Raw genomic sequence first — 55,480 nt, 5'->3', positions numbered from 1 at the left:
GGGCGGTCTTGCGCCGGGCGGCGTCCTTCTGTTGCTTCTGGGTGAGTCGCACCCGGGCGGCGTCGACGATCTTCTGCAGGACGGTACGCGCCTCGGCCTTGGTGCGCCGGTCCTCCAGCCAGGCCTTGACGTGCGCGTCGACCAGGGACTGGAGCACCTTGGTGATGCCGGTGGTGGAGAGCTCGTCCTTGGTCTGCGAGGTGAACTGCGGCTCGGGAATCCGCACGTGCACCACCGCGGTCATCCCCTCCAGGACGTCGTCCAGGGTGGGCGGCTCCTCCTTGGCCTTCAGCAGACCGCGGGTGTTGCGGATCGCGTCGGCGAGCGCGCGGACCAGGGCCCGCTCGAAGCCCTTGCGGTGGGTGCCGCCGTGCGCGTTGCGGATGGTGTTGGTGAAGCACTCGACGGTGCGCTCGTAACCGGTGCCCCACCGGAACGCCACCTCGACCTCGGCCCGGCGCTGCACGTTGGACTGCATGACGCCGTTGGCGTCGGCGGCGTTCTCCCGGTAGGTGCCCTCGCCGTTGACCAGCAGGATGCCGGAGACTGGCCGGTCGCCGGCCGGGGCGAGGAACTCGACCATGTCGCTGAGCCCGTTGGGGTAGTGGAACCGCTCCTCGACGGGCGACTCGCCGGTCAGGTCGCGCAGCAGGTAGGTCACGCCGGGGACCAGGAACGCGGTGTTGCGCAGCTTCATCCGGACGGCGTCGACGTCGAGCGCGGCGCCGGTCTCGAAGTAGCGGGCGTCGTGCCACCAGCGGATCGAGGTGCCGGTGCGCTGGCCGCGCTTCATCGCGCCGGTCACCTGGAGCCCGGGGCCGGCGGTGAAGGGAGCGGCCGGCCCGTCGCCGTCGAAGATGCCCGGGACGCCGTGCCGGAACGACATCGCGTGGATCTTGCCGGCTCGGCGGACGGTCACGTCGAAGCGGCGGGACAGCGCGTTGACCGCCGACGCGCCGACGCCGTGCAGACCGCCGGAGGTCTTGTAGCCGGAGCCGCCGAACTTGCCGCCCGCGTGCAGCCGGGTCAGCACCAGCTCGACGCCGGAGATGCCGGACTTGGCGTGCACGTCGGTGGGGATGCCCCGGCCGTCGTCGTCGACCTGCACCGAGCCGTCGGCGTGCAGGATCACCTCGACGTGGCTCGCGTGACCGCCGACACCCTCGTCGGTGGAGTTGTCGAGGATCTCGTTGACGAGGTGACCCACGCCACGGCTGTCGGTGGAACCGATGTACATGCCGGGCCGCTTGCGGACAGCGTCCAGCCCCTCAAGGTGGGTGAGGTCATCGGCCCCGTACAGGGTGTCAGGCTCTGCGGTCAACTGGTCGTACTCCCCGGTCTCGGCGGTGTGCTGCCGGTCACCGGCGACATCAGCCGGCGTGGCGCGCCGCAGCGAGCCTAGCCCGAGGCTAGGACAACTCCCGGAGGACCTACGCGACCCGCCGCGCGTGGCCCTCCGGACGTGAGCCAACGAACAGCCGACGGGTGATCATGGGACCACGCAGAGACAACGTCACCGGTACGCTCACCCATGATCGCAGCCGGTTGAGCGCGGGGGGCCGGCTGGTCCGGGTCGAGGAGATCAGGAGGCCGTCGAGATGGCCGAGGCAATCCGCGAAGCCCTGGGCCGCTCCCTCGGCACGTGGGCTCGACGGTGGTTGCTGGTGGGCACCCTGGTGGCAGGGCTGCTGGCCGCCGTGGCGCTGGTCGCGGCGGCGTCTCCCGCCGACCGGAGCTTCGCCGAGATCTCGGGCACCGTCCAGAGCCTGATGTCGGTCGCGACCCCGCTCTTCGGCATTCTGCTGGTCCGCGACCTGCGGCAGGCGCCCGTCCGCCGTCCGGTCCTGCCCACGGTGCTCGCGGTGGGGCTGCCGGCGGTCGTCATCGGCGTCGTCGGCGCGCTGATCTGCGCCGCGACGCTGGCCCTCACTCCGGCCGACGTCGCCGACGAGCCGTGGCGGTTCGCCGCGACGGTCGCGGTCGGCAGTGTGCTGGTGCAGATCGTCGCCGGCCTGGTGGGCACCGGGCTGGGCCTGTTGCTGCGCTCGGTGGTGGTGGCGTTCCTGGCCACGATCATCCTGCCGCTGGGGCTGTTCGCGCTGCTGGGCGCCGGGGACGCCCTCAGCTCCGCGCAGCCGTGGCTCACCCCGTTCGGCAGCGTGCGCAACCTGCTCTCGGGAGAGATGACCGCGCTGCGGTGGGTGCAGTGGCTGTGCGTACTCCTGATCTGGGGTGTCGGTCTGAACGCCGCCGGCGCGGCCGTGCTGAAGCGCCGGGGCGGCCCGGCCGCCCGGTAGCCGGGCGCGCGGTCACGCACCAACCTCGACGCGGTAGGGCGTCCTGCCTACACGCGCATGTCTTTCATCGAACGAATCTGTTACGGGCCATTGACGCCCGTCGCACAAGGGTGATCTGATCGCGCCCTCAGAGAATCTTTCATCTTTCGATGGATGGGGGCCCCATGCCCAGGTTCCGGCGTACCGCGCTCGCCGCGGGACTAACGATCGCCATGGCCGCGTTGTCGACCGCCGTCGCGCTGCCCGCACCCGCGTCCGCCGCGTTGCCCACCGCCGCGGTGGCACTCGGGGACAGCTTCATCAGCGGCGAAGGCGCCGGGGCGTACACCCCGGTGGTCGACGCCAACGGCGTCAGTCAGGGCTTCCCCGGTTGGACAGCGGCGAACAACAACGCGTACTTCTGCCACCGTTCGGCGAACGCCTCGCTCAACCAGGCCAACCTGCCGGGCATCCAGAACCGGTTCAACCTGGCCTGCTCCGGCGGCCAGCCACACGACATCGCCAACGCCTCCCAGGCGCGGGCCAACGGTCGCACCGTGGCCTCGCAGCTGAGCCAGTTGCGCGCCGTCGCGCAGACCCAGGACATCGACCTGGTGCTGATCGGCCTCGGTTCCAACAACAGCTCGTTCACCTTCGGCAGTGTCGCGGAGAAGTGCGCCAACCGGTTCATCGCCGATGCCTGGACCGGCTGGTGGGAGTTCTGGGCGTACCTGAACGGGCCGGTGGAGCAGAAGCCGTGCAGCGACGCCGACCTGGCCACCGCCGCGCAGATCAGCGCCGCGACCGCGGAGACCACCGCGGCCGTACGCCAGATCCTGACCACCCTCGACCAGGTGGACGCGGACGGTCAGCACCGTGTGGTGTTCCAGGACTACACCAACCCGCTGCCGCTGGACCTGAACCAGAAGTTCCACGAGGAGGACAGCCGGGACGACACCCGGGACAAGTTCCGTGACCTCGGTGCCGAGCGGTACGCGGGCGGTTGCCCGATCCACCGGGCCAGCCTGGCGCCGGGGCACCGCTTTTCCCAAGGCCTGGGCGGCATCGTGAAGTCCACCAGGGACACGCTGGCCGCCGAGTTCCCGGCCGACGACCTGGTGTACCTGAACGTGCAGCAGGCCTTCAACGGTGCGCGACTCTGCGAGCAGACCAACAGCCCGAGCGGCGCGCTGGCCACTCCGATCCGGCTGCAGGACGGCGCGACCGGCACCTTCGTCACCAGCCTCGCCGGCAAGGACAAGATCGCCATCCAGCGGATCGCCAACACCTGCGTCAGCTACTTCCAGACCTGCCAGGAGTCCTGGCACCCGAACGCCACCGGGCACCAGGTGCTCGGCCAGTGCCTGAGCGGCGCGGCCTCCACCAGCGCACGCTCGGTGGCCTGCGTCCGTGCCAGCAACGGGGCGATCTCGGTCTCCTGACCGCAGCGCCACACGGAGGGCCCCGCCGATGGCGGGGCCCTCCGTCGCGTCCGTCGGGCGCGCGGCGTAGCCGCACCGCGCTGCTGCACCTCGCCCTGCACGACGGCGGCGAGGTGGACGGGTTGGCGCTGATCGCTGTCGGCATCCCCTACTGGCGGACCTACCCGGGCCGGCGCGGCCTCGGCGTGCTGCCCTACACCCAGGGCATCGCCGCCACGGCGGCACTGCTCGGGGTCTGGCCGGGCTGGGGCTTCGGCGGCCGGCAGGCGCGCGGGGTGATCCGCGACTGGGCGTACACCGCGCGGACCGGCCGATTCCCCCGGCTCGACGGTACGGACACCGAAGCCGCGGTCCACGCGGTGCGGACCCCGGTGCTGGCCGTCAGTGTCGACGACGACCAGTACACGCCGCACGAGACCATGGACCACCTCTGCGCGAAGCTCGACCACGCGCCGGTGACCCGGGAGCGGTACACAGTGGCGCAGGCCGGGGCGGCGTTGGACCACTTCACCTGGGTCCGGGCGAGCGCCCCGCTGGCGCGGCGGATCGCCGGTTTCGCCGGCGACCTGCCGCCCCGCTGAGCCGTAGCCGCCGGCTCACTCGTCCTGGTCCAGCGGCACCAGTTCACCGTCGCGCTCGACCTGGATCGCGGCGTGCTCCTTGCGGGGTGCGACCTCGGCGGTGTTCCGGTTCGGGTCGTTGTCGGGGTGCATGAGCACCGCGTCTGTTTTGGGGGTCTTCTCCCGGCTCTCGTCCGGCTGCGACATCGCGTTCCCCTCTCGTCGGCGTCACACGGGATCTACCCGCCACCGGGCGAACGACTCCTACCCAGGCGAGGCCGACCCGCCGAGGCCACTGACGTCCGGTAGCTGCCCGCCACGGCGCGGCTCGGCCGGCCTGGGGCGGGGTTAGCCGCCCGAGCGGCGGGTAAGCCGCACCGCCCGACACGGCGGAAGGGGATCACATGTCCGAACGGCACACCGCACTGCGCTCGATGCACGATCTGGGCCTGGCGGCCTGGTTTGGCGGCTCCCTCATGGGTGCCTTCGGCGTCAATGGCGCAGCGGCGAAAATCAGCGACTCGACCCAACGGCTCCCGGTCGCCTCGGCCGGATGGTCCAAGTGGACCCCGGTCAACGCGGCCGCGATCGGCGCCCACCTGGCCGGCGCAGTCGGCGAACTGGTGACCGAGAGCCCACGGGTGGCGGCCCAGTCCGGCGTCGGCCGGGCCAGCGCCATCAAGACCGCGTTGACGATCGGCGCGCTGGCGGTCACCGGCTACAGCCGGTTGGTCGGCATGCGACTGGAGAAGGCCGGCGGCCCGTCGGTGAGCGGCGCCACCGAGCCGAACCACCAGACCCCGGCCGGTGTGGCCTCCTCGCAACGGCAGATGAAGCTGCTCCAGTGGGCCATTCCGGCGCTGACCGGGACCCTGGTCGTGGTCACCGCGTACATGGGTGAGCAGCAGAAGCCCGGCCAGGTGTTCCGCGGGATGCTCGGTCGCGCCGGTGGGATGAAGGGCGCCTCCAAGACCATGATCAAGATGGCGTCGATGAGCAACGGCAAGCGGCCGATGGCAATGGCCGGACGCTGAACGTCGGGCCGGCCGGCATCCCGCCGCCGCCTCGACGGCGGGGCGTTGGCCGGCCCTGCGTGCACCAGCGCGACGACGAACCCTGCGCGACGACGAGTCGATGCGCGCGCAGCGGCGTGCCGGTGACCTGTCCGGCGACGAGGTCGGGCGGGCAGCCCCGGCCCGAGGACGGCACATCGTCCGCCGGTAGCGGCGGACCGACGAGCGGGGTGGCCATGACGGCGCACGAGGGACGCAGCGGGAACAACGACCGGCTGGAGCCGGAGGCGACCAAGCCGTGGGGCACCGGCGACGGGTTCGACGCCGACGCGCCCTGGGGCGCTGACGACGACTCACCGATGGACGAGGGCAGCGAGGAGACCGCGGTGCCCGAGGGACGGCGCGGAGAGCGGCGCGCGGGCGCCCCGGCGGGCCGGTCGGACCCGGCGGGACGACACGGCTTCGGCTCGGTCGAGCCGACGCGTACGACCATGGCCGGGCCGGGCGCCCCACCCGATCCCGCCCCCAGCGGTCGGACCTTCCCCGACGACGCGGACATCGGCGAGACGACCCAGGACGCACTACGCAGCCGGGGCCGGCGGTCCTGAGCGGACCCGCCCCCGGCCGGGTGGCCACGTGCGCCGATCAACCGGTCGTCGGGACGGCGTGGTCGGCGACCATCGTCTCGGCGAGCAGTTGCGCCAGCCGGGTGGCGTCGCGCTGGGCCTGCCCGGCGCAGCAGTTGTTGAACAGCACGTGCAGCTCGTCCGGGAGAGCGGCGAACTCGGCCAGCCGTCCCGCCCAGTGCCGCAGCTCGTCATCGGCGTACGCGTACCGGAACTTCTCCTGCTTGTCGCCTTCGCCCCAGGCGTCGCTGTGACCGTGGAACCGGATGATCGCCGGCTCCGCCGTCATGGTCAGGATCGGTGGCACCGACGACGGGTGCCCCTGTGGCATGTCGACGCAGACCAGGGACAGGTCGTGGGCACGTAGCAGGTCCAGGGTGTCCGCCGCCGCGGCCTCGTCGTCCAACCAGGAGCCGTGCCGCAGCTCCACGGCGACCCGCCACGGCCGGCAGCGCTGTGCGAGCTCGACGATCCGGCGTTCGGCCGCCGGGCTGCGCACCAGCCATGGGGGAAACTGCAACATCACCACACCGAGCTTGCCGGCCGCCGCGATCGGGGCCACTGCCGCGCGGAACCGGGCCCACAGCTCGTCGTACGCCCGTTCGGGCAGGTCGCGGCGGCGGATCCGGCTCGGGCCGGCGGCCGGACGCAGGTCCCGGGGCAGCACGGCGACCGGTGTCGGGTGACCGGTGAAGAGGCTGAACGCCTTGACGTCGAAGGTGAAGTCGTCAGGTGTGGCGTCCACCCAGCTCTGGGTCGTCTCCGGCACCGGGATGGCGTAGTAGGACGTGTCCACCTCGACCAGCGGGAACTGGCTGGCATAGAAGCCCAGCCGGCGGGCCGGCGTGCTGGCCGAGCGTGGGTACCACCCGGAGCGCAGCAGGGACTGGTCCGCCCAGGACGACGTGCCCACCCTAATCACAGCCATGTCATTCAGTGGACCGCCATCGGCGCGAATCGGCAACCGCTGGCGGGCCTTTCGTCGACCCGGTGTCGTGCCCGGAAAGTGTCGGTGCCTCGCCCTACTGTGGCACCGGATGGACATCGACGAAGGGTGGCGCATGACCAGCACCGAGCAGCTCACCGGCGAACGCACCGACCTCCTGCAGGCGCTCCGCAGGCATCGCGGTTTCCTCCTGCAGACCGTCGACGGGCTCAGCGACGAGCAGGCGGCCACCCGCCCCACCGTCAGCGGCCTCTGCCTCGGCGGCCTCATCAAGCACGTCGCCGGTGTCGAGCACCGGTGGATGCTCTTCGCCGTGGGTGGCGCGGAGGCGATGGGCCGCGAGGAGGTCGACTGGGTCGGTCAGTTCCAGATGGCACCGGGCGAGACGCTCGCCGGGCTGGTCGAGCGCTTCCAGGAGGTGGCCGCCCAGACCGACGAGTTGGTCACCACCCTCGACCTGGACGCGGCGCACCCACTGCCGCAGGCCCCCTGGTTCGAGCCGGGGGCGAGCTGGACGGTCCGCCGGGTGCTGCTGCACCTCATCGCCGAGACATCCCAGCACGCCGGGCACGCCGACATCCTGCGCGAGTCGATCGACGGCGCCAAGACGATGGGCTGACCTTGGAGTGAGCGGTCGGCGCACGCTGATCGCGACGGGCCTCAGCGGAGCCGGGCGTGGTGCCGGGTCTCGCTGGTCCGGTCCCTGGCGTAGGCGTCGGAGTGGCCCCAGCGACCCGGGACGTCCAGCAGTTCCAGCCGACCCAACCCTTCGGGCACCGCGGGATTCACCAGCAGGTTGTCGCCGGTGGGTCGCAACCCGAGCGTGGTGGCCAACAGCGACAGCAGCGCACCGGACGACCACGCCTGCGGGCGGGCGGCCCCCGGCAACTGGACCGGATACTTCGTCAGGCTGCGCGCATGGCCGGCGATCGCCTCCGGCACCGCCCCACCGAGAGTCTGCGCCAGGTCGAAGATGCTGCCCGCGATCGTGGCGGCCTGCGTGTCGAAGCGGTAGCGGCGCAGCCCGGCGGCGATCAGGGCGTTGTCCGCCGGCCACACCGCACCCAGGTGGGCGCCCACCGGGTTGTACGGGCGCTGCCCGGTGGCGAAGGTGCGCACCCCCCAGCCGCTGAACAACCGCGGCCCGACCAGGTGCTCGGCGACCGCCTCCGCGCGGTCGTCCGGGACGATGCCGCTCCACAGCAGATGCCCCATGTTGGAGGCCAGCGCGTCGACCGGCTCACCGTACGGGTCGAGCGCCAACGCGTAGTACTCCCGGCGTGGCAGCCAGAAGTCCCGGTTGAAGCGGTCCTTCAACGCGGCGGCTTCCCGCTCCAGCCGGTCCGCGTACGCGGGGTCGCCCCAGAACTCCCGGGCCAGCCGGGCACCGCGCCTCTTCGCGTCGTACGCGTAGCCCTGCAACTCACAGGTGGCGCGGGGAAAGGCGGGTTGCTGGTCGTCGGCGCTGGTGATCGCCTCCGGGGAGTCCTTCCAGCACTGGTTGATCGCGCCGTCGCGCTCGTTGCGACGCTGGTATCGCACGTAGCCGTCCCCGGTCAGGTCGCCGTACTCGTCGATCCAGTCCAGCGCCATCCGGGCCGGGTGGCGCAACTCGCGGACCAGGTCCGCGTCACCGGACCAGCGCTCGTACTCGTCGAGCAGGACGACGAAGAGCGGGGTGGTGTCGGCCGCGCCGTAGTACAGCGCGTTCGCCCGGTCGCCGAACGCGCCGGACTCGCCGTAGCGGAGGTGCGCCAGGATCTTGCCCGGCTCCTCGTCCAGGTCGTCGTCGAGTTGGCCGCCCTGCATGAAGGCCAGCATCCGCAGCGTCGCGGGGGCCAACTGGGGGGTGAACGCCAGCGTCTCCAGACAGGTGATGATGCTGTGCCGTCCGCACAACCACATCGCCCACGGCAGGCCGGCGATCGGCACCTGGGTGTCGTACGACAGCGGCCGGTACCGCAGCGCCGCCAGGTCGGCCAGGCTGCCCCGGTACATCTCTTCCAACCCGTCGCGTTCGGCCACCAGTTGCGGCGCCTGGTTCATCCAGTCCGCCAGGCTCTCGCGCATCCCCGTCCGCACGGCGCGTTGGTGGGACTCCAGGGAGTCGCGGATGTCCTGCCCGTCCGCGCCGCCCATGGTCAGGGCGACGTGCAGGTCCGTCTCCCACTTCCCCTCCGGGGCGACCTGGATCCGGAACGTCATTCCTCCCTCGTCCACGTCGGCATCGACGGTGCTCCGCACGGTGGTCTGGCGGACGAAGCGCTGCCGTTGGTAACGCAGCACGAGCTGGCGGTTCGCCGAGTCCGCGGTGACCTCGACGGCCCGATGGCGGAGATGCCCGATCTCGGCGATGTCGGTGAAGTCGCTGCCCATCTCCAGTCGGATGGTGAAGTCGGCGGGCTCCGGCGAGTGGTTGAGCACCGTGATCTTCTCGTGCAGACAGTCGTGGATCGAGCGGTGGCGGATGATCGACACGTCGGCGTCGACGTAGTGGCTGGCCGCACCGGGGACCAGGAAGAACCGGGTCTCGAAGTACGTCATGTCGTCGCGGGAGAGCGCGTTGATCCGTTCGCCGTCGATCCGCAGCACCCAGTGCGACAGGAAGCGGGTGTCGTACGCGAAGAGCCCTACCGGTGCCCGCGGGTCCGCCTCGATGTCGCCCTGGGCGTCGCTGACCGCGAACACGTTGCCGGCGATCACGTGCAGCAGCTCCTGCTTCACGACAGTTCCTCCCGAGGGTCCGTCCCGGTCCGGCCCGAGGCCCGGGCGTCCATCGCGCTCTGGCCCAGCTCCCGCGGATGACGGGCGTCGCTCGGCCCAGCGAAGACTCGCCGCAGCAGCATCAGCAGCCGCATGTTGCCCTGCACGGTCAGCTCGTTGCGCAGCATCGCGGCGCCGGGATGCAGCTCGCCGTTGACCATTCGGTCGAACACCCACCGGTCCGCGCCGACCACCAGGTCGGCGTCCTCGGTGGACCGCGCCACCCGGACCTGCTGGTCGGAGATGGTCAGGTACCAGTGATCGGTGCTGCCCTCGTCGCGTACGTCCAGCCGCAGCGTTCCTGCGGTGCTCTCCGGCAGGTCGGGACGCCGGCCGGCGTCCAGCTGTTGCAGGTACTGCTCCGCTGTCGCGCCCATCGAGTCCCCTCCCCACGCTTCCCCGCAGGATCACCCGCGCCAGGGTGAGGCCGGTTCACCCGGAACGGGTGAGGGTGCGCCGGGGCCGCGCCGGCTCGGCCCGTTTGCCGGGCGACAGGGTGGGCAGGCCGATGGTTCAGTCGAGACGGACGGGGGCATCGTCATGCGTGCACTGCGGTTGCGGGAGTGGAAGTCGGAACCGGAGTTGGTCGAGGTCCCCGACCCGACGCCCGGGCCGGGTCAGGTGGTGGTCCGGATCGGCGGTGCCGGCGCCTGTCATTCCGACCTGCACCTGATGGACGAGTTCGAGCCGGGTGTGATGCCCTGGAACCCACCGTTCACCCTCGGTCACGAGAACGCGGGCTGGGTGCACGCCCTCGGCGACGGGGTGACCGGGCTGTCCGTCGGGCAACCGGTCGCGGTATTCGGCGCATGGGGTTGTGGCACCTGCGCCCGTTGTCGGCTCGGGATCGACCCGTACTGCGAGAACCCGGCCGCTGCGCCGGTACCGAGCGGAGGCGGTGGGCTTGGGCTGGACGGCGGAATGGCCGAGTTCGAACTGGTCCCGGACGCACGGCACGTCGTACCTCTTCCGGAGGGCCTGGACCCGGCGCAAGCCGCACCGCTGACCGACGCGGGACTCACCCCGTACCACGCCATCCGGCGCTCCTGGCCGAAGCTGCCACCGGGCAGCACGGCCGTGGTGATCGGGGTCGGCGGGCTGGGGCATGTGGGTGTGCAGATCCTCAAGGCCACCACAGCCGCACGCGTGATCGCCGTGGACACCCGCGCCGAGGCGCTGCGGCTGGCTGAGGAGTGCGGCGCCGAGCGGACAGTGACCTCCGGACCGACCGCCGCCGAGGAGATCCGGGACGCCACCGGAGGGCGGGGCGCCGACGTAGTGCTGGACTTCGTCGGCACGGACAGCACCCTGGCGCTCGGCGTGGCGACGGCTCGCACCGTGGGCGACCTGACCATCGTGGGGATCGGCGGCGGCACCGTGGGGGTGTCGTTCTTCTCCGTGCCGTACGAGGTGAGTATCGCCACCACCTACTGGGGCAGCCGACCCGAGCTGGTGGAGGTGCTCGACCTGGGTGCCCGGGGCCTGGTCCGGCCGAACACCACCACCTTCGCCTTGGACGACGCCCTGGACGCGTACCGCCAGATGCGCGACGGGACCCTGGAGGGCCGGGCGGTGATCGTGCCGTGAGCCCGACCGTCAGCCGGCCTCGATCAGGCCGCGCAGGTAGGCGGCCTGGCCCACGTGTTGCAGGTCGTCCTCGACGACGCTGACCAACCGGACGCCGAGGGTGACCGGCGGGTCCCACGCCTCGTCGACCACACGGTCCAGGTCCGCCGGGGCCAGACCGGCCAGGAACGATCCGGTACGCGCCGCGACGGCCTCGTAGTAGTCGACCAGCGCCTGTGGGCTCTCCGGCCGAACCGTCGCGACCTTCGCGGGCGAATGCCCGTAACCGGTGTCGTCAGGGTCGGCGGCGAGCCCGAACCGTCCCGCCCAGTCGCCGCTCACCCAGATCTGCTCGGCGTCGAGGACCTCGGCGACGTGATGGTCCTGCACCCGGGTGAGGTGCCAGACCAGCCAGCCGATCGAGTTGGCACCCGGGGCGGGTTGCTGGCGCAGTTGCTCGGGGCTGAGGCCGTCGACCGCCGCGCGGACAAGGTCGGGCAACCGGTCGTACGCCTCGGTCAGCAGGTCATTCACATTCACGTGCTGCGCCTTCCTGGTCGGTTTCGGATCAGGTACCGCCGGACACGGGCGGGCAAACCTCGGCCGCTACGGTGATCAAATGGTCGCCGCGCTGGAGTTGTACCTGGACCCGGACGCCACCCGCCGGATCCGGGTGCTCTGGGACGCGCTGGAGGCCGAGGGCGTGCAGAGCATGCGCTCGCTGCTCGAGCAGCGCCACCGTCCGCACGTCTCGCTCACGGTGGCGCCCCGGTTCGACCCGGAGCAGGTTGCCGAGGCGTTACAGGGGACGGTGGTGGCCGCCCCGTTGCGGCTCGAATTTCAGCACGCCGGCCAGTTCGTCGGTCGGGTGCTCTGGCTCGGTCCGACGCCCACCCCAGAGTTGCTGGCGCACCACCGGCTGGTGCACGACCGGCTCGCCGCCGCCGGCATCCCCCTCGCCGAGCACTACCAGCCGGGTCGCTGGGTCCCGCACTGCACACTTTCCATGCGGGTGCCGAACACGCTGATGTCCGCCGCGGTGCGCCGCTGTCTGGAGGTGTTGCCGCTGGCCGCGACGGTGGTCGGTGCGGCGCTCACCGACCACGCGCGCGGCATCGCTCACCCGCTGCCTTGACCATGCCTCGACCGTCGATGCGTAATGTCCGGTTTGGCGGGCGGCAGTCGGAAACCCGAAAACAAGCGGTGCGGATACGGCCGGGCGTGGGAAGGTTCGAGTGGCTGTCGTAACGGTGGTGGGCTGCTCGCGGGCGGTCCACCTGGCCGGTGGCGCGAATTCACCCCGCGCCGCCCACGGCGGCTTCGACGAGGAGAGGCAGGGCCCATGCAGGCTCAGCGCAGGCCACCGCGCACGGAGCGGAGCCAGACCCGGGACGACCGGACCGGCGGCGGGATGACCGGGGCGGCCACGCCACTGACGATCTGGGCGGCCGCCGTACTGCTCGGCCGGATCGGTGCCGGCGACGACGACGTCGAGGACGAACGGCACATCCTGCGCGGCATCGAGTGAGTCCCGGCCGTACGGCTGCGCCATCGACGTCCCGCCGCGGGGGAGCGACTCAGAGCCAGCCGCGCCGCTTGAAGATCAGGTAGAGGGTGCCGCAGACCAGCAGCATCAACAGCAGCGCGAAGAGGTAGCCGAAGCGCCAGTTGAGCTCCGGCATGTGGACGAAGTTCATGCCGTACACGGTGCCGATGAGCGTGGGAGCGAAGAGGATCGCCGCCCAGGACGAGACCTTCTTCAGCTCCTCGTTCTGGCTGTAGCTGGCCGCCGTGAGGCTGCGCATCTCCTCGTTCTGCTGCTGCGACACGAGGGTGGCGTTGACGGTGAGGATGTTCTGCAACAGGTGCCGGAAACCGTCCACCCGCTCCACCACCTGGGTCAGGTGGTCGGTCACGTCGCGCAGGTAGCGGCGCAGCTCCTCGTCGGCGCTGGCGCTGCCCGCGCCGACGGCCAGCGCGTCGAGCACGCTGAGCAGCGGACGGGCGGCCCGCTGGAACTGGATGACCTCGCGGCTGAGGCCGTAGATGCGGCGGCTGGCGTTCGGGTCACCACCGAACACCTGGGTCTCGATCTCGTCGATGTCGTTCTCCAGCCCGGCCACCACCGGCGCGTACCCGTCGACGACCTGGTCGAGGATCGCGTACAGGACCGCCTCCGGGCCCCGGGCGAGCATCTGCGCCTCGGTCTCCATCCGCCGCCGCACCGCGGCCAGATCCGGCGCCTCACCGTGGCGGACGGTGACCACGAAACCCGGCCCGATGAACAGGTGCAGCTCGGAGAACTCGACCTCCTCCCGGAGGTCGTCGTAGCGGGCGGCGCGCAGCACCACGAACAGGGTGTGCCCGTACCGCTCCAGCTTGGGCCGCTGGTGGGCGTTGATCGCGTCCTCGACCGCCAGGTCGTGCAGCCGAAACTCCCGGGCCAGCGAGGTGATCTGTTCGATGTCGGGCCGGTACAACCCGATCCAGGCCATCGCGTCGTTCTGCTCCTGGAGGCAGCGGTACGTCTCGGCGAGGCCGGACGGCGAGGCGAACCGGTGCCCCCGCAGGTAGACGGCGCTGTCCACCAGGCCGTGGGACGCGACGGGCGACTGCGGGGACGCCGCCACACCGACCCTCGTCTCGTACTCGTCGAGTTGACGGCCGAAGCCACCACCCGGGCGGAAGCGACGGCCGCCGACCATGCCCTGTCCCCTCCCCCGGTGCCGTCCGGTCCCGACCGGGGCGCTGCATCCCCCCTGTCCTGGGCCCGAAACCCACTGCGGCGTCGGTTGGGTTCCGCGCAGCGGCGGACGGGGATGGCCCGGCGGGCGGATACTCACGGTGACCGTGGGCGGGACGACGGGGGACGCGCCGGTGAGGGTCAGAGGCACGGGCCGGTTGCTGCGGGGGTGGCTGCTCGACGCCGGCTCAGACCAGGCCGCGCAGCACCCAGGGCCGCACAGGCGCCCGCCGGAGCACCGACAGCACCCGTGGTGGAAGGTGATGTGCCTGACCGGTGTCGACTACTTCTCCACGCTGGGTTACCAGCCGGGCATCGCGGCCTTGGCCGCCGGGGCGCTCTCGCCGGTGGCGACCCTGGTGCTGGTGCTGGTGACCCTGCTGGGCGCGCTGCCGGTCTACCGGCGGGTGGCGGTGGAGAGCCCGCACGGTGAGGGCTCCATCGCGATACTGGTACGCCTGCTCAGCTACTGGCCGGGCAAGCTGCTGGTGCTGGTGCTGCTCGGTTTCGCGGCCACCGACTTCATCATCACCATCACCCTCTCGGCCGCCGACGCGACGGCGCACATCGACGAGAACCCTTTCTGGCCGAGCGGGTTCAAGGGGCACGACGTGCTGGTCACGCTGCTGCTCGTGTCGCTGCTGGGTGCGGTGTTCCTCAAGGGATTCACCGAGGCCATCGGAATCGCCGTCGTCCTGGTCGCGGTCTACCTGACGCTGAACGCGGTCGTGGTGGCCGACTCGCTGTGGAGGGTGGTGACGCACCCGAGCGCGGTCGGCGACTGGACCACCGCGCTGACCACCGGGCACGGCGATCCGTGGCTGGTGGTCGGGCTGTCGGTGCTGGTCTTTCCGAAGCTGGCGTTGGGCCTGTCCGGCTTCGAGACCGGGGTGGCCGTGATGCCGAGCGTACGGGGGGACCCGCAGGACTCCGAGGCACGACCGCTGGGCCGGATCCGGGGAGCGCGCCGGCTGCTCACCACCGCAGCGGTCATCATGAGCGTTTTTCTGATCACCAGCAGCGTGACGACCACGGTGCTGATCCCGCCGGAGGCCTTCCAGGCGGACGGGCCGGCGAACGGTCGGGCGCTGGCCTATCTGGCGCACGCCCACCTCGGCGAGGCGTTCGGCACCATCTACGACCTGTCCACCATCGGAATCCTCTGGTTCGCCGGGGCGTCGGCGATGGCTGGTCTACTCAACCTCGTGCCGCGCTACCTGCCCCGCTACGGCATGGCGCCAACCTGGGCGCGGGCCGTCCGGCCGCTGGTGCTGGTCTTCACCTCGGTGGCGTTCCTCATCACGATCGTCTTCGAGGCCAGCGTGGACGCGCAGGGCGGCGCGTACGCCACCGGGGTGCTGGTGTTGATCACCTCGGCCGCGACGGCGGTGACGCTCGCCGCGCTGCGTCAGCGTCAGCGTGGTCGCACCATCGCCTTCGGAGTCGTCACGGTGGCCTTCGTCTACACCACTGTGGCGAACGTGGTGGAGCGGCCCAGCGGCGTCAAGATCGCGGCCTGTTTCATCGGCGGGATCATTCTGGTGTCGATGCTGTCCCGGCTGATGCGGGCCTACGAGCTGCGCGTCGATCACGTCGAGCTGGACCCCGCCGCGGCCCGGATGATCGACGAACGCGCCGGCCGGCGGATCCGCCTCATCGCACACGAACCTGACCGGCGCGACGAGGCGGAGTACCGCGCCAAGCTGGCCCAGACCATGGCGGACAACGACTTTCCCGACGACAGCGACGTCATCTTCGTCGAGGTCACGGTCACCGACCCGTCCGATTTCGAGACCGAGTTGCTGGTCCGCGGCAGCGTGGTCGACGGCCGCTGTCCGGTGCTCAGCCTGGCCAGCTCGTCGGTCCCCACCGCGCTCGCCGCCCTGCTGTTGGAGATCCGCGACCGCACCCGTCGGCGACCCCACATCTACTTCGAGTGGTCCGAGGGCGGCCCGGTTCGCAACTTCCTGCGCTACCTGGCGTTCGGGCAGGGCGCCATCGCCTCGGTGACCCGGGAGATCCTGCGCCGCCAGGAGCCCGACCCGCACCGTCGACCGCACGTGCACGCCGGCTGACCTGCGCGCGGGCCGGCCGTCGGGCACGGTGAGCGTGGTCATAACGACTGGACGGCCCACCCCTTGGTGCTGCTAGCCTCGGCGCAGGTCATGAGCGCCAGCGCGAAGCCCCGGCTCGCTGGCCGGCAACCCTCCTCCGCGGTGGGGTGCCCCGGGTGAAGACCAGGCACCGGCACGACGTCGGTGCAAGCGTGGCCTGGCACCCAGGTCAGCACAGACCCGGGAGAACCATGCGCATCCTCAGCACCGTCCCACCGATCGACGTCGCGGACTCCCGCACCGGTCGACCCTCGCCCGCACTGACCCGGCGACGGCACGTGGACATGATGCGAATGTGCAGCGCCGCCTGTCGTCGCGGCACCGCGCTCTAGCACCCCCCTTCCCGCACTCCTTCCCACCGGTACGCCCATCGGGCGTGCCGTCGGTGGCGCACGCCCGTGCCCGCCGAGACACACCCTTCGGAGACACCGTGCGATTCCTTCCTGCCCTGACCCGTGCCGCCGCCCTGGGGGCGGCGACGATCCTGGCCGCCACCGCCCTCACCGCCTGCGGCGACGACAGCTCGTCCGACGCCACCGCCAACCCGTACGGCCTGGCCCAGCCGGGCGTGTTGCGTGCCGGCACGCTGACCGACGCCCCGCCGAACGTGTACCTCAAGGACGGCAAGTTCACCGGCTTCGACAACGACCTGCTGACCGCCGTGGCCGGCAAGCTCGGCCTGAAGGTCGAGTTCGTCGGCACCGACTTCTCCGCGCTGCTCAGCCAGGTCAACAACCGCAAGTTCGACGTCGGCAGCTCCTCGATCACCATCACCGAGGCACGTAAGAAGACAGTCGACTTCGGCAACGGCTACGACTTCGGCTACTTCGGCCTGGACGTCCCGGCCGGCTCGCCGATCACCAGCTTCGACCAGCTCACCGGCAAGCGGGTCGTGGTGGTGCAGGGAACCGTCCAGGACGACTACGCCACCGGCAAGCAGCTGAACCCGGTGCGGGTGCCGGACTACAACGGCGCGATCAACCAGCTCAAGGCGGGCACCGCCGACGCGTGGATCGCCCCGGCGGAGATCGGCGAGAAGTCGGCGACCGACAGCAACGGCAAGATCACCGTGGCGGCCAAGCAGCTCAGCCCGGCGCCGACCGCGTACGCCGTGGCCAAGGGGAACGACAAGCTGCGCGAGGCGCTGAACAAGAGCCTCGACGAGGTCATCGCCGATGGCACCTGGAGCCGGTTGCAGGCGCAGTACTACCCGGGGCGGCCGGTCCCGGCGGACTTCTCGCCGGGCAGCGGCACGGTGAAGGTTTCGGCCGCGTCGACCACGCCGACGGCGTCCGCGTCGACCGCGTCCTGAGCCGATGACGAGCGAGCGGGGCGGTAGGAGAGGCGACCGATGGATCCGTTGAGCACCCTGTGGGAAACCTTCTTCGACTGGGACGCGATGCGCGAGGCGCTGCCCGAGATGCTGACCGTCGGGTTGCCCAACACGCTGATCCTGGCGGTCTCCGCCGCCCTGCTCGGCTCGGTGCTGGGCCTGCTGCTGGCCGTCGCCGGCATCTCCCGCAGCCGCTGGTTGCGCTGGCCGGCGCGGGTCTACACCGACGTGTTCCGGGGGCTGCCGGCCGCCGCGACGATCCTGCTGATCGGCGTCGGGCTGGCCCCGCTGGGCATGCAGGTCTGGGGGCCGGATCCCTACCCGTTGGGCATCCTGGCGCTGTCGCTCATAGCCGCCGCGTACATCGGGGAGATCTTCCGCTCCGGCATCCAGTCGGTGGAGGCCGCCCAGTTGGAGGGCGCCCGGGCGCTCGGCTTCTCCTGGGCCGACGCGATGCGGCTGGTGATCATCCCGCAGGGCATCCGGCGGGTGCTGCCAGCCTGGGTGAACCAGCTCATCGCGCTGATCAAGGACTCCAGCCTGGTCTACTTCCTCGGCCTGGTGGCCAGCCAGCGGGAGCTGTTCCGGATCGGGCAGGACTACGCGGCCACCACCGGCAACGAGTCCGCGCTGCTGCTGGCGGGGCTCTGCTACCTGGCGTTGACCGTTCCGTTGACGCACGTCGTCAACTGGATCGACCGGCGGCTGCGCAACGGTCGGCCGGCCACCGGGCCGACCGAGGACGACGACGACACCGCGTCGTACGCCGCGACGGAAGGAGACCGGCGATGACCACCGCCACGACGACCTCGGTCAGCCTCGACGTACGCGACGTGCATCTCGCCTTCGGACCGAACCGGGTGCTGCGCGGCGTCGACCTCTCGGTGCCGCGCGGCGCGACCGCCTGCGTCATCGGCCCGTCCGGGTCGGGCAAGTCAACCCTGCTGCGCACCATCAACCGGCTGATCGAACCGGACCGGGGCGACGTGCTGCTGGACGGGCGCAGCGTGCTGGGCGACGACCCGGACGCGCTGCGGCAGCGGGTGGGCATGGTGTTCCAGCAGTTCAACCTCTTTCCACACATGAGTGTGCTGCGCAACGTCACGCTGGCGCTGCGCCGACTGCGCAAGCTCGGCGAGGACGAGGCGGAGACTGTCGCCCGGGCCCAGTTGGAGCTGGTCGGGCTTGCCGGCAAGGCGAGTTCCCGGCCGGCGCAGCTCTCCGGTGGTCAGCAGCAGCGGGTGGCGATCGCCCGCGCGCTGGCGCTGCGGCCCGAGGTGATGCTCTTCGACGAGGCGACCTCGGCGCTCGACCCGGAGCTGGTCAAGGGTGTCCTCGGGGTGATGGCCGACCTGTCCGCCGCCGGGATGACCATGGTGGTGGTGACCCACGAGATGGGCTTCGCCCGGCAGGTCGCCGACACCGTCGCCTTCATGGACCGGGGCGTGGTGCTGGAGGCCGGACCACCCGAGGCCATCTTCGAGCGGGCCGAGCATCCGCGGCTGCGCCGGTTCCTCGACCAGGTGCTCTGAGCCGCGCCGGTTGCACCGGCAACCGACTGTCACTCGTTCGGCCCGCGCCCCAGCAGCCGGATCTCCTCGTTGTCCAGCGCCTCCTGAAGTTCCAGCAGCACCAGGTCGTCGATTTCCCGGTTGTCGCGCAGTCGGGTGACCTCGCGGCGCTTGTAGGCGAGGACGCGAAGGCGCAGCTGCCGCTCCAGCCGACGTTCCTCGGCGGTCTTCGCACCGCCCTCGTTGAGGTCCTCCAGATGCCGCTGGTACTCGGCCTGCAACCGACGGACCGCCTCCTGTTCGGCACCGACCTCGGCGGCGACCTGTGGGAGGGCGGCCAGGCCCGCCTCGGCGGCCCGCTGACGGGCATGCCGGGTCTCGTCGACGCGTTCCGGGTCGCCGCTCAGCCTGGCCCAGCGCACCACCAACGGCAGGGTGGTGCCCTGGAACAGCATGATCAGCACGATCACCAGCGCGGTGACGAAGATGATCAGATCGCGTTCGACAACCGGTCGACCATCGACCGTCATCGTCGGGACGGCCAGGGCTGCGGCGAGCGATACCGCACCCCGGAAACCGGACCAGCCCGCGACGGTCCCCACCCGCCAGCTCGACGGCCCCTGGCTCGGGTCCATGATGCGACGCCGTCGCAGCCTCGCGAACTGCGCGGTCAGGTAGACGAAGAAGAGCCGGGTGCCGATCACGACCAGGGTCACCACCAGCACGATCAGCAGAGCCCGCCCGGTCGAGGTGCTGGTGATGCCCCGCACCGCGCGGGGAATCTGCGTGCCGAGCAGGACGAACAATCCACCGTTGATCAGGAAGGTGGACAGGTCCCAGAACGCGTACGCCAGCACCCGGGACCGGGCGCGGATCACCCGCGGGCCGGCGTAGGCCAGGACCAGGCCGGCGACCACCACCGCCAACACACCACTGGCGTGCACCGAGTCGGCGAGCAGGAAGGCGCCGAACGGCGTCAGCACGCTGAGCGCGCCCTCACGCAGCGGATCGTCGAGCCGCTTGCGGATCAGCACCACGGCGGCCCCCACCAGCAGACCGGCGACCACCCCGCCGACGCTGGCGCCGACGAACTCCTCGCCGATGCCGAGCACGCCCGGCTCAGCGCTGTGGCTGAGCAGACCCACCGCCACCGCGAAGATCACCAACGCGGTGCCGTCGTTGACCAGGCTCTCCGCGTGCAGGGTGGTGAGCAGCTTGCGGGGCAACCGCTTGGCCAGGCCGGTGACCGCGGCGGCGTCGGTCGGCGCGAGGACCGCGCCGAGCACCCAGGCGGCGGCGGGGTTCACCCCGAACGCCTGCGCGGTGAACGACACCGTGACCATGGTGAGCACCACCAGCACCACGGCGAGCATCCCGATCACCGGCAGGTTGGCGCGGATCTCGCGCAGGCTGATGGTGAGGCTCTCCCGGTACAGGATCGCCGGCAGGAAGATCAGCAGGACCAGATCCGGTTCCAGGGTGACCTCGGACAGCGGCGGCGTGAGCCCGAGCAGCACGCCCAACGCGATGAGCAGGACCGGCGGGGCCACCCGGTACCGACCGCCAAGGGTGGTGCCGACGAGGACGGTGGCACCGAGCACCACGATCAGGACGAGCGCCTCCACGCCTACCCCCTCGGACCATGGCCGACGGCCGACGCGCCGGTGGCTCCATCTGACCGCACCGACCGGTGGGTTCCGGCCGAAACCGGCAAGTTGTCGCGGGTGCGGCTCAGTCCGTGGCACGGGCGCGGGCGGTCACCGCCCGGGCCGTACGACGGTGCGCGGCCGCCTCCTCGTCCCGACCCAGCGCGGCGGCCAGGTCGGCGAGGTGCCCGGCCACCGGGCCGACGGTGAGCACCCCGCTGCCCGCGGCCAGCTCGTCGGCGGCGGGCAGCAGTTCGGCGTGGACCCGGGTCATCGTGGCCCGGTCGCCGAGCACGCGCGCCGCCCGACCGACGAGGCAGAGCCGTACCTCGCGCAGCAGATCGTGCGGTCCCTCGGGGATGGTCCGCAGTGCGGCCGCGGCGGCGTTCCGTTCGCCGTCGGCGAGCAGCAGCAACGGCCGGACCCACGGTTCGTGCGGACCCCAGTCCAGGTCCGCCCAGTCGTCCGCGCCGGTGATCAGCAGGTCGGCGCCGGTGCCCGGCCGGTCGGCGCCGATCGTGTCGGCCAGCCGCAGGCCGAGCAGGGCCAGCGGGAGCAGCCCTTCGGTCAGCCCCGGCATGCCGCCGGCGCTCGCAGGGTCGGCAGCCGAGGCGTACGCCCGCGCCGCCGCGGCCGAGTCGCCGTCGAGTGCCAGCCGCAGCGCGGCGTACCACCGGGTGAAGACGCCGACCAGCGGCAGTTCGTAGCGTTCGGCGAGGCGGTCGGCGGCGCGCGCGTGTGCGTCGGCGGCGGGCCGGTCGGCCAGCGCGCAGCTGGCCTGGACCAGGACGAGGTGACCGAGCACCTCGAAGGTCACCAGGTGGTGCGGGACGGCCAGGTCGACCAGGTCGACGCCGATCCGGGCCCGCGCGTCGGCCAGCCCGACGCGGTGGAAGGCGTGCATGAAGCGGGCGTTGAGCGCGAAGGCCACCAGCTTGGGATCGCCGACGCTGCGGGCGATCGTCTCGGCCTCGTCGGCGGCACGGCGGCCACGATCGGTGGTGGTGCCGCGCAACTCCAGCGCGAGGGTGCTCAGCAGCCGGCTGCGCTGCGCCGAGCGGGTCGGGCCGAGCGCGGCCAGGGCGTGCTCGGCCGCGCGGACGATGTGCCCGGAGAGCAGGTCGTCGTCGTTGCGCGTCCAGCTGGCGGGCACGTCGAAGCCGGCCAGCGCCTCCTGGATCAGCAGGGGGTCGCCGGTGGACTCGGCGGCGGCGATCGCCTCGGCTCGCCGTCGCCGCGCCTCGGCCAACCGGCCCGTCACCGCCAGTGCCCGCCCCAGGCCGAGCAGCGCCGTCACCCGCCCACGCGGCTCGACCCCACCGGCGCGGTCGTACGCGTCGATCGCCTGACCCCACAGCCGGGCCGCCTCGTGGGGGTTGCCGCCCCGTTCGGCCCGCTCGGCCGCCACCCGCGCGTACCTCGACGCCTCAGCGGCCGCGACCGGCCCACCGGCGCGCAGCAGGTGGTACGCGAGGGCCGCCGGCTCGACGGGTTCCCGCTGCCGCAGCACCTCGGCGACGGCCGCGTGCCACGAGGAGCGGCGCGGCGCGGACAGGTCGGCGTAGAGCGTGTCGCGGACCAGGATGTGGGTGAAGCGCAGCCGCCCGTCGGGCTCCCGCTCGGTGAGGAATCCGGCCGCCAGGGCGCGGTCCACGGCGTCCAATGCTGCCGTCGGGTCACCGGCCAACACGCCCAGCACGTCCGGGTCGAGGTCCCGGCCGAGCACTGCGGCCTGTCGCAGCACGGTACGGGTCGAGGCGGGTAGCTGCGCCAACCGGTGCCGGATCACATCGCGTACCCCGGGCGGCACGGCGGCCAGCCCCGCCTCCCCCGCAGCCGCGTACAGCTGGGCCAGTTCGCGGACGAAGAAGGGGTTACCGCCGCTGCGCTTATGGATCGACCGGGCGGTGGTCGGGTCCAGCTCCGCGCCGACGATGACGCCGGCCAGCTCACCGGTCGCCGCCGCGGGCAGGCCGGCAAGGTACTCCCGGGTCGGCTCCAGCCCGGCGGCGCGGGCCAGGGTGGCGGTCAACTCCGGGCTGATCTCGGTGGCCCGGTAGGTGCCGAGGATCAGCACCGGCCCGCTGGCCGGTTGCGGGCCGATGAGCAGTGCGGTCAACAGGTCCAGGGTGTCACCGTCGGCTCGGTGCAGGTCGTCGAGGACCAGGAGGACCGGCCCCCGGTCGGCGACCGCCGACAGCAGCGACGCCACCGCACGGTGCCGACGAAACCGCACAGTTGCGGGGTCGGCCGACCCGTGCGCCGAGCCGTCATCCGGGTCGGCGGCGACGACGGGGGCAGCCGGCCCGGCGAGCGCGTCGGTGATCTGGGTCCAGGGCCACGCTGGTGGAGCGCCCTCGTACTCCGGGCTGCGTCCCCACGCCGTGGTCCAGCCCTCGGCGGCGAGCCGCCGGCTCAGTGCTTCCGCCAGGGCCGTCTTGCCGGCGCCCGGGTCGCCGCTGAGCAGGGCGAGCGTCGGCTGGCCATCTCGGGACGCGGTCTCGGCGGCGTGCCGCAGCCGCTCCAGCTCCGCGTCGCGGCCGACGAATGGGCGCTGCCCCGCCTCGACGGGTCGAACGAGTGCCCCGAGGCCGGGGGCGACGGCCCGGTCGACGGGTGGGGTGAGGTGCGGGGCCTGGGCCAGGATGTCGGCTTCCAGTTGTCGCAGCTCGGGCCCCGGGTCCACGCCCAACTCGGTAACCAGGACGTGGCGGGCCTCCCGCAGCGCGGCCAGCGCGTCGCCCTGCCGGCCGGCGCGGTACCGGGCCACCGCGAGCAGTCGCCAGGCGTCCTCGCGCAGCGGATAGCTGGCCAGGTGCGCCGGTAGCTCCGCGGCGGCCTCGTCCGGTCGGCCCACCGCCAGGAGCGCCTCCGCCCGCCGCTCGACGGCGAGCATCCGCAGCTCGTTCAGTCGGTTGATCTCCGCGACGGCCCAGGACTCGTTGGCACAGTCGGCGTACGCGGGTCCGCGCCAGAGTGCGAGCGCCGCGTCCAGCGCGGCCAGGGCCGGCGCGGGACGTCCGACCACCAGCAGCCGGGCCGCCTCCCCGACCGCAGCCTCGAACCGTCCGGCGTCCACCGTTTCCGGGGCGGCCTTCAACACGTACCCGGGCGGCTCGGTGACCAGGATCCGGGGCGGCTGCCGGGGTGGTCGATCGGGTTCGAGGGCCCGGCGCAGGTCGGCGACGAAGGTCCGGATCGCGCCCACCGCACCGTCCGGTGCGACGTCCCACAGGTCGTCGACGAGACGCTCCACCGGCACCACCCGACCGTGGGCGATCAACAGCCGGCCCAGCACCAGGCGCTGCCGATGCCCCCGCAGGGGGACCAGACCATGCTCGGTCGCGGCGGTCACCGGCCCGAGTACGCCGAAGGTCACCGCGACGGGCGCCGACAGCTGCCTGGTCATGGCACCACCCTAGGTGGGCGGCCCGGCCGGCACTGATCCGACGCTGACCGGCTGCTGATCACCGGCGGGCAGGCTCGACGAGGTACGACGGCGACGGGCCGCAGCCCTCGCCGGCACTGCTCACCAGGAAGGTTCCCCGTGGACCCCAGGATCAACGGATTCGACTACCGACGCGTCACCGTCGCCGACGGGGTGGCGCTCAACGCCGCAGTGGGCGGTTCCGGGCCGGCCATCGTGCTGTTGCACGGTTTTCCGCAGACCCACCTCATGTGGCGGCACGTCGCGGCCGACCTGGCCGCCGACCACACGGTCATCTGCCCCGACCTTCGCGGCTACGGCGACAGCGACAAGCCGCTCGACACCGACGGCGCCGGGTACGCCAAGCGCACCATGGCCGCCGACATCGTGGCGCTGGCCGGCGCGCTCGGTCACGACCGGTTCGCGTTGGCCGGGCACGACCGGGGTGCCCTGGTCGCGTTCCGGTCCGGCCTCGATCATCCGGCGGCGATCAGTCAGCTGGCCCTGCTCGACGTGCTACCCACCCTGGACATGTGGGACGTGCTGCACGGCGCCAGCGCCGCGGTCGCGTTCCACCTGTACCTGATGGCGCAGCCGCCGGGCCTGCCCGAAGAGCTGATCGCCGGCAGCCCGGACGCCTTCTTCGGTCACTTCCTGGACATCTGGACCCGCGACCCGGAGGCCCTGCCGGCGGACGTGCGGGCCGCGTACCTGTGCGCGTCCCGCGACGCGGTTCCCTCGATCGTCGCCGACTATCGGGCGTCGGCCGGGATCGACGTGGCGCACGACGCCGCTGACCGGGCTGCCGGCAACCAACTGCGGATGCCGGTGACGGTGCTCCAGCAGGACTGGGGCGCGGCGCTGGGCTACGACGCGGCGGCGGTGTGGCGGGCCTGGGCGCCGGATCTGGACCACCAGACGGTCAGCTGCGGACACTTCATGGCCGAAGAGGCCCCGGCCGAGGTGCTCCGGGCGATGCGCGCCCTGCTCGCCCGTTGATCGATCGGCGGCCCGGTCACACCACTGTCACCCTCGGCGGATATCCGACACTGGCAGTCAGCGGGGTGGCGAAGTGACCGGGTCGCCGCACTTCCCGCGCGGACACCACCCGAACGCGCCTGAAGTGGGCCCTGACCTGGGGTAATGCGGCGTTACACCAGGTGGACGACAACGGGTCATCGGTGATACACAGGCAGATATCGGCAGCCAACGACGTCTGGTCGCTCCCTCTTCTCGCCCAACCACGTCAGCAGGCGACGCAGCCAGTGGGCCCTGCCGCGCGGACCGCAGTTCGACGGCGCGACCCACCCCAACGGCACTGGTCCGCCGGCCGCTGACGGACGTCGGTTCTGGACCAAGGAGTTGCCGTGAGAGCTCGCCTTCTAGCCCGCCACCGACCGTACGAGATCGCTGTCCTGGTCGCGGCAGCCCTCTCCGGCGTACTGATACTGACCCTCAACGTCCGTCCGACATCCGTTCAGGTGTCCATGCCGGCACCCATCCTGATCGCCTGGGAGCTGGGGCAGATCGCGGTGGGCGTGGTCGGACTTCTGGGCATCCTGTGGCCCGGCCGGCTCTCCACCGGGCTCGGCCTCGAACTCGCGTCGGTGCTGGTGCTCGGCACGATCACCGGCATGTACGCGGTAGCCGTGTTGGTCGTGTCCGGACGCAATTCCGTCGTCGCGATCTCGTTCATGATGGCGGTCAGCGTTGGATCGTTCTGGCGGGCCGCACAGATCGTCATCGACCTGCGCCACCTGGCCCGCGTCTGCGAATCTGCGACCTACGAACAGTTGCGGACAGGTGTCACGTGATAACCGCACCCGCGCCAGCCGCGCCGCACTGGGTACAGGTGGCGCTCAGCGTGCTCGGCATCCTGGGCGGAGGCACCGGCCTGGCCGCGATCGCCGCCGTGGTGGTGCAGCGAGGCAAGTTCAAGGCCGACGCCGCCGACACGCTCACCGAGGCCGCCCTCACCCTCGTGCAGCCGCTGCAGACCCGGATCACCCAGTTGGAGGGCGAGGCGCTCAGCGCCCGGTCCGAGCTGGGCACCCTTCGCGAGCAGGTCAACCAGTTGCAGTTCGTGGTCCGGGTGCTCACTCGGACACTGGACCGCTGGCGTGCCGCCATCCGTGCCCCGGACGCCACGCTGCGGAAGGTCCGCGCGACGGTGGCGGAGTCCGACCGGATTCCCGAGATGGACCGTTGACCGGCAGCACGGCGCTGCGGCCGGCACGGCTGGGCATGGCCGCCCCGCGACCGGCACGGCTGGGCATGGCCGCCCCGCGACCGGCACGGCTCAGCCAGCAGCACGAAGGCGTTCGATGAGGTCGTGCACCGCCGCCCGGAAATCGGGGTCGGTCTCGCCCGGATGGTGCCCCCGTATCGGCGGCGCGGACCGCTCCCCCGGTGCCGGCAGCAGGTCCGCTGGGTCCCGCAACCGCCGGTCGACCTGACTCGCCGGATCGGCCGGGTCCGGAGGCGGATCGCCGGGCCGGTGCGCGGAGAAGATCCAGCCGCCGACCGGGTCGGTGTCCCGCCAGAGGTTGAGCCACCGCCACTCGACCCGCTCCCCCAGCTCACGCAGCATCTCCTCGTTGAGGTAGGCCGAAAAGAGCCGTGCGTACAGGCGGTCCAGCGGTGACCCGTAGGTGAGCAGGGCGACCCGTCGACACACCTGCGGGGGCAGCCGCAGCAGCGCGAGAGCGAGCAGCGCGGACCCGTGGCTGTGCCCACAGAGCAGCACCCCGGCGTGCCGCTCGGCCAGGTGGCTGATCCGGTCGGCCAACTCCGGCACCGCGCGGTCGGCGTAGGTCGGCGGCGCGAACGGGTGCGCGGACCGGGGCCAGAAGGTGCCCAGGTCCCACAGGATGCCGACGTGCCGGCGAAACCACCCGGTCCGATAGGTGAACACGCCACCCACCAACAGCGTGAACAGCAACGCGGCGATGAGGTAGCTGCCACCGTTGAGTGCCATCTCGACGACTCCGGTCGGCAGCCTGAGCAGTCGCCGCGCCAACTCCTCCGGTTCGCGCCCGGTGCCCCCCACCAGACTCGTGGTCAGTCCGATCACCGCGAGCGCCGCGTACGTGGTGGCCAGCAGACCCAGCCACTCGGTGAATCTCGCCCGGGCGACGGTCTTCATCGCCAACCGCAGCCGACCGACAGCCTCCGGCGGCACCACCGGGAAGTCGCGGGCGACGATCGCCGCCGCCGCCCGCTGCCGGCCCCGCCGTGACACCAGGGTCATCACGCCGCACAGCAGCGCCGTCGCGACGAAGTGCAGGAAGAAGGCCAGCAGCGTCCAGCGGTACGGCAACGGTGGCCCACCGTCATCGCGGTAGCCGCCGAGCAACTCCCCCGTCTGGTAGAACAGGCCGGCGGAAAGCCCGCCGGCCAGGCCGACCGCGATGGTGGCAAGGACCGCCGCGCCCAGGCCACCGGGCAGCGCTGACCGGCCGCCCACCCGACCGCGGTGCGACAGCACCACCCCGCTGAGCAGCACCAGCAGGGCCATCTGGCCGAGCAGGGCGCCACCCGCGATGCCGCCGTAGCCGGGCAGCCCGGCCGTCGGCGGCCAACCGCGCCGGTCGGCCGCCACGATGACGAGGGTCGCCACGCTCAGGCCGGCCGCCACCACGCCCACCGTGCGGGCAACCCAGGTGACCGCTCGCGTCGTCGCGGCCCGGTCGATCATCCCCGGAGCGGCGAGCAGGCCGACGCAGGCCAGCAGAACCGCCGCGTTGAGCGCCAGCAGCAGCGTCGTCCCGAACGTCGCGCCGCCAGCGCGACGGGCCGTGAGCAGCACGAGATCGAGTACGGCGAGCGCGGCGGCGACATGGATCACGCGCAGCCGGCGCACCAACGGCTCCATGGCCCACAGCGCTTGGCCGGTCGGGCCGGCCCGGCGGGTGCCGAGTAGGCGCAGGACCGCGATGGCGGCGATCGGCAGGAGCGCCAGCACGGCCAGTCGCTGCCCGACCTGCCGGCCGTCGAGCCCGGCCGTCATGTCGAAGGGCGGGCGGCAGCGGGCCGCGCCGAGACACCGCCAGGCGAGCAGGTCGAGGGCGACCCCGGCGACGGACACCATGTACACCACGGTGAGGTTGAGCGCGAGGAGCCGACACAGCACGTTGACCCCGGCTGCGCGGTAGCGGCTCGTGGGGCGCATCCACACGGCCACGTTGCTGAGCATGAACGGCAGCAGGAAGACCATGGCGATGGTCCGACCGACGGTGCCCGTGGGCAGGTCACCCCAGCGGTACGCCTCCAGCGTCACCCCGTCCGGTTCGGCGTCGTCCGACCGGGCGGCGCGGTGGAAGCCCCCGCTGTCGTCGCCGGCGACCTGCCGGACCTGCGCCCGGTCGAGGATGACCGTCGGGTCCGCCCCGGACACGCCGTGCACCCGCAACTCCACCACGTCGGGTCGTCGCGGCTCGTCGCCGTGCTGTGCTCTTTCCTCAGGCATCGGGGCAGCTATCCGTGTCGCCGCTGGTCGGGCGCGTCGCTCTCGCCGGACCGCCGGATCGACCGCCACAGTCCCGGCATCGCGTCGCAGAGGACGATCAGCAGCAGCACCCCGGCGACGACGGCACTGTTGACCAGTTGCGGAAGCTTCCCGGTGGCCAGCCCAGCCACGATGATGACCGGCACACCGATCAGGCGGGCCCAGGGCCGGCTGCCGTCGACCACCGCCGCCAGCAGGATCCGGGCGATCAGGAACAGCGCGGGGCCGACGACGACAAGCATCACCTGCCTCCTGCCGTGTGCGCCCGGATCGTCGATCGTCATCTCCATGGCCACCGAGGTGGCCAGCACTCCGGCGATCATGACGAGGTGCAGGTAACCCGCCAACAGGGTCAACTTGCTGCCGGGTGGGCCCTCCGCCTCGATCCTGGCGCCGAGCCGCGCGCCGGCGGGCACCAGATAGAGCCGGGCCAGGGCCACCGCGGTCACGAACCCCAGGGCGAAGGCCACCGTGCTGTCCCGATCCAGACCGGACTCGCTGTAGGCGATGCTGGCGACCAGGATCAGCTCGCCCAGGGCGATGATGAAGATCTGTTGGTACCGCTCGGACAGGTGTCTGCCGTTCACCCGGAGTTCCGGCCAGGTGCTGCGTCCGAGGCCCGGAAACGGCCAGCGCAGTCGGGCCAGGGAGTATTCCAGCACGAGGGCCAGCGCCCAGAGCACCTCCCGGGCCGGGGCCACGGCCGCCCCGACCACCCAGAGCACGCCGGAGATCGCGAACCAGATCGCCACCCGCAGGCTCCGGACCAGGAGCGGGTGCCCCCGCAGGGCGGGGATCAGGATCGCCGCCCGACCCAGGTGGATGGCCACGTAGACGACGGCGAACACCATGGCGTGCCGCTCGAACGTGGTGGGCACGGCCGCGGCCATCAACAGGCCGCCGAACATCACCCAGAGCAGCAGGGTGACGATCAGCGGGGCCCGGGGGTCGAACCAGTCCGCCGACCAGGCGGTCACGAACCACACCCACCAGAGCGCCGCCAACATCAGCAACACCTGGAAGACGCCGTTGAGGCTGAGGTCGTCGAGCAGCGTCCGGGACAACCGGGTCAGCGCGAAGATGAACGCCAGGTCGAAGAAGAGCTCCAGGAACGACGTCCGGCCCGGGTTTTCCCGCCGAAGCAGCAGCCGTCCCGGAAGCCTGCCCGCCATCGCCACCCTTCCCCGGCCGCAGCCGCCACCGACCCCAGTCGTACCACCCGGACGGCCGGGACCGGGCGGGTTCGGCCGAGCCGGGCCGTCGTGGTCAGCGGCCGGTGGCGAGGGCGCCGGGTCGAGTCGCGGCTACCGGTTGGCCGCCCGCTCGGCGACCACCACCGAGATCCCGTCGAGGACGCGTTGCAGACCGAACTCGAACGCGTACTCCGGGCCGTACGCGGCGCCGTGCTGCTGGCCCGCGGCGCTGCCGACGCGGGAGGCGATCGGGTAGGCGCCGGCCGTCATGAACGTCTCCAGCCAGGGCGCGTGCGACTGCCACCACTGACCGTCGGTCATGCCGGTCTCGCGCTCCAGGTCGACCACCTCGGAGGCGGCCCGCGCGGCGCTCTTCACGTGACCCAGCACGAGGGTGAGCACCGCGTCGACCTCGACGTCGGTGAGCCCGATGTCGACGATCGCAGCCAGCTCGTAGTCGTACTTGGCCATCAGCTGCGGGCCGAGCACCGGTCGGGTCGTCTCGGCCCGCAGCATCCAGGGATGCCGCTGGTAGAGCGCCAGATTGTCGCGGGCGATCCGCTCCAGCCGAATGCGCCAGTCGCCCTCGACGGCGGGGCGCGGCATCTCGCCGTACGCGGTGTCGATCATGACGGCGACGAGTTCGGCCTTGCCCGGCACGTAGGTGTAGACCGACATCGTGCCGACCCCCAGCGCCTCACCGACCCGGCGCATGGTCAGCGCGTCGAGACCCTCGGCGTCGGCGATGTCGATCGCGACCCGGACGATCCGGTCGACGCTGAGCGCCGGACCGGCACTGCGGCTGGTCGGCTCCCGGGTGCGCCAGAGAAGGGCCAGGCTGCGGGCTGGGTCCGCGGTCGCCTTGCGCTCACTCGCCATGGTGCGACCATCCTAACAACCCGGCCGTACGCCGTACGGCTGCTCCCGAATGCCCCCGGTCGCGCCGGGGCGTGCGTCAGAGCGCCTCGCGGTCGTCCGACAGCGTCGGGCCGGCGGCGGCGGGCACCAGGTGTCGCACCTCCGGTTCTCCGTCGGTCAGCTCCCGGGCCCGCTGCTCGGCCGCGCGGTCCTCACCGGTCAACCGGCCACCGTGCTGGCGCAGGTGCTCACCCCAGGACGGCACCAGATACACCTCGACGAACCGATCCACCGTCTCGGCCGGACGGAACAGCCCCCAGCGCATCGCGCCGGTCCGTTGCCGCGCGCCACGCACCAGGTCCATCGCCGCCAGGAACTGTCGGGCCCGCTCCGGTGCGACGGTGTACTGCACCGTCACCAGCACCGGCCCCACCCCCGGGTCCGGTTCGTGCGCCAGGTGCAGCTGCGGCCAGTACGCCGCCGGTTCCCGGTTCACCGAGCGCAGGTCCGGCAACGGCCAGATCCGACTCGTGAGGGTGCCGACCAGCATCAGCGCCGCCGCCGCCAGGTAGGCGAAGGCCAACCCGGCCATCTCTGCCACCACACCCCAGAGCAGCGCGCCGACCGCCTGCCCACCGGCGAAGCACACCTGATAGACGGCCAGACCCCGGGCCCGTACCCAGCTGGGCAGGAAGAGCTGCATCTCGGCGTTGACGTTTGCCAGCACCGTCACCCAGGCCATCCCGGCGGGCAGCAGGGCGAGCAGCACCAACGGCACCACCCGCACGGTGCCGACCACGGTCAGCGCCACGGTGAACAGCGCCCCGGCGATCAGCAGGAGCTGATTGGCCGACAGCCGGGTGCGGATCACGGCCAGCAGCACGCCACCCGCGATGGCCCCCACGCCGAGGGCGGCCAGCAGCACCCCGTACCCGCCGGAACCCAGCCCCAGCCGACGACTCGCGACCAACGGCAGCAACGCCCACAACGCGCTGGCCGGGATCACGAAGACCAGCGCACGGCGCAACAGCCGGCGGACGGTCGGCGAGTGACGAACGTAGCGGCTGCCGGCGCGCAACGCCGCGGTGAACCGCTCGGGCACCTCGACCGCGCGGGCGTTGCCGGGCTGCCAGCGCCACAGCGCGTACGCGAAGATGCCGAACGCGACCGCGTTGATGCCGAAGACCGGGGCGACGCCGGTACGGGCGATCAGCACGCCGGCCACCGCGGGCCCGACGGCCCTCGCCACGTTCACGCTGATCGAACCGAGCGCGGACGCCGACCGCAGTTGCTCCTGCGGCACCAGCTCCGGGATCACCGCCGCCCAGGCCGGCAGGGTCAGCGCCTGCCCGACCCCGAACGCGAAGGTGAGGGTGAGCAGCAGCGCCGGCGGCATCCGATCGGTCAGGGTGAGCAGCGTCAACGCCACCGCCACCGCCACCAGGAACAGCTGCACGGCGATCAGCAGGTGCCGGCGGTCGAAGCTGTCCGCCAGCACCCCGGCCGGCAACGCCAGCAGCAGCACCGGCAGCAGACTGGCGGTCTGCACCAGCGCGACCAGGGTGGAGGCGTTGGAGTGGTTGATCAGCAGCCACTGCGCGCCGACGGTCTGCATCCAGGTGCCGATGTTGGCGGCGAGCAGGGCCAGCCACAGGTTGCGGTAGACCGCCGTCCGCAGCGGCGCCCACGCCGAGGCCGGGCGATCGGCGCGTCCGGCTGCGGCCGTCACCACCGCCCGTCCGCGCGCAGCACGCGCTCACCGGAGACGTAGAGGTCGTCGGGTTCGAGCAGCAGCAACCGGACGACCTCGGTGGCGACCTGTTCGGGCATGGCGTACACCTCGTCGAGGAACTCGGCGCCCACCCGTTCCTGTAGCCGTGTCGGCATCGGCCCGGGGTGCAGCTGCATCACCTTGACCCGGTTGCTGTGCTGGGCCTCGGCCAGCGAGTCGACCAGGCTGTTGCCGTAGCTCTTGGTGGCCCGATAGACGGGGATGCCGGGCCGGGGCGCCGCCAGCGCCAGCGCGCCGATGTAGACGACGTTGCCGTGGCCCTGCCGGTGCAGGTGCCGCACCGCCTCCCGCAGCAGGTACGTGATGCCCAGAACGTTGATCTCCACGGCCCGGCGGATGTGCTCCACCGACAGGTCCCCCAGGTCGCCGCCCGCCCACATCGAGGCGCAGGCCGCCACCCCGTCGATCGTGCCGTAGCGCTCGACCACCTCGGCGAAGGAGTCGCGGACCTGCTCGTAGGAGGCGATGTCGCAGACGGCGCCGTCGCAACCCAGCTCGTCGGTCGCGGCGGCGACCTCGGCCGGCACGTTGCCGAACACCACGACCTGATGCTCGTCGACGAGCAGTCGGGCCACCGCGAGGCCGAGACCGCTGGTCCCGCCGACCACCACGAAGGTTCTGGCACCCATGTCTCTCCAGCCGTCGCCAGCACAGGTCACGCGGACCGCGTGACGGCCCGTTCTTCCCGTTCCCGGACCCCGCACACCCGTTCGTCGGTAGTGCTGGGCCTACCCCGAAGAGTGGATCTGGACGGCTGGGGCACCGCGTCGCTCCCGATTAGCGTCTGCTGCATGACCACGGAACACCCTCCGCACCTGGCCGAGGCGCTGCGCCGCCGCCGCTGGCTGCTCTCCGCGTGGCCCTGGCGCGCGCTGGCCTACCTGGTGACCACCGTGCCGATCGCCGGCCTGCTCAGCATCGGGCTGCTCGTCATCGGGGCGCCCCTGCTGGCCGCCGTCAACGCGCTCCGCCTGCACGGCCGACCGCCGAGCATCGCGCTGATGCTGTTCCTGGCGACCGGCAGCCTCGTCCTGCTGGCGTTGGCCCCGCTCGTGAGCTTCCCGGTGGCCGCCGTCGAGCGTTGGCGGGTCGGGCTCGTCGACGGTCGTCCGCTGGCCTCGTCGCCGTGGCCGGGCCTGGTCGCCCGTTACCGCGGCACGGCCACCTGGCGGGAGGTGGGTTACCTGTTCTGGCTGGGCGGGTTCGTTCCGGTCGCCTACTGGGTGTTCCTGGTGCTGGTGCTGCTCGACCTCGGGATGATCTCCAGCCCCTGGCTGGCCGGCGACGCCGACCAGCCGGTGGTGATCTGGCAGCCGATCGACAGCACCGGCGAGGCCATTCCGTACGCGATCGTGGGGGTGCTGCTGATCCCGGTGCTCTGGTACGCCGTCGGCCTGCTCGCCGCCGTTCAGGCGGCGGTGGCCCGGTGGCTGCTGGCCCACCCGGTGGACGCGGCGGCGCTGCGTGAGGTCACCCGCTCCCGCACCCGACTGGTCGGCGCGTACGAGGCGGAACGCCGGCGCATCGAGCGCGACCTGCACGACGGCGCACAGCCCCGACTCACCAGCCTCACCCTGCAGTTGGGGCTGGCCCGGCTGGACGTACCCGAGGACTCCCCCGCCTCCCGCCCCCTCGCCGTGGCGCACGACCAGGCCCGGGGTCTGATGGTGATGCTGCGGCAGTTGGTGCACGGCATCCGCCCGCAGAGCCTCACCGACCTCGGTCTGGCCGGCGCGGTACGCGAGCTGGCCGACGCCGCCACCATCCCGGTCACCGTGAACGCCGACCTGCACGGCGAGCTGCCGGAGATCGTGGAGACCACCGCCTACTTCGTGGTCTCCGAGGCGCTGGGCAACGTCGCCCGGCACGCCGACGCGGCACGTGCCGACGTCCGCCTCACCCGGGCCGGCGGTGACCTCGTCGTCGAGGTGACCGACGACGGTCACGGCGGCGCCGACCCGGCCCGGGGCACCGGTCTGACCGGGCTCGCCGACCGGGTCGCCGCCGTGGACGGCCGGCTGCTGCTGTCCAGCCCAGCGGGCGGGCCTACCGTGGTCCGGGTGGAGCTGCCATGTCGTCGGTGACCCGGGTGGTGCTCGCCGAGGACGAGGTGCTCCTGCGCGAGGGTCTGGTCGCGCTGCTGACCCGCTTCGACTTCACGGTCTGCGCGGCCGTCGGCTCCGCGCCGGAACTGCTGCGGGCGGCCCGCGAACACCAACCGGACCTGGTGCTGACCGACATCCGGATGCCGCCGGGCCGCCGCGACGACGGGCTGCGCGCGGCCGTCGCGCTGCGCGCCGAGCGACCTCACCTCCCGGTGGTCGTGCTCAGCCAGTACGTGCAGACCGGGTACGCGGCGGCGCTGCTGGACAGCGGCGACGGCCAACGGGTGGGCTACCTGCTCAAGGACCGGGTCGCCGAGGTCACCGAGTTCGTCGACACGTTGCGCCGGGTCGCCGACGGCGGCACCGCCATCGACCCGGACGTGGTCCGGCAGCTTCTGCACCGCCCCCGCGACCCGCTCGCCGCGCTGTCCGCCCGGGAACGCGAGGTGTTGGCGCTGCTCGCCGAGGGGCGATCCAACGCGTCGATCGCCGGCCGCCTGCACGTCAGCGAGGCGGCGGTCGGCAAGCACGTCGGCAACATCCTGCTGAAGCTCGACCTGCCGCCCAGCGACGACACCAACCGGCGGGTCCTCGCGGTCCTCACCTACCTGCGCGCCGACCCGGTGAGCTGACCGGCACCGGGCCGAGATCGGCTCCGGCCGTCCCCGGCGTAGATTCACCCCAGCGGTACCGGCGCCGGATCAGGGCGCGGACCAGGGAGACAAGGGGCACGGCATGGCGAAGGCGCTGCGGGTTGGTCTGCTGGGGTACGGGCTGGCGGGCCGGGTGTTCCACGCGCCGCTGATCGCCGCGACCCCCGGGCTACGGCTCGACGCCATCGTGACCCGTGATCCGCAGCGGCGCGAGCAGGCGACACAGCACTTCCCGGACGCCCGCCTGGTCGACGACGCCGACGAGTTGTGGCGTACCCCGGATGCCCTGGACCTGGTGGTGGTGGCGACGCCGAACCGCCAGCACGTGCCGATGGCACGCGCGGCGCTCGCCGCCGGCCTGCCGGTCGTCGTCGACAAGCCCCTCTCCCCGACCGCGGCGGAAGGCCGCACGCTGATCGACGAGGCGGCCGAGCGTGGGGTGCCGCTGACGGTCTTCCAGAACCGGCGCTGGGACGGTGACTTCCTGACCGTCCGCCGCCTGATCGAGCAGGGCGAGTTGGGGCAGGTGCTGCGCTTCGAGTCCCGCTTCGAGCGGTTCCGTCCGACGATCAAGCCGGGCTGGCGGGAGCTCGCCGGCCCGGAGGAGGCCGGCGGTGCCCTCTTCGACCTCGGCGCGCACCTCGTCGACCAGGCGGTGCAGCTGTTCGGTCGGGTCGACCGCGTCTACGCGGAGGTGGACCGTCGCCGCGCGGGCGCAGCCGTCGACGACGACGCCTTCGTGGCGTTGACCCACGCCAACGGGGTGCACTCGCACCTGTGGATGGGCGCGGTGACCGCGCAACTCGGGCCACGCCTGCGGGTGCTCGGCGACCGGGCCGGCTACACCAGCTACGGGCTGGACGTGCAGGAGGCGGCGCTGCACGACGGCGGCCGACCGGACCAGCCGGGCTGGGGCGAGGTCCCGCCGGACCGCTACGGCCTGCTCGGCGTCGACGGTGACCTGCGGCCGGTGCCGACCGAGCCCGGCGCGTACCAGAGCTTCTACGCCCAGGTGGCTGCCGCGCTGCGCGACGGCGCACCGATGCCGGTGGACCCACGGGACTCGGTCCACACTGTCGAGTTGATCGAGCTGGCGCACCGGTCGGCGGCCGAGGGCGTGGTACTGCCGGTCCCGACCGCCTGACCGGGGCCGGACACCCGACCGGTCGACACGGCCCGCCACCGGCGGCTGCTGAGGCGTACCCGAAAACCAGTGGAGCGGCGCAGCCGTGCGCCGATACCGTGCTGCGCAACCAGGTCGTCTAGGCAAGGACGTGCCGTTGTACACCCTGTGAGACCTCCCGAGAGCTGATCTGTCGCGCGTCGCGCATCTGCGCCGCGCTCCTTTTTGCTGCGGACTTCTCACTGAAACCGGTGTACTTCTGTGCTCAAAAACTGGGCCGTCGTGCCCACCTGCCTGCCCATCATCAAACGCCGTTGCCACGGGTGTGCATCGCAGCGCCTACGGGCCAGCGGCAAGTTCCGGGTCAACGCCAACCACAAGCTCATCGACGTCTGGCTTCTCGCGCTCTGCACCGCGTGCGGGGAGACGGCGAAGCTCACCGTCCTGGAGCGGGTGACAGTGCGCGCCATCCGACCCGAACTGCTGGACCGGCTGCATGACAACCACCCGGGCCTGACCGGCGAACTGTTGCAGGATCCGGCCGTGCAACGCCGAAACCGATTCGCCCTGGACTGGACCAACGCCTGGCGTCTCGACACCGACGGATCGGATCACCTGGATTGCGACGTGGTCGAGGTCGCGGTCCGCTTCGCGGCACCGATCCCGGTCCGGCCGACCCGACTGATCGCTGACGGTTTCGGTTTGTCGCGGGCCGAGGTCGACCGACTGATCACCGAAGGGATGGTGGTTTCGGCGGTCCGGTTGAGCGGCAGGATCTCCGGCGACTTCGCCTTCACACTCAAGCGCTGAACCCGTGGGGCTGTCCGGACCGGCCGGGCAGCCCTAAGGGCTGTTTCATAAGAACTGGCCGGCCTGCGCCGGGCCCGGACGACGACCGGCGGCGTTGCGGTTTCGCCGCCCTTATGAAACAGCCTTAGTCGGCGTTCTCCTCGGAGGGGGCGTCGTCCGGTGCCCGAGCGTCGTCGTCGGTCAGCGCGTCGTCAGACGAGTTGGTGAGGTCGGCCAGCCGGCGCTCGGCCTCCCGGATCTCCTCGTCGAGCCTGGGGTTGTCCTCGTCGGGGCCCTGCGACATGGGCGACCTCCATCGGGCGCGACCGGTAGCCCTCGGAGTACCCAACCTGAGGGTGGAGACACGGGGGTCTGCCACCGCCCCTTGAAATCAAATGTCCTCGGCGACCCACAGACCACGGCCTTGGAGACCCACCACCAAGCCGCGTGTCTGAAGGACGATGATCGCCCGCTGGACCGTGGTCACACTGACGTCGTAGAGGTTCGATAGTTCGCTGTAGGTGGGCAGACGCTCCCCTGCCGCATACTCGCCGCTCTTGATGCGAGCGGCAAGGTCCTCGGCCACCTCGCGGTATCCGCCGGTAGGTATGGGCATGTGAAGGTTCCTTCGTTCGGCACCTTCCATCGGATCACGCCGCCCATATGCCTTCAAGACCAACATTGCCTTAGGTACTAAAGGTCTCTAAGGTTGCACATGCAGTGGTCGGTTCCTTCGTTCGGCAAGCGGCGGACCGGACCACGATCCCGCCGGGGGCGGCCACGAACGGATCGACCCTGGGCGGGGCCTGATCGTGTCTCGCGAAAGGTGCCGATCATGCCGATCGACGAGCCCGTGTCCAAGGCGACCGAGTTGTTCACGGCCGAACGGATATTGGATACCCACTGGACCCGGGCGCTCGAGAGGCCATGGCGAGCTGGTGGCTGCCTTGAGTGCCAAGGTCGCGACAACTGCTCGCAGCTAGATTGGGCGTTGGCGCTTCTGGCCGACGTTGCTTCCGTCATGCTGCAAAAGCGGTGACCTGTGAGCCGGCGTCGCGGCGGGTGAATTGCTGCGTGCTTTCGGCGGACGGACGTACCGAGCGCCGGGCCGGTCGGCGGGCGCGCCGGGCTGGAGCCCGGGAGCTTGCCGACCCGGCCCGGTGCCGGATCAGCGCTGCTTCAGCTCGCGCCAGGATGGGTGGGTGCCGCGCCAGGCGTCGGCGAGGATGGCCGCCGAGGCCCGGCTGGGGCACTGCTGCACCCGCTCACGACCCGACGCCCCACCGATCTGGGCGCGGACCTCCCAACCCTGCCCATCAGTACGGATGTACACGTCCCGGCGCCCGCGCGGGGTCGTGTCTCCGTTCCACCAGTGTTCCTCCACCTTCATTCGCCGACCGTATAGCAATTCCCGCGCCGAGGGTACGGCGCAGGTAGGCCCGGACCGGGGCAAGGGTGACATTCCAGGCGCATTTCGGCCCAACCGTTGGCGGTTCGAAACCATAACGGGCGGTTCTCCCGCTCCTGACTTGCGAATCAGGAACGCCGTCCTACTCTGCCCACTCCCCGCAACTCCCACCTCAGCCGCTGTTGATCAAGAGGTTTGCGTCACGAAGCGCGTTCCCGGTGACGCAAACCTCTTGATCAACACGAGAGGGGCAGGGCGGTCAGGCCTGGGTTGTCAGGAGGTAGTCGTCGGCCTCGGGGCTCCAGCGCAGGTCCAGCACGCCGGCGGTGGCGGCGGCCTTGCAGAACTGCAGGAAGCTGCGGTAGCCGAGCTTCTTCTCGCTGAAGTCCGGGCGGGCCCGGCGTACCTGATTCTTCAGCCCGGACAGCGCCACCGGGTTGCCGCCGCTGCCCAGGTCCGCCACGACGCCCCGGAGCAGGCCGAACGCCACCTCGCGGTCGCCGTGCTCGGGCAGCGAGACCTCGGGGTCACCCTTGGCCGGCCCCTCGGCCAACTCGATCACGTTGCGCTCGGCGAGGTGACGCAGCAGTTCGCCGAAGGTGCGGAAGCCGTAGTCGGACTCGCTGAAGGTCGGGTCCTTGCGCAGCAGGGTGCGCTTCAGCCGGGAAGCGGTGACGTCACCGTTGGCGCTGCCCTGCAGCCCGGCGACCGACTGGGCGACGAGCACCGCGAGCGCGTCCACGTCCCGATCGGGCTCCGCCTCCTGCGGTCGACGGTCCACCTCCTGCTCCGGCTCCGGCTCGGGTGGGCGCTGCTCCGCGCCGGCCTGCCGGGTGGTGGGCCGAGCGCGCCGGCCACGGGCCGGCGGGATGTCCACGCCCTCCAGCCGGTCGTAGTAGAGGAACTCGTCGCACGCCGGGGGCAGCAGCCCCGACGTGGACCCCTCGACCCCGACGCCGATGACCCGCTTGTTCAGCTCGCGCAGCTTGTGCACCAGGGGGGTGAAGTCGCTGTCACCACTACAGATGACGAAGGTGGAGATGTAGTCCCGTTCGAACGCCAACTCGATCGCGTCGACGGCCATCTTGATGTCCGCGGCGTTCTTCCGGGACGCGCCCATCCGCTGCGGGATCTCGATCAGCTCGACGTGGGACCGGGTGAGCATTCGACGGTCCTCGTCGAAGTAGGACCAGTCGGCGTACGCCCGGCGGACCACCACCCGACCTCGTTCGGCCAGCGCGTCGGCGATGGGCCGGAAGTCGAAGGCCGCGCCGCCACGATGGTCGCGCGCGCCCAACGCGAGGTTCTCGTAGTCGAGGAACAGGGCGATCCGGTCTTCTTGATCCACGCGGACCAGCCTACGCCGGGCGTGAGCTGGTCGGGGCGGGCGACGCGCGACACCTCAACTCGACGATCGTCCACTTCTTGCGGTCCGATAGTCGTCTATTTTCGTTGTTCGATAGGAGTCTTGCAGTGCCATGTCCGGTGCTGCATCATGACGATCAATGTCGGGCGTCGGGGGAGCGCCAGGCGGACCTCCACCACCACCCACTCAGGAGGGTCACCGATGTTTCGCAGCCTCACGCCGGCCCGGAGACGCCCCGACCGGCCCAGCGGCACCGCCGTCGCGCTCGCGGCTGGTCTCGCCGTGCTGGTCGCCGGGCCCACCTCGGCCGCCGCCAGTCCACCCACGTCCGCAGGCGCGCGGCCGGTGGTCACCCGGGCCGCCCTCGACCCGGCGCTGGTCGCCGGACGCGGCGCGGACGTCGACTTCCTCGAGCAGGAAGCAGAGAACGCCCGCACCAACGGCGAGATCATCGGGCCCGACCGATCCGCCTACACGCTGCCCGCGGAGGCCTCCGGCCGCCGGGCGGTCCGGCTCACCCCCGGGGAGTACGTGGAGTTCGTTCTGCCCAGCGCGGCGAACGGGATCACCGTGCGGTACAGCATCCCGGACGCGCCGCAGGGCGGCGGGATCACCGCGCCGCTGAAGGTCGCGGTCAACGGCAAACACCTGCACACCATGACGCTCACGTCGCAGTACTCGTGGCTCTACAACCAGTACCCGTTCACCAACGACCCACAGGCCGGGCTGTTGCACCCGGACTGGTGGATCACCGAGTGCCAGTGCGTCCCGTCGGCCACCACGCCGTACCCGAGCATCAGCACGCCGTTCCGGCCCACCCACTTCTACGACGAGCAGCGGCTGCTGCTCGGGCGTACCTACCGGGCCGGCGACACGGTCCGGCTCACCGCGCCGCCCGGCAGCGCCGCCGCCTGGACGGTCATCGACCTGCTCGACTCCGAGTTGGTCGCACCGCCGCACGTCCGGCTGCTCGCGGCGAACGTGCTCGCCTTCGGCGCCGACCCGACCGGCCGGCGGGACTCCGCAGACGCGCTGGACCGGGCCATCGCCTTCGCCCGGCGCGCCCACCTCAAGGTGTACGTCCCACCGGGCACCTACCAGGTCAACCGGCACATCATCGTCGACGACGTGACCATCGAGGGCGCCGGCAACTGGTACACCATCATCAAGGGGCGCGAGGTCGCCCTGCCGACCCCCGCGCCGGACGGCTCGGTGCACACCGGAGTCGGGTTCTACGGTCGGGACGCCGCCGACGGCGGCAGCCGCAACGTGCACCTATCCGGCTTCGCCATCGAGGGCGACGTGCGGGAACGCATCGACACCGACCAGGTCAACGCGATCGGCGGGGCGATGAGCAACTCCACGATCGACGGGCTCTACCTGCACCACACCAAGGTGGGCATCTGGTTCGACGGCCCGATGCGCAACGTCCGCGTCACCAACAACATCATCGTCGACCAGATCGCCGACGCGCTCAACTTCCACACCGGGGTGACCGACTCGCTCGTGTCGCACAACTTCGTCCGCAACACCGGCGACGACGGCCTGGCCATGTGGTCGGAGAAGACGGCCAACGCGCGGAACACGTTCGACCACAACACGGTGCAGTCACCGACCCTGGCCAACGGCATCGCCATCTACGGCGGCACCGACACCACCGTCTCACACAACCTGGTCGCCGATCCGGTACGCGAGGGCAGCGGCCTGCACGCCGGGTCCCGCTTCGGCGCGGAGCCGTTCACCGGGCACCTGCGGTTCACCAACAACACCACCGCCCGCGCCGGCACGTACGAGCTGAACTGGAACATCGGCCTGGGCGCGATCTGGATCTTCGCCCTGGATCGCAGCATCGAGGCGCGCATCGAGGTGACCGGCGACGCGTACCTCGACAACACGTACAACGCGATCATGCTGGTCAGCGACTGGCCGGTGAAGGACCTCTACTCGATCTCCGATGTGCGGTTCCGGAACGTCCGCGTCGACGGCACCGGCACCTCGGTGGTCAGCGCCCGCTCGGCCGGGTCCGCCTCGTTCGCCAACGTGGACGCCCGCAACGTGGGCGCGGTCGGCGTCAACAACTGCGGATCGTTCCACTTCACCCCGGCCGGCTCGGAGTTCACACTGACCGACCTCGGCGGTAACGACGGCGGGTGGCTCGCGCCGTGGCTGCTGCCCAACACCATCACCTGCGACGACCGGCCACCCGTGTCGCCGCCCCCGCCTCCTTCGCGGTGGTGAACGCGGTGGGCGGCCCGAGATCCGGGCCGCCCACCGCACACTCGGGGCAGCCGCGTCAGCGCACCCGGGCGTACGCCAGTGGCACGCTGGTCGGCTGACCATCCCAGGTGCCGATCAGCGTGGCCCCGGTTGCCCCGTCGGCCCCGACGCCCGGCCGCCGGACGACGACCATCTCGACGGTGTCAGTGCTGATGAGGGTGCTGTCCTGGTCGACGACCCGGCGCAGGGCGCCGACCGAGGGCGGGTTGTCGTTGCCGCTCTCAGTGGCGACGACAGTCATCGTCGGCTCACGCACCTCGCGTCGGCCGTCGACCTCGAAGTACTCATCCGCCTGGCCGCTGCCGGCGAGGATCGCGTGGGCGAGCGCGGCGGCGTACACCGGGTCGGCGCAGCCGTCGTAGACCCAGCGCGGGCCGAGCACCGAGTGTTCGGTCGTGCCGACCAGCCAGTCCTCGGCACCGTCGAGGGGATTGGCGCGGTAGGTGAGGGGGACCTGATGGACCGGCCCGTCGGCGGCGCCGACCAGCATCGTCTCGATGCCTACCTCGCCGGCCGGGTCGTCGAAGCGGTAGGCGCCTCGGCTCACCACCTCGACGCCGGCCGGTCCGGTGAACCACTGTCGGCCGGGCAGCCAGGCCGTCAGCAGGTCCAACTTCGTGGGTCGCAGGGTCGCCCTGTGCAGCAGTGCCATGGCAGCAGCCTAGTCAGAGGCCCGCGCAGGGTTGCCCGCCGATCGTGCAACTCTCCGGCTCCCGGGCCTTCGGCCGGCTGTCGCGAACGTCGAAGCTGATCCTCTGGGATCCCCCTGGCCGCACGGCCGCTCCGGTGAAGATGATCGACCGTCCGTCCTTTCGCCAGTTCGCGCCGTCGACGTCGTCGACGGTGGTGCCTTCGGCGAGGCTGACCACCACGGTCCAGTCCGCCACCGGCGCGCCACCGGGATTCTCGACCACGATCTCGCCGGTATAGCCGAACAGACGGGTGGAGTCGGTCTCGTAGCGGGCCGTTACGGGCGCCGGTGGCGGGGGTGGCGGCAGCGACGCGGCCGTCCGCGACGGCTTCGCCGACGGGGTCAGGCTCGGGCGGGTGGTCGCCGAGGCGGTGGTCCGCGAGGGGCGCGCCGAGGGGGTTGGCGTGGGCGCGACGGCGGTCCGGCCGGCCGTCACGGTCGGCGACGCGGTTGCGGTCGGCGCGGGCGCGGCAGCCGGCTTCGAGTCGGGCGGCAACGTCACCCATGCCGCAGTCCCCGCCACCAGCACAACCCCGGCAACCACGGCGACCAGCGTGCGACGCCGACGGGGGTTGCGGCCCGCCCTGCCACGTACGCCGATCAGAGGCAGTTCCGCGGTCAGCCCGCCGTCGGCACGGCGCAGGTCGACCTGCTGGAAGGCGAGCCAGTCGAGGATGGCCGGCAGCCGCACGGTCAGCGCCTGCCGGAACTGCTGCTCGCGGGGGTCGTGCTGCTCGGCGGACCACGCGCCGTGCGTGCTGACCTCCCGAAGCTCCAGCCGGCAGCCCTGCTTGGTGGCCGTGACCGTGCAGGTCAGCTCGCTCAGCCGGCCGGCCTCGTCGCAGGCCAGCACGAGGAGATCCGGCTCCTGCCGCTCGGCCACCTCGACCTCGACGTTGGCCTCGAAGCCGGGCAGGCCGGCCGTGTGCAGCAGCATCCGGTCCGGTACGCCCTCGACCGTCTCGGCCTCGGCGAACCACCGGCCGAGCAACTCCCGGTCGGTCAGGGCGAGCCAGACCCGCTCAGGCGGGTGGGACAGGTCGACCTGCGCACCGATCTCGATCACGGCGAGACTCTAACCGGTTGCCCGCGCGGCCTGTCCCGCCCGCCCGAGCCGGTTGCCGGCGGCCTGTTCAGCCCCAGCGACTGGAGCGTTCCACCACTGTGGCCAGCGCGGCCCGGGCGCCGGCACTCACCTCCGCGACCACCTGCGCCGCCGGCAGGTCCCGGGCCAGCGGGTGCGCCTGCCCGGCCCACAGGTTGGCCACCGACGCGTCCCCGTCGCGCCGCGCGGCGGCGAGGAGAGGACGTGTCAGGTGCAGCACCTGGGGGTAACCGCGCGGTGCCACCGCGTCGTGTTGGCGCAGGAAGTCGTTGGCCACGCCACGGGCCCGCTTGCCGGTGTACGACCGGGTCAACGCTGTCGGCGTGGTACCGGCCACCGCCGCCCGGTGCATCGGTGAGCTGCCCGCCTCCGGGCAGCGCAGGAAGGCCGTGCCGAGTTGCGCGGCGGCGGCGCCGGCAGCCAGCACGGCGGCCACCGCGGGACCGTCGACGAGGCCGCCCGCGGCCACCAGTGGCCGGTCACAGCGGGCTGCGGTCAGCCGGAGCAGCGGCAGCAGCCCGTAGTCGTCGTCGTCCGGCAGGCCGCCGCGATGCCCACCGGCCTCGGTGCCCTGCACCACCACCGCGTCGACACCCAGGTCGGCGGCGGCGGTAGCGGCGTCCGGGCGGGTGACGGTGGCCCACACCTCGGTGCCCCGCTCGTGCAGGGCGGTCACCGCCGCCCGGTCGGGCAGACCGAACACGAAGGACACCACCGGGACCGGGTCCGCGAGCAGCGCGGCCAGCTTCTCCGGGTACGCGTCATCGCCGCCCACCGGCTCGCCCAGGCGCACCCCGCGCCGCGCGGCCTGCGGGGCGAGCCGTTCGGCGTACGCCTGGATGGTGGCCTCGTCGACGCCGTCGGGGTCGGGCAGGAAGACGTTGACACCGAACGGACGATCGGTGCGCGCGCGGACCTCGGCGACGTCGGCGACCAGCCGGTCGGTGTCGATCATCCCGGCGGCGAGGAAGCCCAGTCCACCCGCTGCGGACACGGCGGCCACCAGCGCGGGCGTGGACGGGCCGCCAGCCATCGGGGCGGCGATGATCGGGTGGCGCAACGTGGACAGGACGGACATCCCCTCATCCTGCCGCAGGCCCGGCCGGTCAGCGGCGCGCGGTGTGCCTCCATCGCAGCATGCCGGCCAGCCCGAGCAGGACCAGCAGACCCGCCGCCCCGGCCGCCACCGGCCAGGTCCGCCAACCCGCGCCGCCGACCTCTCCAGCGGCCGGACGGACCCCAGTGGGCGCCACCGGGCCGACGGACTCCGTGGAGGGTGCGGCGGCCGCGGTGGCCGCGGCCGGGTAGCGCAGGATGGTCGGGGTGCCGGATGGTTGACCAGCGGCCTCGGAGACGGTGAGCAGGGACCGGCCGTCGCGACTGTAGGTGATCGACTCGCCCTGGGGCTCGTCCGGCAACGGGGTGATCCGCGCGGTGCCGGTGGTCAACGCGCGGACCACGTCGCCGTCGGGCACGTCGTACTCGAAGGCGTCGGCGTAGCTGCGCAGCGCCACCCGCCGTCCGTCCGGCGCGCTCGCCGCACCGGTGATCACCCCGCGCCCCAGGAACGAGAACGGGTTGCTGGTCGTGGTCCTCGGCAGGGTCACCTGGCCGAGTGCGGTCAGCGGCGTCGTCGCGTCCGCCCGCAGCGCGGTGGTCGGCGCGTACAGGAAGACGGTGCCACTGCCGCCCTTGGTAATGATCAACGGCCGACCCGACGCGTCGAGCAGCAACGCCTCGGCGTCGTGCGGACGGTCCGGGTAGGTCATCCGGTGCAGCACCGGCTGCTTCGCCCCCGGTGCGAGTCGCCACACCCCGATCGTCGGCCGGGAACGGTCGTTGTCGCCGATGTCGGCGACCCAGATGGTGCCGTCCCGGCCGATGGCCAGGTCCTCGGTGTCGCGGGGCCGGGACGGGAAGGAGACCGTTCGCACCACCGCGCAACTCTGGTCGAGGAAGAAGATCCGCCGGCGGGCCTCGTCGTCGGCCCCGTCGTTGATCACCACGTACCCTTCGTCGGTGGCGACCATCCCGGAGATCTCGCGGAGCCGGTTGTCCCGCACCTCGCAGACCGGCGTGCCCGCCGCCGCGCCCGCCGTGGCGGCCCCCGGCGCCAGCACCACTGCCGGCGGCAGCACGCCGGCGAGCAACGCGGTCAGCACCGCCCCCGAACGAGCACGCCGCTCCCAGGTCAACCGTCCGCGTACCCGCATCGCCCACCCTCCTCGTCGCGGCCGTGAACGGCCACCCGCCCATCCTGGCCGATCCCGGCCACGGCGGCGGCCATCGGGGGACGCGCCCAGCCCCTGATCGATGTACTGTCGCTCCGCCTGATTCTGAAGCCGGAGGGTCTCCATGTCCGTGAGCGACACCGCGCCGGCCAATTCGTTCGGGCGACGACTGTTGCGCCGCCTCGGCCGCCCGGCCGGTGCCGCCGTCGCGTGGGTGCCGCTCGCCGCGGTCATCTGCGGCCTCTTCACCGGCGCGCTGGCGAGCCGGGCCGCCTGGGAGACGTCCCGACCGCAACCCGACCGGGCCGAGGCCGCCGCCATCCTGAACGCCTCGATCTCCTCGCAGACAGCCGTCGACGCCAGCTACCTGTCGGTTGAGCTGCACCGCGCGCCGCCGCCCCTCGTGGTCCCCGCCGGGGTGCTCGGCACGGTGCTGGGCGCGGTGGCCGGTTGGCTGGTCTTCGGCTGGGTCAGTCGGCGCACCGAGGGACGCCGTCGCCGCGGCACGGTGAACACCCTGATCGGTGTGGCCCTGGGGCTGGCCGCCGCAGCCCGTCGCGGACTGCCCAACTCTTGAGCCGCATGGCGGCCTGAGTGCGGCGCTGGCGGGTAGGCAGCGGCCCGGCGGCATGTCGACACCCGCCGGGTAGGAGGCTCCGATGAGCACGTACCGGGATGAACAGGGCGGCACGATCCCGCCTCCGGAGGCGGATGCCCTTGAGCAACGACAGGACGCGTTCGACGTCGGGCCGCCGGACCGGGTGTCGGGTGACGTGGACCCGGAGGCAGCCGAAGCCGACCTGGCCGAGCAGGGCGCCTACCCGGCGGGCACGCTCGAGGAGGTGACCTCGCTGCCGGCCGACGCCAACCCGGCGGACGCCCTCGAACAGCGCCAGGAGATCCCGACCCGCGATGAGGGACGCCGCACCTGACCACGCCCCCTCCCGCCGGCCCGGCCGGCTTCGGCCGGCTCCGGCCGGCTCCGGCCGCGAAGGCGGGCAACCGCCACCACGTCGCCGGCCACCCACGCGGGCTGGCCCGACATAACCTCCAACGCGTGATGCCTGTGAGTCATCAATATGACTCACCGGCATCACGCTCGTAGGGATATCCGGGCCCAGGCAGCCACCTCGTTCTCAAGAGAACTCAGGGCCCCAGTAACCAACATCGGGTGCCCCAGACCAGCAGGCTCAGCCGGCAGCGCTGACCAGCCGGCTCAGCCGGCGACGCTGACCAGCCGGCTCAGCCGGCGACGCTGACCAGCCGGCTCAGCCGGCGACGACCTGCCAGAGGAGGAACGCGTTGAGCGCTACCACCAGCACGGCCACCAGGGACGCGGCGGCGGTGGTGAGCGGGTGGTTGACGAGGTTGCCCATCAGGTCGCGGCGACGGGTGAAGGCGACCACCGGGATCAGCGCGAACGGGATGCCGAAGCTGAGGATGACCTGGGACAGCACGAGCGCCCGGGTCGGGTCGAGGCCGATGGCGAGCACCCCCAGCGCGGGCAGCAGAGTGACCAGCCGACGCAGCAGCAGCGGAATCCGCCGCCGCAGGAAGCCCTGCATGATCACTTCTCCGGCGTAGGTGCCCACGCTGGTGGAGGCGAGCCCCGAGACCAGCAGGGCGACGGCGAACCCGAACGCGGCGACGGTCCCGATGGTCTGACCGAGCCCGGCGTGCACCCCCTCCAGGCTGTCCGCACCGCCCGGGCCACCGCCCCGGAAGCTGGCCGCGGCGATCAGCAGCATGGCGAGGTTGACCGCGCCAGCCGCGCTCAGGGCGAGCAGTACGTCGGTGCGCTGACCGCGGAACAGGATCCGGCGCTCGGCGTCGTCGGCGGCGGGAATGCGGTCCCGGGTGAGCGCGGAGTGCACGTAGATGACGTGCGGCATGACGGTCGCGCCGAGGATGCCGGCGGCCAGCAGCACGCTGTCTGTGCCCTGCAGGCGCGGCACCAGACCGGCCATGACCGAGCCGGGATCGGAGCCGGAGGTGAACAGGATGGCGGCGAAGGCCAGCACGATCACACCGAGCAGGACGGCGATGGCGACCTCGAAGGCGCGGTAACCGCGTGAGCGCAGCGCGAGCACGGCGAACGCGGCCGTGCCGATGATGAGCCCGCCGGGCAGCAGGGGGATGCCGAAGAGCAGGTACAGGGCGACCGCGCCACCGATCACCTCGGCCAGGTCGGTGGCCATGGCGACCAACTCGGCCTGCACCCACATCATCCGGTTCACCGGCCGGGGTAGGCGTTCCCGGCACAGCTCGGGCAGGCTGCGCCCGGTGGCCAGACCCAGCTTCGCGGTGAGTGTCTGCACCAGCATCGCCATCAGGTTGGCCACCACCACCACCCAGACCAGTAGGTAGCCGTAGCGGGCACCGGCGGCGGAGTTGGTGGCGAAGTTGCCGGGATCGACGTAGGCGACGGCGGCCACGAACGCCGGGCCGAGCAGGATCAACCGACCGCGTACGCGGCCCCGGGCGCGAGCGGCCTGCAGTGGAGTCGCCCTCGACGTCGTCAGTTCGTTGGTGACCATCGAACCCCTCCCCGTCCACGCGGATCGCTGCCGGTCCCTTCCCCTCGGGCTGGCCCCTCGGTGCCAACCCCTGGCCCGCCGGTGCCACCCCGAGCCGGCACGTCACGGGCTGGCCGAGCCACGTCGGCGAAACGTGCCCATCGGGCTGAACGTGCTGGGTCGGGCTTGACAGCTGAAGGGTCAGCAATGAAGCTGTCTATTAGTCCTACTGTCGTAGGACAACAGGAAGGATCATCACGAGTGATCGAGTTCGTACTGGACAGCCGGTCGAAGGTGAACACCTACATGCAGCTCGTGCAGCAGGTGAAACAGGCGCTGCGGGTCGGCCTGCTGACGCCGGGAGACCAGTTGCCGAAGGTCCGGGACGTCGCGCAATCCCTGGCGATCAACCCGAACACGGTGCTGAAGGCGTACCGGGAGTTGGAGATCGAGGGTCTGGTCGGCGGCCGGCCCGGGGTGGGCACGTTCGTCCAGCGCACGCTGGCCGGGGCGTCCCTGCCCAACCAGGCCGAGCTACGCGACGACCTGGTCGCCTGGCTGCACCGGGCGCAAACTGCCGGCCTCACGGCCGAGGACGTCATCGCCCTGGTGGAGACGACGCTGCGCGCCACCCTCACCGACGACGCCCCACAGAAGGAGCCCGCATGAGCCCAACGAGAGGACGAGGGATGGACATGGTCTTGGAAACAGACCGGCTCGGCAAGCGGTACGGCAGCACCTGGGCGTTGCGGGAGTGCTCGCTGCATCTGCCGGCCGGCCGGATCGCCGCGCTGGTCGGGCCCAACGGCGCAGGCAAGAGCACGCTGTTGCACCTGGCCGTCGGCCTGCTCAAGCCCGACGCGGGCACGGTCCGGGTGTTCGGCCGGTCCCCGTACGACGACACGGAGGGCCTGGCCGACATCGGTTTCGTCGCCCAGGACACCCCGCTGTACCGGGACTTCACCGCCGCCGAGCTGGTCATCGCCGGCGGCAAGCTGAACAGGCGGTGGGACGCGGCGCTGGCCCGCCAACGGCTGGCGCAGCTCGGCATACCGCCGGACAAGCCGGTCGGCAAGCTCTCCGGCGGTCAACGGGCCCAGGTCGCGCTCGCCCTGGCACTGGCCAAGCAGCCGCGGCTGCTGCTGCTCGACGAACCGGTCGCCAGCCTCGACCCGCTGGCCCGACGGGAGTTCCTCCAGTCGCTGATGGGCAGCGTCGCGGAGTCCGGCACCACCGTCCTGCTCTCCTCGCACCTGCTCGCCGACCTGGAGCGCGTCTGCGACTACCTGATCGTGCTCAGCGCGGCCCAGGTGCAGCTCACCGGCGCGGTCGACGACCTGGTCGCCGAACACCGCCAACTGGTCGGCCCCCGGCACGACGGCGGCGCTATCGGGGGCGTCGCCGCCGTGGTCCGGGCCAGCCACACCGACCGGCAGTCCACGCTGCTGGTCCGCACCGACGGGCCGATCACCGATCCGGCCTGGACGATCCGCGAGGTCAGCCTGGAGGACGTCGTGCTGGCCTACCTGGCCGACGGCACCACGCAGACCAGTCACAGCGAGTGGGGGGTGCCGGCATGATCTGGCTGACCTGGCGGCAACACCGCAAGCAGGCGCTCTACACCCTGCTGGCGCTCGCGGCGCTGGCCGCTCTGCTCGTGCCGATCGGCCTGGCGATGCGGAGCACCTTCGCCGACCTCGGGCTGGCGGACTGCGCCAGCCAGCTTGCCCGCGCCGACGTGGCGCAGGCAACCCGGGAGACGTGCGATGCGGGCTATCGGCGCTTCGGCAACCAGTACGGCAACCTCAGCCTGGTGGCCGTACTGCTGATCACCCTGCCGGCGCTGGTCGGCCTCTTCTGGGGCGCGCCGCTGGTCGCCCGCGAGGTGGAGCACGGCACGCACCGGTTCGTCTGGACCCAGGGCGTTGGCCGGACCCGCTGGGCCCTGGTGAAGTTCGGTCTGGTGAGCGGGTCCGTTCTGATCCTCGCGACGGTCTACGGGCTGGGCATGTCCTGGTGGGTCGATCCGCTCACCAAGGCCGCGCACGAGGGCCGGTTCGGCATGATCGTCTTCGATCTGCAGGGCATCGTCCCGATCGGGTACACGCTGTTCGCCGTGGCGCTGGGCGTCTTCGCCGGCACCGTCTGGAAGCGGATGCTGCCCGCCATGGGCATCACACTCGCCGGCTTCATCGGCGTACGGGCGGCGGTGGAGCTGCTGGCCCGGCGGCACTATCAGCCGGCCCAGACGCAGACCTTCCCGATCGAGGGGGAAGGGCCACCGGAGGTCAGCCGGGGAGACTGGATCCTCGCCCAGGGTGTCCGGAACCCGGACGGCACGATGATCGCGGAGGGTGCCCGGATCCAGTGCCCGCCGGGTGGCAAGGGGCCGGAGGGTCGGGTCTGCGGGGCAGAGTTGGGCCTCGAACCGGGCGCGTACAACTGGCAGCTCTACCAGCCGGCGGACCGGTTCTGGCTGTTCCAGAGCATCGAGACGGGCGTCTTCGTCGCCCTGGCCCTGCTGTTGCTCTATCTCGCCATCCGCCGGGTCCGGCGGATCGCCTAGCCGGTTGACGGGTGCTCGTCGGGGCGCGGGGGCCTCAGCGAGCACCCCGTCAGCGCAGGCCCTCGACGGTCAGCGTGAGCCAGGACGCCAGGTCGTGCAACTCCTCGCGCACGGCCCGGGTCACCTCGGGGGTGAAGGGCACGTCCTCGTGGACGGCGTGCACGGTGAGCGTGCCGCGCCGTCGCTCGGCCGTAGCGTCCACCTTTCCGACCAGCCGATCGCCGTGCAGGATCGGCAACGCGAAGTAGCCCCACCGTCGACTCGCCTTGGGCTTGTACATCTCCAGCACGTACTCGTACTCGAAGAGATCCGCGAGGCGGACGCGGTCGTGCACCAGCCGGTCGAACGGCGACAACAGCGCCGTACGCCCGGTGAAGGGCTGCCCCAGCACGGCCGGGTCCACCCGCCACTCCCCCGCAACGCCCTCGATCACCGCCGGCTCGCCGGCGTCACCGACCTCGGCCGGCTCGCCGGGCACGATGACCGCCTTCCGCCGAGCGATGCCCAGCGCCCGTAGCCGCCGCTCGTCGCGGAGCCGGCGTGCCTGCTCCAGCTCGACGACTGGCACCCCGGCCGGGTAGACCCGCTCCGCCACGTCCCAGAGCCGCTGTCGGCCCTGGCGGCCGGCGATCGCGACCTCACCGCGCAGGACCAGGAACTCCAGCATCTGGGTGACGTTGCGGTTGTTGGTCCAGCCCGACGACGGCCAGGGCACGACGCTGGTGTCCGGGATGTCCCGGGAGAGCAGCGGACCGGAACGGCCGAGCAGGTCGAGGACGTCGCGCCGGAACGAGTCGTTGGCGCGCAGCCACTCGCGGTGGCGCTCGTGACCGGGCGACGCCGCCATCGCCGCGAGGAAGAGCCCCAGATCGTCCATCGGTCGCACCATGGCCTGGTGCTCGAAGAGGGTCCGGCCCCGTTCGAGGGCCTCGCGCAGCTGCGCCGGCTGGTACGACGAGCCGAGCCGGCTCCAGCAGACGAGGTCGGCACTGGGCGCCACGGCGGCGGTCGGGTCGATCTGCACCAGCGTCAGCTGACGGACCACGGTGAGGAGGTCGGTCGGACGCGGAGCGGCCAGCAGTTGGGCCCGGACCGCGATTCGCCGCGCCTGGGCCCGATCGAGTCGGTGCACACCCACGCCGGCGAGCCTAACGCCGAGCACCGACCTGCTACTGACCAGCGAGTCGGATTCCAGCCCGTCGCCAACGCGACTCAACGCATCTGCCCAATGACGGAAAGTGCTCCGATGTGGGCCGCAGGGTCCGCGTCGGACGGGCCACAGCGATGGGAGCGTACGCGTGAAGTCCAGAGTCCTCCGTCGGGTCGCCGCGTCCGCCGCGGCGCTCGCCTGCGCCGTGTTGGGGGCGGTGGCACTGCCGGCCGCCCCGGCGGCCGCCAGCCCGATCCGTAACGCCACCCCCTGGTCGGTGCTGCTGTGCAAGTTCAGCGACAAGCCGGCGCAGCCACAACCGCCGTCGCACTTCGCCAACTTCCTCACGGCGACCGGCGTCGGCACCGGCGGGGTGGCGGACTACCTGGCAGACCAGTCCGGCGGACGGGTGTCGTTGGCCGGCTCGGTGGTCCGGGGCTGGTACACGATGCCGTACACCCTGGCGCAGTTCCAGTCGATCGACCGGTGGACCCGGACCCAGCGCTGCGTGGACACCGCGGCGGCCGCCGGCTACGCGGTGCCGGCCGGCAACCGGATCGCGGTGATGCTCAACGACTGGGTGGACTCCGGCGCGGCCGGCGGTCGGGTGCTGCTCGACCCGGGCGCGTGGAACGTGGGGTTCGCCGCGCACGAGATGCTGCACGGCTACAACCTGGGCCACTCGTTCTCCAACGACACCACCTACCAGAACGCGCCGTGGTCCCAGCCCGGCGAGTACGACGACCCGTGGGACGAGATGAGCGCGATGCACATCTACGCCTTCGGCACCGCGAACTACGGCACCAGCGCGGTCGGGCTCAACGGCCCCAACCGTGACGAGTTGGGCTGGCTGCCGAAGAACCGGATCTTCACCATGGGCGCCGACGGGGTCGGCTCCCGCAGCCTCACCCTGGCACCGCTGGAGGTGCCCGCCGCGAGCGGCCCACAGCTGATCCGGATCCCGTTCGACCCGGCCGACCTGTTCCACTACTACACGGTCGAGTTCCGCCGGAAGACCGGTTGGAGCGCCGCCATCCCCGCCGACACGGTGCTGCTGCACGAGGTCCGCAACGGCACACCCACACTGCTGCGTACCGGCGCCGGGGGCGGCCCGGCCCAGTCGCTCAACGCCAACGGCGTGCAGATCGGCGTGAACTGGCTCTCCGGCAACACCGCCTCGGTGACCGTGACGACCGACGTGGTCAACCGCTGCCTGCAGGGGTACGTCTGGCGCGAGGCCCGCGCGGGCGACCTGGTCTGCGTCACCGGCGCCACCCGCAGCCAGGTGTGGGCCGACAACGCCGCCGCGGCGAGCCGCTGGGTGAACGGCCCGTACGGCCCGCACACCTGCGTCGCCGGCTACGTGTGGCGGGAGGCGTACGCCGGGGACGACGTCTGCGTCACCGGGACGCAGCGCACCCAGGCCGCCGCCGACAACGCCGCCGCCGCGTCCCGCCGCAACCCGGCCCGGCTGGTGTCCGGCCCGAACACCTGCGTGAGCGGGTACGTGTGGCGCGACGCCGACCAGTCCGACTACGTCTGCGTGACCGGAACGACCCGCTCCCAGGTGCTCGCGGACAACGCGGTCGCCGCGAGTCGCTGGGTCAGCGGCCCGTACGGCCCGCACACCTGCGTCGCCGGCTACGTGTGGCGGGAGGCGTTCATCGGCGACGATGTCTGTGTCACCGGAACGCAGCGCAGCCAGGCCGCCGCCGACAACGCCGCCGGCCCTGGCCGGGTGCTGCGTCCGGGCGGCTGACCGACCGCGCCCCCGGTGGCGGAAGCCATCGGGGGCGCATCCGTCGACGGCTCAGCCCCTGGGAGTCCCGGCCGGGCAGCGGCACCAGCGTGGTGCGGGAGATCCCCTACACCGGGTCGGCGGAATCCACCTGACCGGCGACGCCGACGTTGAGCGGGTCGGCCAGGAGTTTGTCGAACGCCAACTCGGCGGCACCGATCAGGACCGCGTCGCGGCCGAGTGCCGCCGCGCGCAACCGCAGGTGCTCGCGGGAGGCCGGCAGTGGCATGGTGTCCAGCCGGTCCCGGACCACGTCCGCCCCGGCGGTGAAGATGTCGCGCAGCGAGCCGCCGAACACCACAGCGTCCGGGTTGACCACGTTGACCAGGTTCGCCACGCCGAAGCCCAGCCAGTCCGCCACCTGCTCGACCGCCGCACGGGCGGTCCGGTCGCCGTCCGCCGCCGCGCGCAGCACCTCGGCCACCGCCGCGCGGTCGCTCGGGTCACGGCCCGCGTGCCGCAGCAGCGCGGCCTCGGAGATCTCGGTCTCCCAGCAGCCGCGTGACCCGCAGCCGCAGGGCAGACCATTGGGATTGACCACCATGTGGCCGACCTTGCCACTGTGGCCCCGGTGGCCGACCACCAGTCGGCCACCGACGATGATGCCGGCGCTGATGCCCAGGTCGCCGTGCAGGTAGATGGCGTCGTCGACGCCGACCGCGACGCCCCGGACGTACTCGGCCAGGCCGGCGATGTCGGCCAGATCACCGGCCACGAAACCGGGGCCGGTGCAGAGTTCCGCCTCCAGGGCCGCGCCGAGTGTCTCGTCGATGCTGGCGATCCGGATCCTGCCGTCCGGGTCGCGGGTGGTGTCGGTGACCGCGGCGGCACCACCGACCAGCAGCGCGTCGCCGACCACGGAACGTTCCATGTCACGGACCAGGTCGGCGAGGGGCCCGACGGCGTCGATCGCGGACATGCCGCTGGGCCGAGGGACCTCCCGCAGATCGAGGATCTGGCCGCCGAGGCCGACCCGGGCGGCACGCAGCCGGTCCGCGTCGATACTCAACGCGTGGGCGTAGACCCGGTCGGAGCGGGGGCTGACCACCAGCGAGGGGCGGCCTGCGCGGCGGGTGGTGGCCGGCGCGTCCTCGGTGACCAGGCCGCTGGTGACCAGGTCGGCCGCGAGGGCGCCGATGGTGCTTCGGTTGAGGCCGAGCCGGCTGGTCAGCTCGGCGCGGGACGTCGGCCCGTGCAGATGGACGTAGCGCAGCACAGCGCCAAGGTTCTGCCGCCGGATCTCCTCCTGGCTGGCGCCCGGGAGCACCGGCAACGGGGATTCGGCGTTGCGGCCGACGCCGGCTGGCCTGGACCGTACAGGTGTCGCCACGGTCAGACCTCCTTCCGGGTCGACGCCGCTTGGTGCGGGGGTGCAGGGACGACGAT

At 72.0% G+C, this 55,480-nt stretch carries 52 protein-coding genes, 1 pseudogene and 1 riboswitch (1 of these 54 running past the window's edge); of the genes and pseudogenes, 28 read left to right on the top strand and 25 right to left on the bottom strand.

Annotated features, from left to right (window positions below):
* Nucleotides 1–1,321, bottom strand: partial view of a DNA gyrase/topoisomerase IV subunit B gene (locus V6U86_RS16755; RefSeq protein WP_334504232.1) — the 5' portion only. Its footprint begins 737 nt before the window's first position; the window shows 1,321 of its 2,058 coding nt (coding positions 1–1,321); the start codon lies at nucleotides 1,319–1,321; its stop codon lies beyond the left edge, outside the window.
* A 277-nt stretch (nucleotides 1,322–1,598) separates the two neighbouring features.
* On the opposite strand from V6U86_RS16755, the gene V6U86_RS16750 reads away from it, so the two are divergent.
* The 3 genes and pseudogenes from V6U86_RS16750 to V6U86_RS16740 form a co-directional block, all read left to right on the top strand.
* A complete protein-coding gene (locus V6U86_RS16750; protein ID WP_334504230.1) occupies nucleotides 1,599–2,297 on the top strand; it encodes a hypothetical protein in 699 nt (232 codons plus the stop codon).
* 164 nt (nucleotides 2,298–2,461) lie between these two features.
* Entirely contained in the window at nucleotides 2,462–3,718 is a 1,257-nt protein-coding gene (locus V6U86_RS16745) for a hypothetical protein (protein WP_334504228.1), read from the top strand.
* Nucleotides 3,719–3,789: 71 nt separating this feature from the next.
* A pseudogene (locus V6U86_RS16740) lies at nucleotides 3,790–4,299 on the top strand (alpha/beta fold hydrolase); the annotation flags it as partial.
* Nucleotides 4,300–4,314: 15 nt separating this feature from the next.
* Here V6U86_RS16740 and V6U86_RS16735 read toward each other — a convergent pair.
* Nucleotides 4,315–4,485 carry a hypothetical protein gene (locus V6U86_RS16735; RefSeq protein WP_334504225.1) on the bottom strand — a complete coding sequence of 57 codons (171 nt, stop codon included), beginning with the start codon at nucleotides 4,483–4,485 and terminating at the stop codon, nucleotides 4,315–4,317.
* 197 nt (nucleotides 4,486–4,682) lie between these two features.
* Between V6U86_RS16735 and V6U86_RS16730 the strand changes: the two genes are divergently transcribed.
* Entirely contained in the window at nucleotides 4,683–5,312 is a 630-nt protein-coding gene (locus V6U86_RS16730; protein ID WP_334504222.1) for a hypothetical protein, read from the top strand.
* A gap of 215 nt (nucleotides 5,313–5,527) precedes the next feature.
* Nucleotides 5,528–5,899 (top strand): hypothetical protein, encoded by a 372-nt coding sequence (locus V6U86_RS16725; protein ID WP_334504219.1) that lies wholly within the window; start codon nucleotides 5,528–5,530, stop codon nucleotides 5,897–5,899.
* Between the two features lie 37 nt (nucleotides 5,900–5,936).
* Here the strand turns inward: V6U86_RS16725 and V6U86_RS16720 are convergent, their stop codons facing one another.
* Nucleotides 5,937–6,845: a DUF72 domain-containing protein gene (locus V6U86_RS16720; RefSeq protein ID WP_334504217.1), complete on the bottom strand. Its 909-nt coding sequence runs from the start codon at nucleotides 6,843–6,845 to the stop codon at nucleotides 5,937–5,939.
* Nucleotides 6,846–6,954: 109 nt separating this feature from the next.
* On the opposite strand from V6U86_RS16720, the gene V6U86_RS16715 reads away from it, so the two are divergent.
* A complete protein-coding gene (locus V6U86_RS16715; protein WP_334504215.1) occupies nucleotides 6,955–7,482 on the top strand; it encodes a DinB family protein in 528 nt (175 codons plus the stop codon).
* Between the two features lie 41 nt (nucleotides 7,483–7,523).
* Here the strand turns inward: V6U86_RS16715 and V6U86_RS16710 are convergent, their stop codons facing one another.
* Together V6U86_RS16710 and V6U86_RS16705 are read right to left on the bottom strand one after the other, a co-directional pair.
* Complete coding sequence (locus V6U86_RS16710; RefSeq protein ID WP_334504213.1) at nucleotides 7,524–9,587, bottom strand: amylo-alpha-1,6-glucosidase; 2,064 nt, start codon at nucleotides 9,585–9,587, stop codon at nucleotides 7,524–7,526.
* Complete coding sequence (locus tag V6U86_RS16705; protein WP_334504211.1) at nucleotides 9,584–10,003, bottom strand: SCP2 sterol-binding domain-containing protein; 420 nt, start codon at nucleotides 10,001–10,003, stop codon at nucleotides 9,584–9,586. Before V6U86_RS16705 ends, V6U86_RS16710 begins: the two co-directional genes overlap by 4 nt.
* 163 nt (nucleotides 10,004–10,166) lie before the next feature.
* Here V6U86_RS16705 and V6U86_RS16700 point away from each other — a divergent pair, with 163 nt between their 5' ends.
* Entirely contained in the window at nucleotides 10,167–11,213 is a 1,047-nt protein-coding gene (locus V6U86_RS16700) for an NAD(P)-dependent alcohol dehydrogenase (RefSeq protein ID WP_334504209.1), read from the top strand.
* Between the two features lie 9 nt (nucleotides 11,214–11,222).
* Here V6U86_RS16700 and V6U86_RS16695 read toward each other — a convergent pair whose 3' ends face one another.
* The gene (locus V6U86_RS16695) at nucleotides 11,223–11,732 is read right to left on the bottom strand and encodes a mycothiol transferase (protein WP_334504207.1); all 510 of its coding nucleotides are present in this window, start codon (nucleotides 11,730–11,732) and stop codon (nucleotides 11,223–11,225) included.
* A gap of 79 nt (nucleotides 11,733–11,811) precedes the next feature.
* Between V6U86_RS16695 and V6U86_RS16690 the strand changes: the two genes are divergently transcribed.
* Together V6U86_RS16690 and V6U86_RS16685 are read left to right on the top strand one after the other, a co-directional pair.
* Nucleotides 11,812–12,327: a 2'-5' RNA ligase family protein gene (locus V6U86_RS16690; RefSeq protein WP_334504205.1), complete on the top strand. Its 516-nt coding sequence runs from the start codon at nucleotides 11,812–11,814 to the stop codon at nucleotides 12,325–12,327.
* Nucleotides 12,328–12,534: 207 nt separating this feature from the next.
* Nucleotides 12,535–12,720 carry a hypothetical protein gene (locus tag V6U86_RS16685; RefSeq protein ID WP_091401337.1) on the top strand — a complete coding sequence of 62 codons (186 nt, stop codon included), beginning with the start codon at nucleotides 12,535–12,537 and terminating at the stop codon, nucleotides 12,718–12,720.
* A gap of 49 nt (nucleotides 12,721–12,769) precedes the next feature.
* On the opposite strand, the gene corA is transcribed toward V6U86_RS16685, so the two are convergent.
* Nucleotides 12,770–13,897, bottom strand: a complete 1,128-nt coding sequence (corA, locus tag V6U86_RS16680) for a magnesium/cobalt transporter CorA (protein ID WP_334504200.1) — start codon at nucleotides 13,895–13,897, stop codon at nucleotides 12,770–12,772.
* 172 nt (nucleotides 13,898–14,069) lie between these two features.
* Between corA and V6U86_RS16675 the strand changes: the two genes are divergently transcribed.
* The 4 genes from V6U86_RS16675 to V6U86_RS16660 all read left to right on the top strand — a co-directional run bounded on the left by V6U86_RS16675 (nucleotide 14,070) and on the right by V6U86_RS16660 (nucleotide 18,914).
* A complete protein-coding gene (locus V6U86_RS16675) occupies nucleotides 14,070–16,010 on the top strand; it encodes an amino acid transporter (RefSeq protein WP_334504198.1) in 1,941 nt (646 codons plus the stop codon).
* An 86-nt stretch (nucleotides 16,011–16,096) separates the two neighbouring features.
* Nucleotides 16,097–16,208: riboswitch (SAM riboswitch) on the top strand.
* 271 nt (nucleotides 16,209–16,479) lie between these two features.
* A complete protein-coding gene (locus V6U86_RS16670; RefSeq protein WP_334504195.1) occupies nucleotides 16,480–17,361 on the top strand; it encodes an ABC transporter substrate-binding protein in 882 nt (293 codons plus the stop codon).
* A 39-nt stretch (nucleotides 17,362–17,400) separates the two neighbouring features.
* Nucleotides 17,401–18,174: an amino acid ABC transporter permease gene (locus V6U86_RS16665; protein ID WP_334504192.1), complete on the top strand. Its 774-nt coding sequence runs from the start codon at nucleotides 17,401–17,403 to the stop codon at nucleotides 18,172–18,174.
* Complete coding sequence (locus tag V6U86_RS16660; RefSeq protein ID WP_334504189.1) at nucleotides 18,171–18,914, top strand: amino acid ABC transporter ATP-binding protein; 744 nt, start codon at nucleotides 18,171–18,173, stop codon at nucleotides 18,912–18,914. Before V6U86_RS16665 ends, V6U86_RS16660 begins: the two co-directional genes overlap by 4 nt.
* A gap of 29 nt (nucleotides 18,915–18,943) precedes the next feature.
* On the opposite strand, the gene V6U86_RS16655 is transcribed toward V6U86_RS16660, so the two are convergent.
* Nucleotides 18,944–20,518 carry a Na+/H+ antiporter gene (locus tag V6U86_RS16655; RefSeq protein ID WP_334504187.1) on the bottom strand — a complete coding sequence of 525 codons (1,575 nt, stop codon included), beginning with the start codon at nucleotides 20,516–20,518 and terminating at the stop codon, nucleotides 18,944–18,946.
* A 106-nt stretch (nucleotides 20,519–20,624) separates the two neighbouring features.
* Nucleotides 20,625–23,948, bottom strand: a complete 3,324-nt coding sequence (locus V6U86_RS16650) for a BTAD domain-containing putative transcriptional regulator (protein WP_334504185.1) — start codon at nucleotides 23,946–23,948, stop codon at nucleotides 20,625–20,627.
* A gap of 138 nt (nucleotides 23,949–24,086) precedes the next feature.
* Here V6U86_RS16650 and V6U86_RS16645 point away from each other — a divergent pair, with 138 nt between their 5' ends.
* The 3 genes from V6U86_RS16645 to V6U86_RS16635 all read left to right on the top strand — a co-directional run bounded on the left by V6U86_RS16645 (nucleotide 24,087) and on the right by V6U86_RS16635 (nucleotide 26,175).
* The gene (locus V6U86_RS16645) at nucleotides 24,087–24,965 is read left to right on the top strand and encodes an alpha/beta fold hydrolase (protein WP_334504183.1); all 879 of its coding nucleotides are present in this window, start codon (nucleotides 24,087–24,089) and stop codon (nucleotides 24,963–24,965) included.
* 368 nt (nucleotides 24,966–25,333) lie between these two features.
* Nucleotides 25,334–25,780 carry a hypothetical protein gene (locus tag V6U86_RS16640; protein ID WP_334504181.1) on the top strand — a complete coding sequence of 149 codons (447 nt, stop codon included), beginning with the start codon at nucleotides 25,334–25,336 and terminating at the stop codon, nucleotides 25,778–25,780.
* Nucleotides 25,777–26,175: a hypothetical protein gene (locus V6U86_RS16635; RefSeq protein WP_334504178.1), complete on the top strand. Its 399-nt coding sequence runs from the start codon at nucleotides 25,777–25,779 to the stop codon at nucleotides 26,173–26,175. Before V6U86_RS16640 ends, V6U86_RS16635 begins: the two co-directional genes overlap by 4 nt.
* A gap of 90 nt (nucleotides 26,176–26,265) precedes the next feature.
* Here the strand turns inward: V6U86_RS16635 and V6U86_RS16630 are convergent, their stop codons facing one another.
* The 5 genes from V6U86_RS16630 to V6U86_RS16610 all read right to left on the bottom strand — a co-directional run bounded on the left by V6U86_RS16630 (nucleotide 26,266) and on the right by V6U86_RS16610 (nucleotide 32,945).
* A complete protein-coding gene (locus tag V6U86_RS16630) occupies nucleotides 26,266–28,434 on the bottom strand; it encodes a hypothetical protein (RefSeq protein WP_334504176.1) in 2,169 nt (722 codons plus the stop codon).
* Nucleotides 28,435–28,442: 8 nt separating this feature from the next.
* Nucleotides 28,443–29,645, bottom strand: coding sequence for a low temperature requirement protein A (locus tag V6U86_RS16625; protein WP_334504175.1), 1,203 nt, complete (start codon nucleotides 29,643–29,645; stop codon nucleotides 28,443–28,445).
* A gap of 132 nt (nucleotides 29,646–29,777) precedes the next feature.
* Nucleotides 29,778–30,545 carry a TetR/AcrR family transcriptional regulator gene (locus V6U86_RS16620; RefSeq protein WP_334504173.1) on the bottom strand — a complete coding sequence of 256 codons (768 nt, stop codon included), beginning with the start codon at nucleotides 30,543–30,545 and terminating at the stop codon, nucleotides 29,778–29,780.
* Between the two features lie 76 nt (nucleotides 30,546–30,621).
* Nucleotides 30,622–32,253, bottom strand: a complete 1,632-nt coding sequence (locus tag V6U86_RS16615; protein WP_334504171.1) for an MFS transporter — start codon at nucleotides 32,251–32,253, stop codon at nucleotides 30,622–30,624.
* Nucleotides 32,250–32,945 carry an SDR family NAD(P)-dependent oxidoreductase gene (locus tag V6U86_RS16610; protein WP_334504168.1) on the bottom strand — a complete coding sequence of 232 codons (696 nt, stop codon included), beginning with the start codon at nucleotides 32,943–32,945 and terminating at the stop codon, nucleotides 32,250–32,252. Before V6U86_RS16610 ends, V6U86_RS16615 begins: the two co-directional genes overlap by 4 nt.
* Before the next feature lie 162 nt (nucleotides 32,946–33,107).
* Here V6U86_RS16610 and V6U86_RS16605 point away from each other — a divergent pair, with 162 nt between their 5' ends.
* The 4 genes from V6U86_RS16605 to V6U86_RS16590 all read left to right on the top strand — a co-directional run bounded on the left by V6U86_RS16605 (nucleotide 33,108) and on the right by V6U86_RS16590 (nucleotide 37,007).
* Entirely contained in the window at nucleotides 33,108–34,400 is a 1,293-nt protein-coding gene (locus V6U86_RS16605) for a sensor histidine kinase (protein WP_334504166.1), read from the top strand.
* Nucleotides 34,388–35,053, top strand: a complete 666-nt coding sequence (locus tag V6U86_RS16600; RefSeq protein ID WP_334504164.1) for a response regulator transcription factor — start codon at nucleotides 34,388–34,390, stop codon at nucleotides 35,051–35,053. Before V6U86_RS16605 ends, V6U86_RS16600 begins: the two co-directional genes overlap by 13 nt.
* 103 nt (nucleotides 35,054–35,156) lie before the next feature.
* Nucleotides 35,157–36,218: a Gfo/Idh/MocA family oxidoreductase gene (locus V6U86_RS16595; RefSeq protein WP_334504161.1), complete on the top strand. Its 1,062-nt coding sequence runs from the start codon at nucleotides 35,157–35,159 to the stop codon at nucleotides 36,216–36,218.
* 240 nt (nucleotides 36,219–36,458) lie between these two features.
* Complete coding sequence (locus tag V6U86_RS16590; protein ID WP_334504159.1) at nucleotides 36,459–37,007, top strand: DUF1062 domain-containing protein; 549 nt, start codon at nucleotides 36,459–36,461, stop codon at nucleotides 37,005–37,007.
* Between the two features lie 124 nt (nucleotides 37,008–37,131).
* Here V6U86_RS16590 and V6U86_RS16585 read toward each other — a convergent pair whose 3' ends face one another.
* Complete coding sequence (locus V6U86_RS16585; RefSeq protein WP_334504157.1) at nucleotides 37,132–37,290, bottom strand: hypothetical protein; 159 nt, start codon at nucleotides 37,288–37,290, stop codon at nucleotides 37,132–37,134.
* Between the two features lie 87 nt (nucleotides 37,291–37,377).
* Nucleotides 37,378–37,602 carry a winged helix-turn-helix domain-containing protein gene (locus V6U86_RS16580; RefSeq protein WP_334504155.1) on the bottom strand — a complete coding sequence of 75 codons (225 nt, stop codon included), beginning with the start codon at nucleotides 37,600–37,602 and terminating at the stop codon, nucleotides 37,378–37,380.
* Nucleotides 37,603–37,821: 219 nt separating this feature from the next.
* Between V6U86_RS16580 and V6U86_RS16575 the strand changes: the two genes are divergently transcribed.
* Complete coding sequence (locus V6U86_RS16575) at nucleotides 37,822–38,025, top strand: hypothetical protein (protein WP_334504152.1); 204 nt, start codon at nucleotides 37,822–37,824, stop codon at nucleotides 38,023–38,025.
* A 129-nt stretch (nucleotides 38,026–38,154) separates the two neighbouring features.
* Here V6U86_RS16575 and V6U86_RS16570 read toward each other — a convergent pair whose 3' ends face one another.
* Together V6U86_RS16570 and V6U86_RS16565 are read right to left on the bottom strand one after the other, a co-directional pair.
* On the bottom strand, nucleotides 38,155–38,376 hold the full coding sequence (locus V6U86_RS16570; protein ID WP_030335934.1) for a hypothetical protein: 222 nt from the start codon (nucleotides 38,374–38,376) through the stop codon (nucleotides 38,155–38,157).
* A gap of 277 nt (nucleotides 38,377–38,653) precedes the next feature.
* On the bottom strand, nucleotides 38,654–39,742 hold the full coding sequence (locus V6U86_RS16565; protein WP_334504119.1) for a PIN domain-containing protein: 1,089 nt from the start codon (nucleotides 39,740–39,742) through the stop codon (nucleotides 38,654–38,656).
* Nucleotides 39,743–39,961: 219 nt separating this feature from the next.
* Between V6U86_RS16565 and V6U86_RS16560 the strand changes: the two genes are divergently transcribed.
* Entirely contained in the window at nucleotides 39,962–41,998 is a 2,037-nt protein-coding gene (locus V6U86_RS16560) for a glycosyl hydrolase family 28-related protein (protein ID WP_334504116.1), read from the top strand.
* Nucleotides 41,999–42,053: 55 nt separating this feature from the next.
* Here the strand turns inward: V6U86_RS16560 and V6U86_RS16555 are convergent, their stop codons facing one another.
* From V6U86_RS16555 to V6U86_RS16540, 4 genes are all read right to left on the bottom strand, one after another.
* Entirely contained in the window at nucleotides 42,054–42,689 is a 636-nt protein-coding gene (locus tag V6U86_RS16555; RefSeq protein ID WP_334504114.1) for a CG0192-related protein, read from the bottom strand.
* Between the two features lie 13 nt (nucleotides 42,690–42,702).
* Complete coding sequence (locus V6U86_RS16550) at nucleotides 42,703–43,794, bottom strand: SRPBCC domain-containing protein (protein ID WP_334504111.1); 1,092 nt, start codon at nucleotides 43,792–43,794, stop codon at nucleotides 42,703–42,705.
* 67 nt (nucleotides 43,795–43,861) lie between these two features.
* Nucleotides 43,862–44,911, bottom strand: coding sequence for an NAD(P)H-dependent flavin oxidoreductase (locus tag V6U86_RS16545; RefSeq protein WP_334504109.1), 1,050 nt, complete (start codon nucleotides 44,909–44,911; stop codon nucleotides 43,862–43,864).
* 28 nt (nucleotides 44,912–44,939) lie between these two features.
* The gene (locus V6U86_RS16540) at nucleotides 44,940–46,046 is read right to left on the bottom strand and encodes a hypothetical protein (protein ID WP_334504106.1); all 1,107 of its coding nucleotides are present in this window, start codon (nucleotides 46,044–46,046) and stop codon (nucleotides 44,940–44,942) included.
* 142 nt (nucleotides 46,047–46,188) lie between these two features.
* On the opposite strand from V6U86_RS16540, the gene V6U86_RS16535 reads away from it, so the two are divergent.
* Nucleotides 46,189–46,641, top strand: a complete 453-nt coding sequence (locus V6U86_RS16535) for a hypothetical protein (protein WP_334504104.1) — start codon at nucleotides 46,189–46,191, stop codon at nucleotides 46,639–46,641.
* An 82-nt stretch (nucleotides 46,642–46,723) separates the two neighbouring features.
* A complete protein-coding gene (locus tag V6U86_RS16530; RefSeq protein ID WP_130400065.1) occupies nucleotides 46,724–46,996 on the top strand; it encodes a hypothetical protein in 273 nt (90 codons plus the stop codon).
* Between the two features lie 336 nt (nucleotides 46,997–47,332).
* Here the strand turns inward: V6U86_RS16530 and V6U86_RS16525 are convergent, their stop codons facing one another.
* Nucleotides 47,333–48,601 carry an Nramp family divalent metal transporter gene (locus V6U86_RS16525; RefSeq protein ID WP_334504099.1) on the bottom strand — a complete coding sequence of 423 codons (1,269 nt, stop codon included), beginning with the start codon at nucleotides 48,599–48,601 and terminating at the stop codon, nucleotides 47,333–47,335.
* A gap of 240 nt (nucleotides 48,602–48,841) precedes the next feature.
* Between V6U86_RS16525 and V6U86_RS16520 the strand changes: the two genes are divergently transcribed.
* From V6U86_RS16520 to V6U86_RS16510, 3 genes are read left to right on the top strand one after another with little or no spacing between them, the layout of a single operon-like run.
* Nucleotides 48,842–49,249, top strand: a complete 408-nt coding sequence (locus V6U86_RS16520; protein WP_334504097.1) for a GntR family transcriptional regulator — start codon at nucleotides 48,842–48,844, stop codon at nucleotides 49,247–49,249.
* 20 nt (nucleotides 49,250–49,269) lie between these two features.
* Complete coding sequence (locus V6U86_RS16515; protein ID WP_334504095.1) at nucleotides 49,270–50,160, top strand: ABC transporter ATP-binding protein; 891 nt, start codon at nucleotides 49,270–49,272, stop codon at nucleotides 50,158–50,160.
* Nucleotides 50,157–51,146, top strand: a complete 990-nt coding sequence (locus V6U86_RS16510) for an ABC transporter permease (protein ID WP_334504093.1) — start codon at nucleotides 50,157–50,159, stop codon at nucleotides 51,144–51,146. The genes V6U86_RS16515 and V6U86_RS16510 overlap by 4 nt, the downstream gene beginning before the upstream one ends.
* Before the next feature lie 49 nt (nucleotides 51,147–51,195).
* Here the strand turns inward: V6U86_RS16510 and V6U86_RS16505 are convergent, their stop codons facing one another.
* Entirely contained in the window at nucleotides 51,196–52,284 is a 1,089-nt protein-coding gene (locus V6U86_RS16505; protein ID WP_334504091.1) for a DNA glycosylase AlkZ-like family protein, read from the bottom strand.
* 160 nt (nucleotides 52,285–52,444) lie between these two features.
* Here V6U86_RS16505 and V6U86_RS16500 point away from each other — a divergent pair, with 160 nt between their 5' ends.
* Nucleotides 52,445–54,055, top strand: a complete 1,611-nt coding sequence (locus tag V6U86_RS16500; RefSeq protein WP_334504089.1) for a hypothetical protein — start codon at nucleotides 52,445–52,447, stop codon at nucleotides 54,053–54,055.
* A gap of 106 nt (nucleotides 54,056–54,161) precedes the next feature.
* On the opposite strand, the gene V6U86_RS16495 is transcribed toward V6U86_RS16500, so the two are convergent.
* Nucleotides 54,162–55,424 carry an ROK family transcriptional regulator gene (locus tag V6U86_RS16495; protein ID WP_334504088.1) on the bottom strand — a complete coding sequence of 421 codons (1,263 nt, stop codon included), beginning with the start codon at nucleotides 55,422–55,424 and terminating at the stop codon, nucleotides 54,162–54,164.
* Nucleotides 55,425–55,480: the final 56 nt, after the last annotated feature.

Source organism: Micromonospora sp. CPCC 205558, assembly GCF_036902955.1.
Lineage (GTDB): Bacteria > Actinomycetota > Actinomycetes > Mycobacteriales > Micromonosporaceae > Micromonospora.
Note: the sequence above shows the minus strand (reverse complement) of the source record. Positions and strands in the feature narration are given on the sequence as shown.

What these genes read in the sequence shown, in the direction of transcription:
- V6U86_RS16630 (WP_334504176.1), bottom strand. Translation starts at nt 28,434, where the DNA reads ATGCCTGAGGAAAGAGCACAGCACGGCGACGAGCCGCGACGACCCGAC.
- V6U86_RS16660 (WP_334504189.1), top strand. Translation starts at nt 18,171, where the DNA reads ATGACCACCGCCACGACGACCTCGGTCAGCCTCGACGTACGCGACGTG.
- V6U86_RS16625 (WP_334504175.1), bottom strand. Translation starts at nt 29,645, where the DNA reads ATGGCGGGCAGGCTTCCGGGACGGCTGCTGCTTCGGCGGGAAAACCCG.
- V6U86_RS16700 (WP_334504209.1), top strand. Translation starts at nt 10,167, where the DNA reads ATGCGTGCACTGCGGTTGCGGGAGTGGAAGTCGGAACCGGAGTTGGTC.
- V6U86_RS16750 (WP_334504230.1), top strand. Translation starts at nt 1,599, where the DNA reads ATGGCCGAGGCAATCCGCGAAGCCCTGGGCCGCTCCCTCGGCACGTGG.
- V6U86_RS16580 (WP_334504155.1), bottom strand. Translation starts at nt 37,602, where the DNA reads ATGCCCATACCTACCGGCGGATACCGCGAGGTGGCCGAGGACCTTGCC.
- V6U86_RS16705 (WP_334504211.1), bottom strand. Translation starts at nt 10,003, where the DNA reads ATGGGCGCGACAGCGGAGCAGTACCTGCAACAGCTGGACGCCGGCCGG.
- V6U86_RS16620 (WP_334504173.1), bottom strand. Translation starts at nt 30,545, where the DNA reads ATGGCGAGTGAGCGCAAGGCGACCGCGGACCCAGCCCGCAGCCTGGCC.
- V6U86_RS16650 (WP_334504185.1), bottom strand. Translation starts at nt 23,948, where the DNA reads ATGACCAGGCAGCTGTCGGCGCCCGTCGCGGTGACCTTCGGCGTACTC.
- V6U86_RS16530 (WP_130400065.1), top strand. Translation starts at nt 46,724, where the DNA reads ATGAGCACGTACCGGGATGAACAGGGCGGCACGATCCCGCCTCCGGAG.
- V6U86_RS16715 (WP_334504215.1), top strand. Translation starts at nt 6,955, where the DNA reads ATGGACATCGACGAAGGGTGGCGCATGACCAGCACCGAGCAGCTCACC.
- V6U86_RS16730 (WP_334504222.1), top strand. Translation starts at nt 4,683, where the DNA reads ATGTCCGAACGGCACACCGCACTGCGCTCGATGCACGATCTGGGCCTG.
- V6U86_RS16575 (WP_334504152.1), top strand. Translation starts at nt 37,822, where the DNA reads ATGCCGATCGACGAGCCCGTGTCCAAGGCGACCGAGTTGTTCACGGCC.
- V6U86_RS16585 (WP_334504157.1), bottom strand. Translation starts at nt 37,290, where the DNA reads ATGTCGCAGGGCCCCGACGAGGACAACCCCAGGCTCGACGAGGAGATC.
- V6U86_RS16510 (WP_334504093.1), top strand. Translation starts at nt 50,157, where the DNA reads ATGATCTGGCTGACCTGGCGGCAACACCGCAAGCAGGCGCTCTACACC.
- V6U86_RS16735 (WP_334504225.1), bottom strand. Translation starts at nt 4,485, where the DNA reads ATGTCGCAGCCGGACGAGAGCCGGGAGAAGACCCCCAAAACAGACGCG.
- V6U86_RS16610 (WP_334504168.1), bottom strand. Translation starts at nt 32,945, where the DNA reads ATGGGTGCCAGAACCTTCGTGGTGGTCGGCGGGACCAGCGGTCTCGGC.
- V6U86_RS16545 (WP_334504109.1), bottom strand. Translation starts at nt 44,911, where the DNA reads ATGTCCGTCCTGTCCACGTTGCGCCACCCGATCATCGCCGCCCCGATG.
- V6U86_RS16515 (WP_334504095.1), top strand. Translation starts at nt 49,270, where the DNA reads ATGGACATGGTCTTGGAAACAGACCGGCTCGGCAAGCGGTACGGCAGC.
- V6U86_RS16725 (WP_334504219.1), top strand. Translation starts at nt 5,528, where the DNA reads ATGACGGCGCACGAGGGACGCAGCGGGAACAACGACCGGCTGGAGCCG.
- V6U86_RS16525 (WP_334504099.1), bottom strand. Translation starts at nt 48,601, where the DNA reads ATGGTCACCAACGAACTGACGACGTCGAGGGCGACTCCACTGCAGGCC.
- V6U86_RS16745 (WP_334504228.1), top strand. Translation starts at nt 2,462, where the DNA reads ATGCCCAGGTTCCGGCGTACCGCGCTCGCCGCGGGACTAACGATCGCC.
- V6U86_RS16665 (WP_334504192.1), top strand. Translation starts at nt 17,401, where the DNA reads ATGGATCCGTTGAGCACCCTGTGGGAAACCTTCTTCGACTGGGACGCG.
- V6U86_RS16555 (WP_334504114.1), bottom strand. Translation starts at nt 42,689, where the DNA reads ATGGCACTGCTGCACAGGGCGACCCTGCGACCCACGAAGTTGGACCTG.
- V6U86_RS16720 (WP_334504217.1), bottom strand. Translation starts at nt 6,845, where the DNA reads ATGGCTGTGATTAGGGTGGGCACGTCGTCCTGGGCGGACCAGTCCCTG.
- V6U86_RS16535 (WP_334504104.1), top strand. Translation starts at nt 46,189, where the DNA reads ATGTCCGTGAGCGACACCGCGCCGGCCAATTCGTTCGGGCGACGACTG.
- V6U86_RS16605 (WP_334504166.1), top strand. Translation starts at nt 33,108, where the DNA reads ATGACCACGGAACACCCTCCGCACCTGGCCGAGGCGCTGCGCCGCCGC.
- V6U86_RS16685 (WP_091401337.1), top strand. Translation starts at nt 12,535, where the DNA reads ATGCAGGCTCAGCGCAGGCCACCGCGCACGGAGCGGAGCCAGACCCGG.
- V6U86_RS16540 (WP_334504106.1), bottom strand. Translation starts at nt 46,046, where the DNA reads ATGCGGGTACGCGGACGGTTGACCTGGGAGCGGCGTGCTCGTTCGGGG.
- V6U86_RS16570 (WP_030335934.1), bottom strand. Translation starts at nt 38,376, where the DNA reads ATGAAGGTGGAGGAACACTGGTGGAACGGAGACACGACCCCGCGCGGG.
- V6U86_RS16600 (WP_334504164.1), top strand. Translation starts at nt 34,388, where the DNA reads ATGTCGTCGGTGACCCGGGTGGTGCTCGCCGAGGACGAGGTGCTCCTG.
- V6U86_RS16560 (WP_334504116.1), top strand. Translation starts at nt 39,962, where the DNA reads ATGTTTCGCAGCCTCACGCCGGCCCGGAGACGCCCCGACCGGCCCAGC.
- corA (WP_334504200.1), bottom strand. Translation starts at nt 13,897, where the DNA reads ATGGTCGGCGGCCGTCGCTTCCGCCCGGGTGGTGGCTTCGGCCGTCAA.
- V6U86_RS16595 (WP_334504161.1), top strand. Translation starts at nt 35,157, where the DNA reads ATGGCGAAGGCGCTGCGGGTTGGTCTGCTGGGGTACGGGCTGGCGGGC.
- V6U86_RS16690 (WP_334504205.1), top strand. Translation starts at nt 11,812, where the DNA reads ATGGTCGCCGCGCTGGAGTTGTACCTGGACCCGGACGCCACCCGCCGG.